Origin of the sequence: Mesorhizobium sp. M0862, from assembly GCF_040319795.1 — a bacterium.
Taxonomy (GTDB): domain Bacteria; phylum Pseudomonadota; class Alphaproteobacteria; order Rhizobiales; family Rhizobiaceae; genus Mesorhizobium.
Window position 1 is genome coordinate 110312 of record NZ_JAMYOJ010000009.1, and the last position, 56777, is coordinate 167088.

53 protein-coding genes (2 of these 53 running past the window's edge) are annotated in these 56777 nt (G+C 63.3%); 19 read left to right on the forward strand and 34 right to left on the reverse strand.

Features of this window, described 5'->3' with window-relative positions; all coding sequences use genetic code 11:
• Together NKI15_RS15920 and NKI15_RS15925 are read left to right on the forward strand one after the other, a co-directional pair.
• Positions 1-121, forward strand: partial view of a DUF922 domain-containing Zn-dependent protease gene (locus NKI15_RS15920; protein ID WP_031196576.1) — the 3' portion only. Its footprint begins 500 nt before the window's first position; the window shows 121 of its 621 coding nt (coding positions 501-621); its start codon lies beyond the left edge, outside the window; the stop codon is at positions 119-121.
• 232 nt (positions 122-353) lie between these two features.
• The gene (locus NKI15_RS15925) at positions 354-1838 is read left to right on the forward strand and encodes an MDR family MFS transporter (protein WP_023706165.1); all 1485 of its coding nucleotides are present in this window, start codon (positions 354-356) and stop codon (positions 1836-1838) included.
• Positions 1839-1858: 20 nt separating this feature from the next.
• Here the strand turns inward: NKI15_RS15925 and NKI15_RS15930 are convergent, their stop codons facing one another.
• The 3 genes from NKI15_RS15930 to NKI15_RS15940 form a co-directional block, all read right to left on the reverse strand.
• Positions 1859-2890: an NAD(P)/FAD-dependent oxidoreductase gene (locus NKI15_RS15930; RefSeq protein WP_023673506.1), complete on the reverse strand. Its 1032-nt coding sequence runs from the start codon at positions 2888-2890 to the stop codon at positions 1859-1861.
• 104 nt (positions 2891-2994) lie between these two features.
• On the reverse strand, positions 2995-3315 hold the full coding sequence (locus tag NKI15_RS15935; protein WP_023707481.1) for a 2Fe-2S iron-sulfur cluster-binding protein: 321 nt from the start codon (positions 3313-3315) through the stop codon (positions 2995-2997).
• Between the two features lie 156 nt (positions 3316-3471).
• Positions 3472-3810 carry an Hpt domain-containing protein gene (locus NKI15_RS15940; RefSeq protein ID WP_023706163.1) on the reverse strand — a complete coding sequence of 113 codons (339 nt, stop codon included), beginning with the start codon at positions 3808-3810 and terminating at the stop codon, positions 3472-3474.
• A 313-nt stretch (positions 3811-4123) separates the two neighbouring features.
• Here NKI15_RS15940 and NKI15_RS15945 point away from each other — a divergent pair, with 313 nt between their 5' ends.
• Positions 4124-10366, forward strand: coding sequence for an apolipoprotein A-IV repeat region-like domain-containing protein (locus NKI15_RS15945; RefSeq protein ID WP_286438820.1), 6243 nt, complete (start codon positions 4124-4126; stop codon positions 10364-10366).
• 318 nt (positions 10367-10684) lie between these two features.
• On the opposite strand, the gene NKI15_RS15950 is transcribed toward NKI15_RS15945, so the two are convergent.
• Genes NKI15_RS15950 through NKI15_RS15965 form a run of 4 tightly spaced genes read right to left on the reverse strand, consistent with a single transcriptional unit; the run spans position 10685 to position 14759 of the window.
• Positions 10685-11326 carry an ABC-type transport auxiliary lipoprotein family protein gene (locus tag NKI15_RS15950; RefSeq protein WP_444849047.1) on the reverse strand — a complete coding sequence of 214 codons (642 nt, stop codon included), beginning with the start codon at positions 11324-11326 and terminating at the stop codon, positions 10685-10687.
• 37 nt (positions 11327-11363) lie between these two features.
• Positions 11364-12737, reverse strand: coding sequence for an MlaD family protein (locus NKI15_RS15955; protein WP_023708614.1), 1374 nt, complete (start codon positions 12735-12737; stop codon positions 11364-11366).
• Between the two features lie 14 nt (positions 12738-12751).
• Positions 12752-13570 carry an ABC transporter ATP-binding protein gene (locus NKI15_RS15960; RefSeq protein ID WP_023684944.1) on the reverse strand — a complete coding sequence of 273 codons (819 nt, stop codon included), beginning with the start codon at positions 13568-13570 and terminating at the stop codon, positions 12752-12754.
• A 1-nt stretch (position 13571) separates the two neighbouring features.
• Entirely contained in the window at positions 13572-14759 is a 1188-nt protein-coding gene (locus tag NKI15_RS15965; protein ID WP_023708615.1) for an MlaE family ABC transporter permease, read from the reverse strand.
• 77 nt (positions 14760-14836) lie between these two features.
• Here NKI15_RS15965 and dgcA point away from each other — a divergent pair, with 77 nt between their 5' ends.
• A complete protein-coding gene (gene dgcA, locus NKI15_RS15970) occupies positions 14837-15820 on the forward strand; it encodes an N-acetyl-D-Glu racemase DgcA (RefSeq protein WP_023706508.1) in 984 nt (327 codons plus the stop codon).
• Here dgcA and NKI15_RS15975 read toward each other — a convergent pair.
• Both NKI15_RS15975 and NKI15_RS15980 read right to left on the reverse strand, forming a co-directional pair.
• Positions 15791-17005 carry an MFS transporter gene (locus NKI15_RS15975; protein ID WP_352886336.1) on the reverse strand — a complete coding sequence of 405 codons (1215 nt, stop codon included), beginning with the start codon at positions 17003-17005 and terminating at the stop codon, positions 15791-15793. The two genes, dgcA and NKI15_RS15975, sit on opposite strands and share 30 nt — an antisense overlap.
• A gap of 104 nt (positions 17006-17109) precedes the next feature.
• Complete coding sequence (locus tag NKI15_RS15980; RefSeq protein ID WP_023746001.1) at positions 17110-17925, reverse strand: UDP-2,3-diacylglucosamine diphosphatase; 816 nt, start codon at positions 17923-17925, stop codon at positions 17110-17112.
• Positions 17926-18045: 120 nt separating this feature from the next.
• Between NKI15_RS15980 and NKI15_RS15985 the strand changes: the two genes are divergently transcribed.
• Together NKI15_RS15985 and NKI15_RS15990 are read left to right on the forward strand one after the other, a co-directional pair.
• Positions 18046-18825, forward strand: a complete 780-nt coding sequence (locus tag NKI15_RS15985) for an SDR family oxidoreductase (RefSeq protein ID WP_023699356.1) — start codon at positions 18046-18048, stop codon at positions 18823-18825.
• A 159-nt stretch (positions 18826-18984) separates the two neighbouring features.
• A complete protein-coding gene (locus tag NKI15_RS15990; RefSeq protein ID WP_352886339.1) occupies positions 18985-21309 on the forward strand; it encodes an NADP-dependent malic enzyme in 2325 nt (774 codons plus the stop codon).
• A gap of 5 nt (positions 21310-21314) precedes the next feature.
• Here NKI15_RS15990 and NKI15_RS15995 read toward each other — a convergent pair whose 3' ends face one another.
• Positions 21315-21935, reverse strand: coding sequence for a DUF1287 domain-containing protein (locus NKI15_RS15995; protein ID WP_023751473.1), 621 nt, complete (start codon positions 21933-21935; stop codon positions 21315-21317).
• A gap of 203 nt (positions 21936-22138) precedes the next feature.
• Between NKI15_RS15995 and NKI15_RS16000 the strand changes: the two genes are divergently transcribed.
• A complete protein-coding gene (locus NKI15_RS16000; protein WP_352886341.1) occupies positions 22139-23335 on the forward strand; it encodes a DUF2865 domain-containing protein in 1197 nt (398 codons plus the stop codon).
• Here the strand turns inward: NKI15_RS16000 and gltX are convergent.
• Together gltX and NKI15_RS16010 are read right to left on the reverse strand one after the other, a co-directional pair.
• Entirely contained in the window at positions 23253-24626 is a 1374-nt protein-coding gene (gene gltX, locus NKI15_RS16005; protein WP_352886343.1) for a glutamate--tRNA ligase, read from the reverse strand. The genes NKI15_RS16000 and gltX overlap by 83 nt on opposite strands.
• A gap of 324 nt (positions 24627-24950) precedes the next feature.
• Positions 24951-25289, reverse strand: a complete 339-nt coding sequence (locus tag NKI15_RS16010) for a hypothetical protein (RefSeq protein ID WP_352886345.1) — start codon at positions 25287-25289, stop codon at positions 24951-24953.
• A gap of 69 nt (positions 25290-25358) precedes the next feature.
• On the opposite strand from NKI15_RS16010, the gene NKI15_RS16015 reads away from it, so the two are divergent.
• The 3 genes from NKI15_RS16015 to NKI15_RS16025 are packed head-to-tail and all read left to right on the forward strand — an operon-like array spanning position 25359 to position 29541.
• Positions 25359-29123, forward strand: coding sequence for a vitamin B12-dependent ribonucleotide reductase (locus tag NKI15_RS16015; protein ID WP_352886347.1), 3765 nt, complete (start codon positions 25359-25361; stop codon positions 29121-29123).
• 6 nt (positions 29124-29129) lie between these two features.
• Complete coding sequence (locus tag NKI15_RS16020) at positions 29130-29330, forward strand: type II toxin-antitoxin system HicA family toxin (RefSeq protein ID WP_023669047.1); 201 nt, start codon at positions 29130-29132, stop codon at positions 29328-29330.
• Between the two features lie 4 nt (positions 29331-29334).
• Positions 29335-29541 carry a type II toxin-antitoxin system HicB family antitoxin gene (locus tag NKI15_RS16025; protein ID WP_023669048.1) on the forward strand — a complete coding sequence of 69 codons (207 nt, stop codon included), beginning with the start codon at positions 29335-29337 and terminating at the stop codon, positions 29539-29541.
• Positions 29542-29564: 23 nt separating this feature from the next.
• On the opposite strand, the gene NKI15_RS16030 is transcribed toward NKI15_RS16025, so the two are convergent.
• From NKI15_RS16030 to NKI15_RS16040, 3 genes are read right to left on the reverse strand one after another with little or no spacing between them, the layout of a single operon-like run.
• Positions 29565-30170, reverse strand: a complete 606-nt coding sequence (locus NKI15_RS16030) for a hypothetical protein (protein WP_352514081.1) — start codon at positions 30168-30170, stop codon at positions 29565-29567.
• Positions 30171-30194: 24 nt separating this feature from the next.
• On the reverse strand, positions 30195-30710 hold the full coding sequence (locus NKI15_RS16035; RefSeq protein WP_245272087.1) for a hypothetical protein: 516 nt from the start codon (positions 30708-30710) through the stop codon (positions 30195-30197).
• Positions 30711-30723: 13 nt separating this feature from the next.
• Positions 30724-31695 (reverse strand): DUF3592 domain-containing protein, encoded by a 972-nt coding sequence (locus NKI15_RS16040; RefSeq protein ID WP_023669050.1) that lies wholly within the window; start codon positions 31693-31695, stop codon positions 30724-30726.
• Positions 31696-31858: 163 nt separating this feature from the next.
• Here NKI15_RS16040 and NKI15_RS16045 point away from each other — a divergent pair, with 163 nt between their 5' ends.
• Positions 31859-32800, forward strand: a complete 942-nt coding sequence (locus NKI15_RS16045; protein ID WP_023669051.1) for a phosphoribosylaminoimidazolesuccinocarboxamide synthase — start codon at positions 31859-31861, stop codon at positions 32798-32800.
• A gap of 20 nt (positions 32801-32820) precedes the next feature.
• Here NKI15_RS16045 and NKI15_RS16050 read toward each other — a convergent pair whose 3' ends face one another.
• From NKI15_RS16050 to NKI15_RS16060, 3 genes are read right to left on the reverse strand one after another with little or no spacing between them, the layout of a single operon-like run.
• Entirely contained in the window at positions 32821-33705 is an 885-nt protein-coding gene (locus NKI15_RS16050; protein ID WP_023697600.1) for a DMT family transporter, read from the reverse strand.
• Positions 33702-34310, reverse strand: a complete 609-nt coding sequence (locus tag NKI15_RS16055) for a class I SAM-dependent DNA methyltransferase (protein WP_023694158.1) — start codon at positions 34308-34310, stop codon at positions 33702-33704. Before NKI15_RS16055 ends, NKI15_RS16050 begins: the two co-directional genes overlap by 4 nt.
• A gap of 28 nt (positions 34311-34338) precedes the next feature.
• Positions 34339-34512: a hypothetical protein gene (locus NKI15_RS16060; RefSeq protein WP_196813891.1), complete on the reverse strand. Its 174-nt coding sequence runs from the start codon at positions 34510-34512 to the stop codon at positions 34339-34341.
• Between the two features lie 104 nt (positions 34513-34616).
• Between NKI15_RS16060 and NKI15_RS16065 the strand changes: the two genes are divergently transcribed.
• Positions 34617-35543, forward strand: a complete 927-nt coding sequence (locus NKI15_RS16065; RefSeq protein ID WP_023731194.1) for a LysR family transcriptional regulator — start codon at positions 34617-34619, stop codon at positions 35541-35543.
• Between the two features lie 21 nt (positions 35544-35564).
• Here the strand turns inward: NKI15_RS16065 and NKI15_RS16070 are convergent, their stop codons facing one another.
• The 6 genes from NKI15_RS16070 to NKI15_RS16095 form a co-directional block, all read right to left on the reverse strand.
• Positions 35565-36071 (reverse strand): DUF2314 domain-containing protein, encoded by a 507-nt coding sequence (locus NKI15_RS16070; protein WP_023700830.1) that lies wholly within the window; start codon positions 36069-36071, stop codon positions 35565-35567.
• Between the two features lie 154 nt (positions 36072-36225).
• Positions 36226-37290, reverse strand: coding sequence for a glycoside hydrolase family 25 protein (locus NKI15_RS16075; RefSeq protein WP_023825095.1), 1065 nt, complete (start codon positions 37288-37290; stop codon positions 36226-36228).
• A gap of 281 nt (positions 37291-37571) precedes the next feature.
• Positions 37572-37763, reverse strand: coding sequence for a hypothetical protein (locus NKI15_RS16080; protein WP_023669058.1), 192 nt, complete (start codon positions 37761-37763; stop codon positions 37572-37574).
• Between the two features lie 116 nt (positions 37764-37879).
• Complete coding sequence (locus NKI15_RS16085; protein WP_023684918.1) at positions 37880-38278, reverse strand: GFA family protein; 399 nt, start codon at positions 38276-38278, stop codon at positions 37880-37882.
• A 186-nt stretch (positions 38279-38464) separates the two neighbouring features.
• On the reverse strand, positions 38465-39421 hold the full coding sequence (locus NKI15_RS16090; protein ID WP_023756447.1) for an alpha/beta fold hydrolase: 957 nt from the start codon (positions 39419-39421) through the stop codon (positions 38465-38467).
• 114 nt (positions 39422-39535) lie between these two features.
• Entirely contained in the window at positions 39536-39784 is a 249-nt protein-coding gene (locus tag NKI15_RS16095) for a ParB N-terminal domain-containing protein (protein WP_352514136.1), read from the reverse strand.
• 169 nt (positions 39785-39953) lie between these two features.
• Here NKI15_RS16095 and NKI15_RS16100 point away from each other — a divergent pair, with 169 nt between their 5' ends.
• The 5 genes from NKI15_RS16100 (at position 39954) to NKI15_RS16120 (ending at position 45638) form a co-directional block, all read left to right on the forward strand.
• Positions 39954-41585, forward strand: a complete 1632-nt coding sequence (locus NKI15_RS16100; RefSeq protein WP_027049503.1) for a N,N-dimethylformamidase beta subunit family domain-containing protein — start codon at positions 39954-39956, stop codon at positions 41583-41585.
• A 1-nt stretch (position 41586) separates the two neighbouring features.
• Complete coding sequence (locus NKI15_RS16105; protein ID WP_023690163.1) at positions 41587-42960, forward strand: aminotransferase family protein; 1374 nt, start codon at positions 41587-41589, stop codon at positions 42958-42960.
• Between the two features lie 10 nt (positions 42961-42970).
• Positions 42971-43900 (forward strand): 3,5-dioxohexanoate:acetyl-CoA acetone transferase, encoded by a 930-nt coding sequence (kce, locus tag NKI15_RS16110; protein ID WP_023711469.1) that lies wholly within the window; start codon positions 42971-42973, stop codon positions 43898-43900.
• A gap of 209 nt (positions 43901-44109) precedes the next feature.
• Positions 44110-44613 (forward strand): GNAT family N-acetyltransferase, encoded by a 504-nt coding sequence (locus NKI15_RS16115; RefSeq protein ID WP_031196820.1) that lies wholly within the window; start codon positions 44110-44112, stop codon positions 44611-44613.
• On the forward strand, positions 44610-45638 hold the full coding sequence (locus tag NKI15_RS16120; RefSeq protein ID WP_352514082.1) for a histone deacetylase family protein: 1029 nt from the start codon (positions 44610-44612) through the stop codon (positions 45636-45638). Before NKI15_RS16115 ends, NKI15_RS16120 begins: the two co-directional genes overlap by 4 nt.
• Positions 45639-45642: 4 nt before the next feature.
• Here the strand turns inward: NKI15_RS16120 and NKI15_RS16125 are convergent, their stop codons facing one another.
• The 3 genes from NKI15_RS16125 to NKI15_RS16135 form a co-directional block, all read right to left on the reverse strand.
• Entirely contained in the window at positions 45643-46905 is a 1263-nt protein-coding gene (locus NKI15_RS16125; protein WP_023711471.1) for a cysteine desulfurase-like protein, read from the reverse strand.
• A gap of 52 nt (positions 46906-46957) precedes the next feature.
• Entirely contained in the window at positions 46958-48025 is a 1068-nt protein-coding gene (locus NKI15_RS16130) for an aldo/keto reductase (RefSeq protein WP_023711472.1), read from the reverse strand.
• A 118-nt stretch (positions 48026-48143) separates the two neighbouring features.
• Positions 48144-48686 (reverse strand): hypothetical protein, encoded by a 543-nt coding sequence (locus NKI15_RS16135; RefSeq protein WP_023706484.1) that lies wholly within the window; start codon positions 48684-48686, stop codon positions 48144-48146.
• Between the two features lie 330 nt (positions 48687-49016).
• On the opposite strand from NKI15_RS16135, the gene NKI15_RS16140 reads away from it, so the two are divergent.
• Positions 49017-49181, forward strand: a complete 165-nt coding sequence (locus NKI15_RS16140) for a hypothetical protein (RefSeq protein WP_023711473.1) — start codon at positions 49017-49019, stop codon at positions 49179-49181.
• A 76-nt stretch (positions 49182-49257) separates the two neighbouring features.
• Here the strand turns inward: NKI15_RS16140 and NKI15_RS16145 are convergent, their stop codons facing one another.
• On the reverse strand, positions 49258-49764 hold the full coding sequence (locus NKI15_RS16145) for a DUF1993 domain-containing protein (protein ID WP_023669071.1): 507 nt from the start codon (positions 49762-49764) through the stop codon (positions 49258-49260).
• Between the two features lie 124 nt (positions 49765-49888).
• On the opposite strand from NKI15_RS16145, the gene NKI15_RS16150 reads away from it, so the two are divergent.
• A complete protein-coding gene (locus tag NKI15_RS16150) occupies positions 49889-50947 on the forward strand; it encodes a DUF1176 domain-containing protein (RefSeq protein WP_352459418.1) in 1059 nt (352 codons plus the stop codon).
• Between the two features lie 36 nt (positions 50948-50983).
• Here the strand turns inward: NKI15_RS16150 and NKI15_RS16155 are convergent, their stop codons facing one another.
• The 6 genes from NKI15_RS16155 to NKI15_RS16180 form a co-directional block, all read right to left on the reverse strand.
• A complete protein-coding gene (locus tag NKI15_RS16155; RefSeq protein WP_352514083.1) occupies positions 50984-52162 on the reverse strand; it encodes an epoxide hydrolase family protein in 1179 nt (392 codons plus the stop codon).
• Positions 52163-52263: 101 nt separating this feature from the next.
• Entirely contained in the window at positions 52264-53175 is a 912-nt protein-coding gene (locus NKI15_RS16160) for an alpha/beta hydrolase (RefSeq protein ID WP_352514084.1), read from the reverse strand.
• A 185-nt stretch (positions 53176-53360) separates the two neighbouring features.
• Positions 53361-54971: an NTP transferase domain-containing protein gene (locus tag NKI15_RS16165; protein WP_352514085.1), complete on the reverse strand. Its 1611-nt coding sequence runs from the start codon at positions 54969-54971 to the stop codon at positions 53361-53363.
• The gene (locus NKI15_RS16170; RefSeq protein ID WP_352514086.1) at positions 54968-55672 is read right to left on the reverse strand and encodes an XdhC family protein; all 705 of its coding nucleotides are present in this window, start codon (positions 55670-55672) and stop codon (positions 54968-54970) included. Before NKI15_RS16170 ends, NKI15_RS16165 begins: the two co-directional genes overlap by 4 nt.
• Before the next feature lie 2 nt (positions 55673-55674).
• On the reverse strand, positions 55675-56013 hold the full coding sequence (locus tag NKI15_RS16175) for an XdhC family protein (RefSeq protein ID WP_023669077.1): 339 nt from the start codon (positions 56011-56013) through the stop codon (positions 55675-55677).
• 59 nt (positions 56014-56072) lie between these two features.
• Positions 56073-56777: the 3' portion of a vWA domain-containing protein gene (locus tag NKI15_RS16180; protein ID WP_286441947.1), read on the reverse strand. Its footprint extends 561 nt past the window's final position; 705 of the gene's 1266 nt are visible here — the last part of the coding sequence; its start codon lies beyond the right edge, outside the window; the stop codon is at positions 56073-56075.

Genomic DNA, 56777 nt, shown 5'->3' on the forward strand with positions numbered 1-56777 from the left:
GCATGACCAGGACCAATTGCGCTTCGACCGCGTGGAAGGCGTGAATTTCGAAAGCCGCATCCTGCGGCTGCTGCGCTACCGCATGCAGCGCGTCGAGAACGGCCAGCTTCCGCCCGGCTGAAACACGGACTGATACCAAGCCAATTCTGCCGAAACATGAGGCCAGCCCCAGAAAATTTTCGGGCAAAGGTCGAAATCGGCCTATACGGGACGACATATGTCAGGCTCGCAAGATATGTCAGGTGGCAAGGCGCGAGCTTCGAAACACCAGATCAAGACCAATCGAGGCGGCGTATAGCGGAGCGGCCATTTGGCGCCGCGCAATCGCTCTCGAACGTTATGGATGAACTGATATGGACCAGGCTGTCGACAAGCCGGCTAGGGTGGCGCCCGCCGCGCCGCTGACGGAAAGCGAGAAGAACGTCATCATCGCCGGCATCCTTTTGTCGATGCTGCTGGCGGCGCTCGACCAGACAATCGTCGCGCCGGCCATGCCGACCATCGGCCGTTCGCTCGGCCATGCCGACTACCTGCCGTGGATCGTGACCGGCTATCTCCTGACGGCGACGGCCATGGCGCCGCTCTACGGCAAGATTTCCGACGTCTATGGCCGCCGGCCGACCGTCTATGCGGCGATCCTGATCTTCCTTCTGGGATCGCTGGTCAGCGCCATGGCCCCCAACATGTTCGTGTTGGTTGTCGGCCGGGCGATCCAGGGTGCGGGCGGCGGCGGCCTGTTCGCCCTGGCGCAGATCGTCATCGGCGACCTGGTGCCGCCGCGCGAACGCGCGCGTTATGCCGCCTGGATTTCGGGCACCTGGGCGGTCGCCAGCATCGCCGGGCCTTTGCTCGGCGGCGGATTTGCCGAACATCTGCATTGGTCGCTGATCTTCTGGATCAATATCCCGCTCGGCATCTTGGCCATGGCCATCATCAACAAGCCGCTGCGCAAACTGCCGGTCGCCGCAAAGCGGCATCGCATCGACGCGCTGGGCGCGCTGCTTCTGGTGGTGGCGACGGCATTGCTGCTTTTGGCCCTCAACTGGGGCGGCAGCGCCTATCCATGGGCCTCGCGCGAGATCGTCGGCCTGCTGGCCTGTTCGGCGGTCTTCTGGGGTGCGTTCGCGCTCAGGCTGATGCGTGCGGCCGAGCCGCTGATTTCGCTTGAAGTGCTGAGCAATCCGATCGTGCTTGCCGGCACGGCGTCGATGTTCCTGCTGCAGGCCGCTAATATCGGCCTGTCGGTGTATCTGCCGGTCTATCTGCAGTCGATCATCGGCCTGTCGGTCAGCCAGTCGGGCCTTGCCATGCTCGGCCTGCTGCTCGGAACGGTCGCCGGCGCGACCTTCAGCGGCCGCACGATACCGCGCTTCTTCCACTATAAGCGCATCGCCATGGTCGGCGTTCTCTTCGCCATTGTCTGTCTTGGCGTGCTCAGCCTGGTCGCTGGCCGCGCCTCGCTGCTGGTCGTCGAGCTCTTGACCATCTGCATCGGCCTTGGAAGCGGCACCACCTTCCCGGTCGCCACCGTATCGGTGCAGAACGCCGTCGACCGCGCGCATCTCGGCGTTGCCACCGGCGTGCTGACCTTCCTGCGTTCGCTGGGCAGTGCGCTCGGCGTCGCCATGCTCGGCGCCGTCGCGCTCGGCTATGGCCTGCCGCTTGCCGGCGAAGGCGCGCCGGCTGCCGGACAGATCGTCTCGGCGACGCCCTTCATGATGATCTTCCTTGCCGCGGCGGTCACGCTCGTGCTGGCGCTGATCACGCTGGCTCTGATGCCGGAGAAGTCACTGCGCGGCCGCGACGACGCCGAGGCGCCGGTCGTTCTGGTGGAGTGATCCGGAAAGCCCTGTAGGACCTACTCCACGACGCCGAGCTTCTTCTGCAGGCTGGTCGACGACGTCGTGTACTGGAAGACGATGCGCTCACCGGGGCTGATGATGCGCTTGGCGGCCTGCGCCATCAGCGCCACCTCGTGAAAACCCGACAGGATCAGCTTCAGCTTGCCTGGGTACCAGTTGATATCGCCGACGGCAAAGATGCCTGGCACCGAGGTCTGGAATTTCTCGGTATCGACCGGAATGAGGTTCTCATGAAGGTTGAGCCCCCATTCGGCGATTGGTCCCAGCTTCATGGTCAGGCCGAAGAATGGCAGCATGCGCGTGCACGGCACCTCGATGTCGCCGTCAGGCCCGCCCTTGATGGTAGCAGAGGCCAGCTCGCCGTCGGCGCCGGTCAGGCCGCTCACCTGGCCGACCCGGAACTCCAGCTGCTTCATCTCCTGCATGGCATACATCTTGTTGACGCTGTCGGGCGCCGCCCTGAATTCCGCGCGCCGGTGGACCAGTGTCACGCTTTTTGCCACCGGCTGCAGGTTCAGCGTCCAGTCGAGTGCGGAATCGCCGCCGCCGACGATGACGAGGTCGTGGCCGCGGAATTCCTCCATACGGCGCACCGAATAGAAGACGCTCCTGCCCTCATAGGCCTCGATGCCGGGAATGGGCGGCCGTTTGGGCTGGAACGAGCCGCCACCGGCGGCGATCACCACCACCTTGGCTTCGAACACCTCGTTCTCGTCGGTGGTGACCCGAAATGAGCCGTCGTCCAGCTTTTCCAGGCTGGAGACCATGCGGTTGAAGGTAAAATCCGGCTTGAACGGGTGAATCTGCTCCAGCAGTCTGTCGACCAGCCCTTGCGCCGAGATCGAGGGCCAGCCTGGAATGTCGTAGATCGGCTTTTCCGGATAGAGTTCGGCGCATTGGCCGCCGGGCCGGTCGAGGATATCGATCAGATGGCACTTCATGTCGAAGAGGCCGAGTTCGAACACGGCGAACAGGCCGACCGGCCCCGCCCCGACAATGAGTGCGTCCGTCTTGATTACATCGGTCATGCCAGGCGAGCCTCATTGTCAAACTGGGGCGAAACTGGCGCGAGACTGCATGAGCATTGGCCCGCTGCCAAGCGGCGGCGGGAAAAATCAGATGGTACGGGAGATCAACCCTGGCGAGCCGGCACGCGCACGACGAGGCCGTCAAGCGCGTCGCGCACCTTGATCTGGCAGGACAGGCGCGAGTTCGGCTGGACGTCATAGGCGAAGTCCAGCATGTCCTCTTCCATCGCCTCCGGCTCGCCGACCTCGGCCGTCCAGGCTTCGTCGACATAGACATGGCAGGTCGCGCAGGCGCAGGCGCCGCCGCATTCTGCCTCGATGCCCGGCACCGCGTTGCGGATCGCATTCTCCATGACGGTCGAGCCGTTTTCGGCCTCGACATCGAAAGGAGTGCCGTCATGGGCAATGAAGGTCAGCTTGGTCATTTGTCACCTGAAGGGAGTCCCAGCCGAGATAATCACTCCGCCGGACAAGTCAACTGCCGCGCGAAAGCGCCGCTTTGTGACGTTTTTTCGGAAAGCGGCCAAAGCACGCCCTGGCCCCGTCGATTCATCCCGGTGGCCGCTGCCGAGCGGCAGCCATTACCGGCTGATGGCGGCGATGAAATCGCGCACTTCCTCGATCAGGGCGCCGAGGCGCTTGAGGATGCGCGCATCTTCCGGCTGCTGTTCGATCGAGGTGGCGCAGTCGGCGATGGCAAAGGCGCCGACCCCGCGCGCCGAACCTTTCAGCCCATGCGCCAGAAGCAGTCGCTCCCTGACGTCGGCATCGACAATTCTGTCGCGGACGGAAAGCGCCTGCTGTACGAACAGTGCCAATACCTCCTGTTCGAGGGCGCGATCGCCCATTGTCTGACGGGCCAGATGGGCCAGATCCACTGGGCGCGAACGGGCCGGTCCCGACGCATCGCCGCCCGGCATTGAGAAGGCAATGCCGCTTTCACCGCGTACCAATTTGAAACTCCTTGTGCCGATCGCCGAAAAAACTAGGCGATTTCCGTCGCCAACGCGTTAATGAATGGGCTGGAAAATTGTTGCCGCTGATGCGGTTAGATCACGTTGTCGTTAACCTTATATTTAAAGTTTTACGTATCTCGCGGAATGCATGTTTTCTTTACCCCTGTGTGTCATTACGATACGAAGGTCCATTTTCAGCCTCCTGCGTGGGATAAGACGAGCCAGAATCAGGCAAAAATAAGAAGTCCCTCGGCAGCTAGTACAGGGTAGCGAAGGCATGGCGAAGAAACCAACGACGACCAGAACTCTCGACAGCGACGTAGCCAGGGAACTCGAAAAGGCACTAGACCTCGATCTCAGCGGAGACGGCAGCGGCGATCTCGATATCGCGGCGTCGATGGAAGATCTGGAAGCGCAGATATCGCAGGCCGCGGACGAACTGGCGCGCGAAGGCCGCCCCCAGAAGCCCGCCCCCGCTCAAAACGCGCCCGTCCAACAAAACCAGAGTGCGAAGCCGGCAGTCAAGCCCGCCGAGCTGCGCCCGGTCGAATCGCGCAACAGCGCCCAGCCAGCCGGCTTCAAGCCGGCAAACGATGACCGCCAGAAAGATTACAAGACGCTGCTGCACAGCCTCAACCGGCGCGCGTCTAGCACGATCTATTGGGTCGTGGCGTTCGTGTCGCTGGCCTGGATCGCCGGCGCCGGCGGCCTCGCCAATCTGCTGTTTGGCCCCAGCATCTGGAAAATTCGTACGTTCGATCAAATCCTGGCCCGCCCTGAACTGATCGGCCTAGCGATCGCGGCAATCATACCGGTCGTCCTGTTTTGGGCCTTCGCGGCGATGATCCGCCGCGCGCAGGAAATGCGCATTGCCGCGCAATCGATGACGGAGGTGGCTTTCCGCTTGGCGGAGCCGGAAAACCTCGCCCAAGACCGCGTGATGATGATCGGCCAGGCCGTTCGCCGTGAAGTGGCGGCGATGGGCGAAGGCATCGAGCGCACGCTGGCGCGCGCCGTCGAGCTCGAAACTCTGGTCCACAGCGAGGTCAACCAGATCGAACGCTCCTATTCGGAGAATGAATCGCGCATCCGGTCGCTGGTCGACGGGCTGGGCAGCGAGCGCGAAGCCGTCGTCACTCATGCCGAGCGCGTGCGCGCCTCGATCACCGGCGCGCATGAAACGCTGAAGGACGAGATCGGCGCCGCCTCCGACATTATTCGCGACTCTATCCTCAACGCGTCGACCAAGCTGTCGATGACGATCACCAATTCCGGCGACACGCTGATCGACCGCATCAATGAAAGCTCGATGTCGATCTTCGATTCCGTCGAAACCCGGCTGGATTCGATCACCGACCGGCTGTCGACATCGGGCGAAGCCTTTGCTTCGCTGCTCGACACCCGCATCGCCAAGCTGACGGACACCACAGACGGCCTGACCCGGTCGCTGACCGACCTGCTCGACGACCGCACCACCGGTATGGTGTCGCTGCTCGGCGGCGCCGCCCGCACCCTGAGCTCGGAATTCGAGTCCAGCCTGAACGGCATCGAGCGGACGCTGGCCGAGCGCGGCCAGGCGCTGATCAGCGAATTCCAGACCCGCGCCGAAGCACTCGATACCGGCACGCAGAAGCTCAACGCCGCGCTCGAGGCGCGCGCCCGCCAGATCAACGAAACGCTGGTCGAGCGCGCCCGCGAGATCGCCCACACCTTTGCCGAGAGCAAGGATCATTTGTCGGCGATGATCGATCAGGGCAAGACCCAGATCGGCGCCGACATGGCCGACATCGTCTCGTCGACCTCGTCGATGCTCGAAGCCCGCGCCAGCGATTTCGCCGGCCGCATGGAAGCCGCCCGCCATGTCGTGTCGCGCTCCTTCGACACCGACATCCAGCGTCTTGCCGATGCCCGCGTCGGCATCGAGGACGCCGTCGAAAACCACAGCCGCAAGCTGTCCGAAAGCCGCGAACGCATGGCGGCTGCCATGCAGGCGGACCTGGCGAAGTTCGCCGAGGGCCGTGCCGGCATCGATGCGGCCGTAACCAACCAGGTGCAGAAGCTGGCCGAAGGCCGCAACCTGATCTCGCGCGCCCTGGAAGAGGATCTGCGCAAGGTCAACGAGTCGCGCGCCGCCATCGACGCGTCGCTGGGCAGCCATCTCGAGCGGCTTGAAGAAGGCCGCAACCGGCTCAACCAGGCTTTGCATGAAGACTCCGGAAAACTTGTGCAAGCCCGTACGATCATTGACGAAATGGTCGCCGGACATGTCGGTAAACTGGCCGAAGGCCGCAACATTCTGTCGCGCGCCCTGGAAGCCGATCTCGGCAAGCTCGCCGACAGCCGCGCCTCGATTGACGGGCTGGTCGCCGGCCAGGTTGAAAAGATCGCCGAAGGCCGCGCCATCCTGACCAAGGCGCTCGAAAACGACATTATCGGCATCAAGGGCGTGATCGAGAACCACTCGGCGAAACTGGCCGAGGACCGCACCGAACTCAGCAAGGCGCTGGAGAACGACCTATCCGGCATCAGGGGCCTGCTCTCCGACCATTCGAGCCGGCTTGCCGACGATCGTGGCCTGTTGTCACAGACGCTCGAGGCCGACCTCGCCAAGCTCGCCGAGAGCCGGTCGAGCATCGACGGGCTGGTCGCCGGCCAGGTCGAGAAGCTGGCCGAGGGCCGCGATATCCTCAAGCGCGCGCTCGAAGCCGACCTCAACACCATCAAGGGTGCCATCGCGGATCATTCCGACAAGGTGGCGGACGAGCGCGGTCAGCTTTCCAAGGCATTGGAGGCCGACCTGCAAAATGTGAACAGCCTGATCGCCGACCACTCGAACCGGCTTGTCCAGGATCGTTCGACGCTATCCCAGGCGCTTAAGGATGACCTTCAGAACGTGAACAGCCTGATCACCGACCACTCGAGCCGGCTTGTCCAGGATCGTTCGACGCTATCTCAGGCGCTTCAGGACGATTTGCACAATGTCAGCGGCATCATGGCCGATCATCAAAACAGGCTCGTCCAGGACCGTTCGGCGCTCTCAAAGGCACTGGAAGACGACATCGCCAAGCTGGCGGAGAGCCGCTCCAACATCGATGGGCTGGTCGCCGGACAGGTCGAGAAGCTCGCCGAGGGCCGCGACATCCTCACACGGGCGCTCGAAGCCGATCTCAATGCGATCAGGAGCGCCATTGCCGACCAGTCGCAGAAGCTGAGCGAAAACCGTGGCGAGTTCGCACGGGTGCTGGAAGCGGATTTGGAAAATGTCAACAGCCTGATCGAGGGTCACAGCGACAAGCTCGTCCGGGATCGCGCGACGCTGTCGAAGGCTCTCGAGGACGACCTCGCCAAGCTGGCCGAGAGCCGGTCGAGCATCGACGGACTGGTCGCAGGCCAGGTCGAGAAGCTGGCCGAGGGGCGAGACATCCTGAAACGTGCGCTGGAAGCCGACCTGCAGAAGCTGTCGGCAAGCCGCGGTGAGGTTGACGACATCATCGCCGGCCATGTCGGCAAGCTGGCCGAAGGCCGCAACATGTTGACCCAGGCGCTGGAAGACGATCTGGCAAAGCTCGCCGACATTCGTAAGGATGTCGACCGCTCGCTGTCGGGCCATATCGACCAGATTGCCGGCAGAAGCACCGATATCTCGGCGGCAATCGCTGCCGATGTCGAGAAGATCGAGCAGGCCTTCAGCAAGCAGACCGGCATCATCGAAGAGCGCGCCGGAACCATGGAGCGCGCGTTGTCGGTGGGTGTCGACAATGTCCGCAGCGTGCTCGAAAAGAGCGCCGTCTTCGTTGCCGGCGCGCTCCGCGAGAAGGTGATGGAAGTCACCAGCGCGCTGCACGAACAGGCCGGTGCTGCCTTCAGTGACGCGGACCGCAAGATCGCCGAGCGTGCCGAGCAGACCTCGGCCGCCCTTTTGGCCCGGGCCGAGGACATCGCCCGGACCTTCGAGGACGCGGATCGCCGTATGCACGCACGTGCCGAGGACACATCGAGCGCCCTGATTGCGCGCGCAGAGGATACGACGAACGCCTTGCTGGCCCGCGCCGAGGACACGACGAACGCCTTGCTCGCTCGCACCGAGGATACGTCGAGCGTGCTGCTTGCCCGGCACGACGAGACGTCGAACTCGCTGCTCGCCCGCGCCGAAGAAACGGCCGGACGGCTGGCTGCCCGCGCCGGCGAGATCGCCGGCACGTTCGACGCCGCCGACCAGAAGCTGGTCGCCCGCGCGGTCGAGACGGCGCAGTCGCTGGCCGACCGCGCCGGCGACATCCTGCGTAACTTCGAGGGCGCCGACCAGCGGCTGAGCATGCGCATCGGCGAATCCGCCGAAGCGCTCGCCGCCCGCGCCTCCGACCTTGGCCGCATCTTCGACGCCGCCGACCAGCAGCTGATCTCGCGCATTGCCGAGGGTTCGGACGCGCTGTCGGCACGCGCCACCGAGATCAGCCGCATCTTCGACGAGGCCGATCACCGCCTGGTGTCGCGCATCGCCGACTCCACGTCGACGATCGGCGAGCATGCCGACAACATCGTCGGCGCCTTCGCCAGCACCGAGCAGCGTGTTGCCGAACGCGCACGCCAGACCGGCCAGGAACTTGCCGTCCACGCCCGCGAGATGGAGCAGGCTCTTGCCGGCGCCGATGAGCGACTGGCCGCGAGCGTTGCGTCCGCAGCTTCGCGCGTCGAGGAACAGGTCGCCAACGTCGAGAACCGCCTTCTTTATACGACGGAGACGATGGGTCAGAAGCTCAACGAGCAGGTTTCCAGCGCAGAAGCTCAGCTGATCTCGCGCGCCAACACGATTGCGGAGACTTTTACCGCGGTCGGCCAGCACATCGGCCAGAGCACCAACGACGCTGCCAAGACCATCGGCACCAATACCCGCGAGCTCAACACGATGCTGGCGGCGCGTTCGGCCGAGATGGCGAAGATCCTGGACGAAACCGCGCGGCCGCTGGTCGAGCGCTTCGCCCAGGGCGGCTCGGAACTGCAAAAGAGCATGGAAGAGGTCACCGAACGCGCGACCGAGAAGCTGCGCAGCGAAAATGCCGCCCTCGTCAACGCGCTCGCCAGCCGCACCGCCGAAACGCTGTCGGCCGTCGAAGGCGCGCGCTCGTCGCTCGCCGATAGCGTCGCCGACCTCATCGGCCGCATGAGCGTCTCCAGCTCGCAGCTTGGTGAGCTGATCGAACAGGCGGCGATCAACCTCGGCCAGGTTGACGAACGTCTGAGCGGCAGCACGCAAAGCTTCGCGGCAACCACCGAAAAGGCCGCGCAGACCTTCGCCAGCTCGGCCCGCCTGGTCGATTCGAACACGACGCGGCTTACCGAATTGTCGTCGTCGACCCTGCGCGAAGTGGCCTCGATCGCCACCAAGTTCGACGAGCACAGCCGCTTGCTGTCCTCGGCTTCGGATCTGTTGAGCTCGGCGCAGAGCAATCTGGAGCACACGCTTGAGCGGCAGTCGTCGCTCGAAGATCTCGCCGTCGGCCTGGTCAAGAAGTCGGAAGACCTCGAGAAGGTGATGCGTTCGTTCGAAAACCTTGTCGGCCAGACGATGCAGAATGCCGAAGGCAAGACGCTGGCATCAGCCGACAAGATCCGGATCGCCATAACGGAAGTGGTCGATTCGGCAACCAGCCGGTTCGCCGATGCGACCGAGGAGATGCGGCGCACCGCAAGCTCGATCAAGAGCGAGCTCGACCTCACCCGCGCCGAGCTCAAGAAGGGCGTCATCGAGATGCCGGAAGAGGCCAAGGAATCGACCTCGGCGATCCGCCGTGCCGTTGCCGAACAGATCAACGCGCTCAAGGAACTTTCGGATATCGTTGCGAAATCGGGACGCGGCGGCGACAATGCCGAACCGCGCGCCCTGCGCCCGGCGCCTCAGGCGCCAGTGCAGCGCCCGGCCGAGCCGGTACGCCGCCCGCCGCCGGCTCCACAGCCGGAGCGCCCTGCTCCGCAGGCGCCGCTCGGCGGCCTGCGTGGCACGCTCGATATCGAACGCCCTGCCGAAGCACCGCGCCAGCGCGACGCCAACGCCCGTACGCCGCAAGGCGGCTGGGTGCGCGATCTCCTGACCGGGGCATCGCGCGAGGAGGAAGTCGCCAGGCCGGCAGCGCCCGCGGAAGCACCGCGCGCGGCTCCCGCCCAGCGCTCGCCCCTGCATGTCATGGAGTCGCTCAACTCGCTCTCGGTCGATATCGCCCGGGCGATCGACCACGACGCCTCTATCGAGCTGTGGAACCGCTACCGGCGCGGCGAGCGTGACGTGTTCACGCGCCGCCTCTACACGCTCAAGGGCCAGCAGACCTTCGATGAAATCCGCCGCAAATATCAGGCAGAGGCGGAGTTCCGCGCCGCCGTCGACCGCTACTGCGACGATTTCGAGAAGCTGCTCAAGGACGTCTCGCGCAACGACCGCGACAACATCATGGCGCAGACCTACCTGACGTCGGACACCGGCAAGGTCTACACCATGCTGGCCCATGCGAGCGGCCGTTTGCACTGATTGAGGCGACACCACAGACACAGAAAAGGCGCGGGAAGTTCCCGCCTTTTCTTTGTGCAAAATGTCGGTCTGCGCTGCCCTTCATCCGCCTGCCGGCACCTTCTCCCCGTATAGCGACGGGGTGAAGGGAGATGGCATCAGCCTCGCCGCCCGTACTGCAACGGTGACAATTGGCGGAATCATTGGCGGCGGCGTTCTTTCGCCCGTCACTATACGGGGAGAAATGCCCGGCAGCGCAATGAGGGTCAGCGCGAACCTGCGATATTTGGTCGAGTGATGGCTTAACGCGACGAACGATCGTTCGAAGCCTCGACCGGCTCAGATCACCGAATCCGTCCAGCCCACAATATCCTTCGCCGCCTCGCCGAAGGCGCTGTCGAGCGCGTTGACATAGGCCGGATTGCCGCTGCCCGAGACGGGAGCGGATGCGGTAAAGCTTTTGGAGGCGCGCACCTCGCCGTTGCGGTCGTTCAGGATGCGCACGAAGAGATTGACCTCGGCATGCTCGCCGCCATTGACGCGGACTTCGAAGGAGCGGATCTCGACAATCACCTGGTAGTCGATCGCCAGCCCCTCGCCCGGCTTGCCGACGCCGGCAAAGCTGCCGGAGCGCTGGAAGGTTTCGGCGAGCCTCGCCTGCACGATCAGCGGCAGCCGGTCGGCCCATTGCGCGCCCTTGAGATACTGGATCGAGCGATCTGACGGCTTGATGACGATGTTCTGGCTGTCCAGCGCCTTGAGCGCGGATGGCTGGGCGATCAGGATCTGGCGGCGGCTGTGGCCATGCGCGTCGATCGACGGGGCGGACAGCTCGAACGTATCGAGTGGCGCCGGCTTGCCTCCCAATGCCGCGCAACCAGCCAGCGTCAGGCCAAGCAAAACGACTGCCGATCTATACCCACCCAACCCGAACGTCACGCGTGATCCCCACTGTCCCCGGATCGTATGATGAATCCGCATCCGCGGTCCATGTAATTGCTGCGGGCGGGCACGGAAGTCAACGCCGTGCCCTGCCATCGAACTGCCGGACCTCGCCGTCGCCGCCCGACAGGATGCGCTGCGGGTTGCGGCTGAGATCGGTCACCGCCTCTTCGATGCGGCTGATCGAACGCCGGCTGTCCTGGACCAGCGCCTCGACATTCGACAGGCCCTGGCCCGAGAAGCGCGCAATATTGTCGGTGATCGTGCCAAGCCGGGCGTTCAGCGTGTCGGCGACCTGCTTGAACGACTTCAGCGTGTCCCTGGCATCGGCCATGACGCCGTCGGCTTGGCCCGAACCGAGCAGCGTATCGACCCTTTTCAGGATGCCGTCGACGCGCACCGAGGCATCGTTGAGGCGCGACGCAAGCTGTTTGGCGTCCTTGATCGTCTCGTCGATGTCGTCGGCCCGGTCGGCGAACTTGTCGGTCACCTTAGCGATGTCGGCGGCGGCCTTGTTGGCATTTTCGCTGGCCTTCTGAATGTTGGCGAGCGCCACGCGCACTTGTGCCGGATCGATGCCGTCGAGCACATTGTCGACCTTGGCCAGCGTGCCTTGCGTGCGCGTGGCGAAATCGTTGACCGAGCCGACCGCGGTATCGACGTTCTTGATCACGCCGTCGAGCTGTCCGCTGGTCTCCTTCAGATTGGCGGTGACGGCGTCCACATTGGCGACGATGCTCTTGATCTTGTCCTTGTCGACGGCATTGAGCAGGCCTTCGGCAGCCTTCAGCGTGCCGTCGAGCTTGCCGGAAACACCCTTCAGCTCATCCGACAGCGCGCTGACGGCGGTCAGGAACTTGTCGATGCCGTCGGCATTCCTGGCCAGCGCATCGGAAAATGTCTGGGCGTTCTTGACGGTCTGGGTCAGCGGCCCGCGCACATCCCTGGTGAAACCTTCGAGTTCGGAAAGCACCTTGTCGGCACGGGTGAAGATATTCTGCGCAGTCTGCAGCAGGTTGGTGACCGCCGATGGATTGGCGACGATCTCGGCGGTCCTGCCTTCCTTTGCCGCCTCTTCCAGGAGATTTGGTTCCTTTGGATCGGCGCCCTTCAATTCGATGTTGACCTGGCCGGCAAGGCTGGCGATGCCGATATCGGCCTGCGTCGATTTGGTGAGCGGCGTTGTCTGGTCGATCTCGGTCGTAGCAATGGCGGCATTGGGGTCATTGCGGTCGAAATAGACGCGCTTGACCACCCCGACCTTGACGCCGTTGAACAGCACCAGACTGCCGGGGCCGAGGCCGGAGGCCGAACCCTGAATGCGCACGCGCAGCTCCGCCGTCTCGCCGCGATCACCGATCTGGGCGGTCCAATAGACGAACCCGAACGCCGCCAGGATTGCAGCCAGGGTGAAAATGCCGACAATTACGTAGTTGGCTCTGGTTTCCATTGCCCCACTTATGTCTATGCGCGCGCGGCAAGATCAAGTTGCCGAGCGCGTTTTCCGCGGAAATAGGATTTGACCCACGGTTCTTCGCTTTTCAGCATGTCGTCGATCGTGCCTTCGACCAGGATTTTCTTGTTGCCGAGCACCGCCACGCGGTCGCAAGCGGTAAACAGCGTGTCGAGATCGTGCGTCACCATATAGACCGTCAGATCCATCGTATCGCGCAGCTTGACCACTAGTTCGTCGAATTCGGACGCGCTGATCGGGTCGAGGCCGGAAGTCGGCTCGTCGAGGAAGACGATGTCGGGGTCGAGCGCCAGCGCCCGCGCCAGGGCGGCGCGCTTGATCATGCCGCCCGAAAGCTCCGAGGGAAATTTTTGCGCGGCGTCCGGCGGCAGGCCGACCAGTTCGATCTTGAGCAAGGCCAGCTCGTCCATCAGTTTCTTCGGCAGATCGAGATATTCGCGCATCGGCACCTGCACGTTTTCCTGCACGGTCAACGCCGAAAACAGGGCGCCGTGCTGGAAAAGCACGCCAAGCCGCATATCGATGCGCAACCGTTCGATGTCGCTGGCCTTTTCGAGGTCGAGGCCAAACAGCTTGATCGTGCCGGACTGCTTGTGCAGCAGGCCGAGAATCGTGCGCAGCAGCACCGATTTGCCGGCGCCCGAGGCGCCGACGAAACCGAGGATTTCGCCGCGCTTGATGTCGAGCGCCAGTTTGTCGAGGATCAGCTTGTCGTCCAGGGCAACGGTGATGTCGCGCACCGACAGCACGATATCGTCTTCTTCCATTCCCTGCACAGCCTTGGTCGCCTTTGAGTTTCTGCGCATCATGTCAGAACTCGATCGATGCGTAGAAGATGGCAAAAAGGCCATCGAGGATGATGACAACGAAGATCGATTTCACAACCGAGGCGGTGACGTGCAGACCCAGCGATTCGGCGCTGCCGCCGACCTTCATGCCTTCTACGGAAGCAATGGTGCCGATGATCATGGCCATGAACGGCGCCTTGATCAGCCCGGCGAAGATGGTGCTGATATCGATCGCGCCGCGCAGCCGGTCGATGAAGGCCGTCGGCGCAATACCGGAATAAAGCCAGGCGGCTAGGATGCCGCCGCCAAGAGCGGCAAAATTGGCGACGATGGTGAGACAGGGCAGCGCGATCACCAGCGCCACCAGGCGCGGAAACACCAGCACGCCGATCGGGTTGAGGCCGATGACCTTCAGCGCGTCGACCTCCTCGCGCATCTTCATCGAGCCGATCTCGGCGGTGATGGCGCTGCCGGAGCGGCCGGCGATCATGATGGCGGTCATCAGCACGCCGAGTTCGCGCAGGATCAGCACGCCGACCAGATCGACAACGAAAATGTTGGCGCCGAAATAATTGAGCTGGTAGGCGCCCTGCTGGGCGACGATGGCGCCGACGATCGCCGACATCAGCACCACCACGGGGATGGCGCCGACCCCCATGCGATCGATCTGGTTGAAGATCGCCGCCGGATTGATGGCATGGCCGCGCCCGAGCTTCATCTGGGCGCCGCCGATGGTGGCGCCGAGGATGTTCATCGAGGCGAGGAAATCGTCGCGCATCTCATAGATGCGGCGGCCGACCGCCTCCAGCCCGCGGAGGATGATGTTGGGGCGCCGGACGCCGCGCGATTCGGGCTCGCGCCGGACAGCTTCGCCAACGGCGCCGAGCAGGATCGAGGCGACATCGCTTTGCCCCTGCATCTTGATCTCGACACCCTTCTTTTCGAAGACGCTGACCAGGCGATCGATCAGCCAGGCGCCGGCGGTGTCCATCTTCTCGATGTGGGAGAGATCCAAAGCGAGCGTCTGGAAGCCTTTGCGCTGCTCGATCTTGCGCATCTCGGCGTCGATCAGCGCCACTGTCGTCGTCGTCCAGATGCCGGAGAAAGCGCAGCCGAGGACGCCGCCCTCCTCGCCGACCGCAACGCGGGGCTGGTGGTCGGCCTCCTTGGCGGCGTTGCCGCTTGCGTCGCGTTTGCCGATGGTCAACATGGCGTCCTGTTTAGCCTGACGGGTCGTACCTGTCGATTTGCCGACGACGCGTTGTCGCATAGCCGGAGCAGAAAATTATGGCGCGTGTCATTTCGGTTGAGGCCGAGCGTTTTCCCATTGCCGGCACCTTCACCATCTCGCGCGGGTCGAAGACCGAAGCCGAAGTCATTACCTGCACGATCAGCGATGGGGACAATCGCGGATGGGGCGAATGCGTCCCCTACAAGCGCTATGGCGAGACCATGGAGGGGGTGCGCGACGCCACCGAGGCCATGCGCCGGCAGATAGAAGGCGGCATCAGCCGCAAGGACCTGCTCGATGCGGTGCCGGCGGGTGCTGCCCGCAACGCCATCGATTGCGCCTTGTGGGACCTGGAGGCCAAGATCAGCGGCGTTGCGGTCGCGGACGCCATCCACGCTGTGCCCTTGTCGGCGCTGGAGACGGCCTACACGCTGTCGCTGGGCGAGCCGGAGGCAATGGCGGCGCAAGCCCGCGCCAATGCCGGGCGGCCGCTGCTCAAGGTCAAGATTGGCGGCGACAACGACATGGCCCGCATCCGCGCCGTGACCGAAGCGGCGCCCGACAGCCGCATCATCCTCGACGCCAATGAAGGCTGGACCGATGCCAACATCATCGAGAATCTCGCTTTCGCCGCCGAACATGGGATAGCCCTGATCGAACAGCCGCTTCCCGCCGGCCATGATGCCATCCTGCGCCACATCGCGCATCCGGTGCCGATCTGCGCAGACGAAAGCCTCCACGAGGCGAAGGACCTCGAAGCGCTTGTCGGCCTCTATGACGCCATCAACATCAAGCTCGACAAATCCGGCGGCCTGACCGCCGCCCTTACCCTTCGCGACCGCGCCCGGGAGCTGGGATTCGGCGTGATGGTCGGCTGCATGGTCGGCACGTCGCTGGCGATGGCGCCGGCAGTGCTTTTGGCGCAAGGCGCCGACTTCGTCGACCTCGACGGTCCGCTGCTGCTTGCCCGCGACCGCCAGCCCGGCCTCGTGTACCAGGGGTCGCTGGTGTTACCGCCTGACAGGATGCTGTGGGGCTGAACGCGCGGCGAGCCCGATCAGCGCCAGGCCGATGATGGCGATCGGGATCATCGCCAGGAAGCCGTCGACGCCGTAGCGCTCGTAAAGCGGGCCGGACGCCAGCGTCACCGCCGCCATGAAGAAGCCGTTGAAGAAATAGGCAATGCCTTGCGCCGCACCCGTGCGTTCTTCCGAAACCGTTTCGCCGATCATCTTCTGCAGGCCGATCAACACCATCGCCACCGACACCGAATGCAGGGTCTGGACGCCGAAGAAACCGGCAACGCCAAGCCCGAGTGGCCAGATCAACGGAAAGGCGATCCAGCGCACGATGGAGCCGACGCCGGCGATCAGCATCACCTTGACGACTGAGACGGAGGCAAAAATACGGTTGAAAAACACGAACATGCAGACCTCGGCCACCACGCCCCAGGCCCACAGCAGGCCAACGACGGAATCGCTGATGCCGACCGATTTCCAGTAGATTGAGACAAAGCCGTAGAGGAAGGCATGGCTGGCGGTGATGATGCCGACGCCGAGGGTGAAATACAGGAAATACGGATTGAGAAGGCTCGGCGCCTGATGCTGGATGTCGGCGGCAGATAGCGGCGAAGCGCGGCGCGGGCGGCCAAGCCGCGGCGCCAGCAATCCGGCGACGAGCGCGGCAGACAGCGCCGCAAAGATGATTACCGGCACGGCCTGCGGGCTCGTCCAGGCCAGGATAAAGCCGCCTGCGACGTTGGCGCAGAGATAGGATATCGAGCCCCATTTGCGCATCGCGGTGTAGTTCGAGCCGAAACGGCGCACGCCCGACAGCGCGAGCGAATCGGCGATCGGCGAATGCGGCGTCCACACCACCGTCAGCGCCAGCGATACGGCAAGCACCGCCGCATAGGTGGGAGTGAGGAAATAGCCGGCGGAAAGCACCATCGTCGCGGCCACCAGCGCGATATAGACATCGGCCCTGTCCTTCGCCCGGTCCGCCAGCGCGGTCAGCAGCGGCGTCGTCACCACGCGCAGGAACATCGGCGCCGCCAGGATGATGGCGATCTGCTCGGCGTGGAAACCCTGGGCATGCAGCCACAGCGGGAAATAAGGCACATGCGTTCCCAGGGACATGAATAATGTCGCGAAGATCAGGCTCATGCGCAGTTCGAAATGGCGCGGCTTGACGAGTTGTTTGGGCGAGAGCGGCGGCAGCGACATGAATCGATCCAATTACGCTGCACAAAGGGCTGCAACGCAGATCGATCCCTTAACATGCGCGAAAGCGGTCCGAAACTGCCTGGACCAGTCGATTAACAGGAGGGTTATGCCGCTTCGACGACCCTGTCTTCGATGAGCAGCGGGATGAACGGCTCGTCCGGTGCTTCGGGCAGCACCAGCGCCCAGTGGATGATCTCCATCTTGCCGTCGAAATGTTCGACCACCGCCGTGCAGCTCTCCACCCAGTCGCCGGTGTTGATGTACTGCACATTCTCATAAGTCTCGATCGCGGCGTGATGGATGTGGCCGCAGATGACGCCGTCGACATGCGAGCGGCGGGCCTCCTCGGTCAGCACGGTCTGGAACGAACCGATGAAGTTGACCGCCTTCTTGACCTTGACCTTAGCCCAGGACGAGAACGACCAGTAAGGGAGACCCAGCAAATGGCGGAGCTTCGTCACCACGCGGTTGACCATCATCGCGGCGTCATAGGCGTAGTCGCCGAGGTAGGCCAGCCAGCGTGCATTGTGGACGACGGTATCGAACTGGTCGCCGTGGATGACCAGCAGGCGCCTGCCATCGGCGGTTTCGTGGATGGCGCGGTCGGCAACGACGATGCCGCCGAAATGCACGCCTTGGAACTGGCGCGCGAATTCGTCGTGATTGCCGGCGATATAGGTGATCGAGGCGCCCTTGCGCGCCTTGCGCAGCAGTTTCTGGACGACGTCATTGTGGCTCTGCGGCCAATGCCAGCTGCGCCGCAGCCGCCAGCCGTCGACGATATCACCGACGAGATAGATGATATCGGCGTCGTGATACCGCAGGAAATCGATCAGGAACTCGGCCTTGGCCGCCTTCGATCCGAGATGCAGGTCGGATATGAACATGCTGCGGAAAGTGCGGGTTTCTGTACCGGACATCAGATCGTCACCGTTGCTTTCGCGCAGGCTATGCCCCGATTCATGCAACAACCGTATGACGGTTGCGATTGGGCCAGCCAAAGGGCTAGCGTGCCGCGCCATTCACAGGAGAAAATCGTCATGGATCTCGGCATCAAGGGCAAGAAAGCCATCGTCTGCGCATCGAGCAAGGGGCTGGGCCGCGGCTGCGCCATGGCGCTGGCCGAGGCCGGTTGCGATCTCGTCGTCAACGGCCGCAATGCCGAGCTGCTGGCAAAAACCGCAGCCGAACTGCGCGAACGCTACGGCGTGAAGGTGACCGAGATCGTCGGCGACGTCTCGAAACCCGACGTGCAGAACGCGCTCCTTGCCGCCTGCCCCGACCCGGATATCCTGGTCAACAACAATGGCGGCCCGCCCTTGCGCGATTTCCGCGAACTCGACCGCGCAAAGATCCTCGAAGGCGTGACGCAGAACATGGTGACGCCGATCGAACTGGTGCAGGCCGTCATCGACGGCATGGCCAAGCGCGGCTTCGGACGCATCGTCAACATCACCTCGCTGTCGGTCTACGTCCCGATTCCCGGCCTCGATCTGTCGTCCGGCGCGCGAGCCGGGCTGACTTCGTTCCTCGCCGGCGTGGCACGAACGGTGATCGACCGCAACGTCACCATCAACAGCCTGCTGCCGGGCAAGCTCGACACCGACCGGCTGCGCGGCCCGCATGAGGCCGGCACGATGGAAGACCCGGCAGCGGCCGCAGCGCGCAAGACCCGCATCAGCGCCGACGTTCCGGCCAAGCGGCTCGGCACGCCGGAAGAGTTCGGCCAGATCTGCGCCTTTCTGTGCTCGGTCCATGCCGGTTATCTCACCGGCCAGAACATCCCGGTCGATGGCGGCCTTTATGTCAGCGCGTTCTGAAGGGCTCGATGGATAATCGGCAGGATTTCAGCGCAATCATCTGAAATAGTTCGATCTTTCCGGACCGGGTTGTTTTAGCCGCCCTTGCGTCATTTGGCGTCGCGAAAAACCATTTTTGCGTGCTAAAAGGCTGCAAAGCAGGTTTGAGGGAGCGGCCGCATGGAAGGCGAGAACAAGAAGACGGCACGTTCGGACCTCGACGAAGCCGCCCTCTACTTCCATAAGCATCCAAGGCCGGGAAAGATCGAGATCCAGGCGACCAAGCCGCTCGGCAACCAGCGCGATCTGGCGCTGGCCTATTCGCCGGGTGTTGCCGCGCCCTGCCTCGAAATCCGCGACAATCCGGCAACCGCGGCCGATTATACAGCGCGCGCCAATCTGGTCGGCGTCGTCTCCAACGGCTCGGCCGTGCTCGGGCTCGGCAATATCGGCCCGCTCGCCTCCAAGCCGGTGATGGAAGGCAAGGCGGTGCTGTTCAAGAAATTCGCCGGCATCGACGTCTTCGACATCGAGATCGACGCGCCGGGCATAGAGCGCATGGTCGAGACGATCTCGGCGCTGGAGCCGACTTTCGGCGGCATCAATCTCGAGGACATCAAGGCGCCCGAATGCTTCGAGGTCGAGGCGCAGTTGAAGGCCCGCATGGGCATTCCCGTCTTCCATGACGACCAGCATGGCACCGCCATCATCGTCGCCGCCGCCGTGCTCAACGGGCTGGAATTCGCCGGCAAGACCATTTCCGACATCAAGATCGTCACCTCAGGCGCCGGTGCGGCAGCGCTCGCCTGCCTCAACCTGTTGGTCTCGCTTGGCGCCAAGGTAGAGAATATCTGGGTCACCGACCGCTTCGGCGTCGCCTACAAGGGCCGCACCGACGAGATGGATCGCTGGAAAGACCCCTATGTGAAGGACACCGAGGCGCGGACGCTGGCCGATGTGATCCCTGGCGCCGACGTTTTTCTCGGCCTGTCGGCCGCCGGCGTGCTGAAGCCGGAATTGCTTGATCATATGGCGCCTAAGCCGTTGATCCTGGCGCTGGCCAACCCCAATCCCGAGATCATGCCGGAGGTCGCGCGCGCCGCTCGTCCCGACGCGATGATCTGCACCGGCCGTTCCGATTTCCCCAATCAGGTCAACAACGTGCTTTGTTTTCCTTACATCTTCCGCGGTGCGCTGGATTGCGGCGCCAGCGCCATCAACGAGGAGATGAAGATGGCCGCGGTCCGGGCGATCGCCGCGCTTGCCCGCGAAGAACCATCCGACGTCGCCGCCCGCGCCTATTCCGGCGAGACGCCGATCTTCGGACCCGACTTCCTTATCCCCTCGCCCTTCGATCCCCGCCTGATCCTGCGCATCGCGCCGGCGGTGGCCAAGGCTGCCTGCGACACCGGCGTCGCGACCCGGCCGATCACCGACTTCGCCGCCTATATCGACCAGCTCAACCGCTTCGTCTTCCGCTCCGGCCTGGTGATGAAGCCGGTGTTCTCGTCGGCCAAGGCGTCGACCGCCAAGCGCGTCATCTATGCCGACGGCGAGGACGAGCGCGTGCTGCGCGCAGCCCAGGTGGTGCTGGAGGAAGGCATTGCCGAGCCGATCCTGATCGGCCGCCCGCATGTCATCGAGGTCAGGCTGAAGCGCTACGGCCTGCGTATCAAGCCGGGCGTAGATTTCGGCCTGATCAACCCGGAAGACGATCCGCGCTACCGCCATTATGTCGACCTGTTGATCGAGCTTGCCGGCCGGCGCGGCGTGACGACGGAGGCCGCGCGCACCATGGTGCGCACCGACAATACGGTGATTGCGGCACTGGCGCTGAAGCGCGGCGATGCCGACGCCATGATCTGCGGCCTCGAGGGTCGTTTCGAGCGGCATCTGCGCAATGTGACGCTGGTCATCGGACCACGCGCGGGCGTCAAGGACCGCGACCTGTCGACGCTGTCGATGCTGATCTCGCAACGCGGCATCATCTTCCTCACCGACACCCATGTCTCGGTCGACCCCACGGCCGAGGAGATCGCCGAAATGACCATATTGGCGGCGGAGGAAATCCAGCGCTTCGGCATCGAGCCGAAGGCGGCGCTGCTGTCGCATTCGGATTTCGGCTCGCGCGATTCTCCCAGCGCGCTGAAGATGCGGCAGGCAGCGGCGATCCTGGCGCGCGTTGCGCCCGACCTGCAATGCGACGGCGAGATGCATGCCGATTCAGCCCTGTCGGAGCATCTGCGCCAGCGCGTCTATCCGCATTCGCGGCTGAAGGGCGAAGCCAATCTCCTGGTGTTCCCCAACCTCGACTCCGCCAACATCACGCTGACCGCGCTGCGCACGATGATGGACGCGCTGCATGTCGGGCCGATCCTGCTTGGCACCGACAAGCCGGCGCATATTTTGACGCCGTCGGTGACGTCGCGCGGCGTCGTCAACATGACGGCGCTGGCAGTGGTCGAGGCGGCGCACAAGGCGCAGGCGGTGGTTCATTTCAACTGACGCCGTCAGGCAGGCACGAAACGGTAATGCCCGGTCTGCTTGAAGGCAAACAGCGTGTCCTCATCGCGGGCGCCCGACCCGATATTGTGGATGACCAGCGCTCGTTCCGGAACGTCCGCCGAGCGTTCGGATGAGACGATGACGATGTGCGGCAGGTTGCCGGGCAGCATCTGGGTGACGACATCGCCCGGCTGAAAGTCGGGAGGATACTCGCTGGCGGGCAAGGAAACTCCCTTGCGCCCGAAAAAAGCGGCAAGATTGCCGACCCGTCGGTGGTCGATGTTGCGGTCGGTCGCTTTCAGGCCCCAGGTCTTGGGATACGCGGCGAAATTGGCGGCCATATCCTCATGCACCAGTTTCTGCAGGTCGAGATTGAAGGCGCGGCGATAGGCGCGCACGATGACATCCGTGCACACGCCCCTATCCGGCGCGACGTCGCCGCCGGGATAGCCGAGGCGGACATAGGCCGGGTCGTAGAAGGTGGTGACGCCGATCTGCTCACGCGCGGCTTCGACCAATTTGCTGCGCCAGTCCGGAGCGGCTGGATTTTCCTGCGCCCGGGCGGCGGGCGCCGCCAGGCACAACAGACCGAACTGCAGCGCGGTTCGACGGGTAATCGCGATCATGCCAGCTCCCCGGGGCATTGCTGGATCGTGGGATAATTCCGGGGGGATTGCGCCTTTTTCATGCAGCGGTGAGATCGCACAGTTGCCGCCCTATCCAAACGCCTCCTGCAACGCGTCTATGGGCTAAGACCATCTTTGGTTGTAGATTGAGGGAACGGTTAACGGCGAATCCGGTAGACAGGCTGGCAAGCGGGGTTCGGGCAATGACGGGCGGACGATGGAGGCTGAAGCACCTGGCTGCGCTGCTCGGAGCGCTTGTGCTTTCGGCCGTCGCCACCACTGAACCGCAGGCCGCCTCCCGCGTTTGCCGTCAACTGGAAGCCGAGCTTGCTTCTTCATCGAATGGCGGCGGCAATTCCAGCATGGTGCGGAAGTATGACAAGGCCATCTCCCGCCAGTTCGAACAGCTATCAAAGGTGCGCGGTCGTGCGAGCGATGCGAATTGCGGGTTTTCGCTGTTTTCGCGCAATGTCAGCCAATGTGCTGCGCTGAACAGCAGCATCGATCGCATGAACGCCAATCTCGATGCGTTGCAAGCCAAGCGCGCGCAGCTTGCCGGCGGCGGCTCGCGGGGCGACCGCGGCCGCATCCTGGCCGCGCTCGACGCCAATGGCTGCCGCGGCGAGCCCGCGCCGCGCCGGGAGCCGCTGCAGGAAGCCAGCCGCGAACCCGACGACGGCAATCTGTTCGACCAGCTTTTCGGCGGCAACCGGCAGATCGACACGCTCGATCAGCCCGATGATCCCGGCGAGGAGCGCAATGTGCGCCGCGTCCTCAACCAGCCCGGCGTGCCGGATTTCCCGACGGTCGGCGGCGAGTTCCATACGAGCTGCGTGCGCACCTGCGACGGCTATTTCTTCCCGATGTCGAACTCGGCTTCGCTCGGCGATTTCGAGCGCGACCAGAAGAATTGCGAATCGAGCTGCCCCGGCACCGAAATGCAGGTGTTCTATTCGCGCGGCATGGAAGACGATTCGGCCAACATGACGTCGTCGGTGACCGGGAGGCCCTACAGCGAGTTGCCGACCGCTTATCTCTACAAACAACCCAACCAGTCGCGGCCGCAGGCATGTGGCTGCAACGCGCAGGCCGGAAATTTCAAGATCATCGGCGGTAACCCGCCACCGCCCGAGCAGTTTCAGCCCGATATTGAGACCACGCCGTTCATTCCGGTGCCGGCGGCCAAACCCGATCCGGGCGCGGATCCGGAGACGCTGGCGAACGTACAAGGCGGGCTCGACCGCGCCGCCATCAAGCGCCTTGCCGTCAAGCCGGTGGTGTCGCCGGTGTCGCTGATCCCGCCGGACCAGCGCAAGGTCAGGGTCGTCGGGCCAGCGTTCCTTCCCGACCCAGCAGCGGCAATAGATCTGCAAGCTCCGGCCCGGAAGCAAGTCCGGTAAGCGCCAGCCTGAGCGGCATGAACAGCGCCTTGCCCTTTCGGCCGCTGGCTTCCCTGATCCTGGCCGTCCAGTCTTTCCAGACCGTACCGGTCCACGGCTCTTCCGGCAACAGGTCGAAGGCCTGCTGCAGGAAGTCGCGATCCTCGCCGGAAAATTCCGGCGCCGGCTGCGGGCCGTCGGCAAGGATGCGCCACCAGCCGACCGCGTCGCTCAGCCGGTCGAGATTGCCGCGCACCGCCAGCCAGAACGGCTCGGCCTTGTCGCCGGAGATGCCGAGCACGATCAGCCGGTCCCGCGCCTCGGAAAACGGCATGTGGTGCATGAGCGCACGATTGAGCACGAACAGCTCGTCCGGGTCGAATTTGGCCGCCGATTTCGACGTGGCGGCGGGATCGAAGCGCGCGGCCAGTGCCGGCATGTCATGCACCGCCGCGACATTTTCCGAGGTGCCGACAAGGACGGCCAGCGAAGCCACAGCCATCGGTTCGATGCCCTCCTCGCGCAGGCTTTCGATCGACAGCGCACCGCTGCGCTTCGACAGGCCCTCGCCCGAGGCCGTGGTCAAGAGATTGTGGTGGCCGAAGACAGGCGGCTCGGCGCCCAATGCCTTGAACAGCGCGATCTGCACGCCGGTGTTGGTGACGTGGTCGTCGCCGCGGATGACATGGCTGACGCCCATCTCGATGTCGTCGACGACCGAAGGCAGCGTGTAGAGATAAGTGCCGTCCTCGCGCCGCAGCACCGGATCGGACAGTGAGGCCAGATCGACGGTTTCCTCGCCGCGCACCAGATCGTTCCAGTGCACTTCGGTGCGCTCGGGCTGCAGCGGATCGCTGGTGAAATTCGGCAGCAGAAAGCGCCAGTGCGGCCGGCGGCCATCGGAGCGGTATTCGGCGATCTGCTGCTGCGAAAGCGCCAGCGCCTCGCGGCCATAGACCGGCGGCAGGCCGCGCGTGCGGCGCACCTTGCGGCGCAGGTCGAGTTCTTCGGGGGTCTCGTAGCAGGGATAGACAACGCCGGCTCTCTGCAGCCGCTCCACCGCCGCGTCGTAAGTTTCGAAGCGCCGCGACTGGTATTCGGTGGCGTCGGGAAAAATCCCCAGCCAGTGCAGGTCGTAGAGGATGGCGTCGGAAAACTCCTGCCTCGAGCGGGCAATGTCTGTGTCGTCGAAGCGCTGGATGAAACGGCCCTTGTTGTTCATGGCAAACAGCCAGTTGAACAAGGCGGTGCGGGCATTGCCGATATGAATGCGGCCGGTTGGTGAGGGGGCAAAACGGACGGTAACTGTCATGGGCGGGGCGTAACGGATGCTCTTGGAATTGACAAGACGCGCCCCCGCGCGACGCCAAAGACATAATGCACGCCAGCTAAAATGAAAAGGCTGTGAGCCAGAATCCGGCCGGGCCTGTCTCGGCGTGAACCGCTCACCAGCGGTCCACGCCGGCAGAATCGGGCTTTCCTCAGCCGCTTTTTGTCCCCGTTATCCACATATGTGACACACAAGATGTTGGGGTCACAAAAGCTACGCAAACGAATCCTTGACGACGCAAACCGAGTCGCCTTTTATGTGCCATGTGCTCTTGTTGAGGGCGCGACCGGAGAGTTTCGAGCCCGGTCATTTTTCCCGGATTTTGTGCGTTTTGGCCATGATTTCCGCCTGTTTACGAGGCTGGCGGAAGCGTTGGATCGTGGGGGCTTCGGGAGCGAAAAGGGAGATTTGTCGGACTGGAATAAATTGTCTGTTAACACTATATTTAGTGTTTGCAGGCAGGTTCGACGCTAGATAGTGTGAATTTCCCTCGGTCGAGGGAATCGAGGAAAAATTCAGTTTTGAGGACCCGCAGGGTTCGGCGCAGAGTTGGAACAGCGGCTTCGTAAGAAGCTCGACCAGCAAGGCGACGAAGACTGCCACAAGGAGAGCCGGTGTTTTCGAACGCCGGCAGACGGCGGACATGCGCGTTTCGCATTGGGGGCAGAAATCCCCGGGGAAAAGCGCTATATATAGACAAAAGGGACCGGACCAATGCGCATCGAGCGTCGTTTCACCAAGCCAGGCCAATCAGCTTACGCGGAGATCGAATTCCGCAAGGCGCTTTCGGAGATCAAGAATCCGGACGGCTCGGTGGTGTTCCGCTTGGACAATATCGATGTGCCGGCGCAGTTCTCGCAGGTTGCCGCCGACATCCTGGCGCAGAAGTATTTCCGCAAGGCCGGCGTGCCCGCGCGCCTGAAGAAGGTCGAGGAGAACGACGTCCCCTCCTTCCTGTGGCGCTCCGTCGCCGACGAGGCCGAGCTTGCCAAGCTGCCGGAAGCCGAGCGCTACGGTTCCGAAATCGACGCCCGCCAGGTCTTCGACCGGCTGGCCGGCACCTGGACCTATTGGGGCTACAAGGGCGGCTACTTCAAGTCGGAAGAAGACGCGAGCGCCTTCCGGGACGAACTCGCCTATATGCTCGCCACCCAGCGCGTTGCGCCGAACTCGCCGCAATGGTTCAACACTGGCCTGCACTGGGCCTACGGCATCGATGGTCCGAGCCAGGGCCACTATTATGTCGACCCGTTTACCGGCAAGCTGACCAAGTCGAAGTCCTCCTACGAGCATCCGCAGCCACATGCCTGTTTCATCCAGGGCGTGCAGGACGATCTCGTCAACGAAGGCGGCATCATGGACCTGTGGGTGCGCGAAGCGCGCCTGTTCAAATACGGCTCGGGCACCGGCTCCAATTTCTCGATGCTGCGCGGCGAAGGCGAAAAGCTGTCGGGCGGCGGCCGTTCGTCCGGCCTGATGAGCTTCCTCAAGATTGGCGACCGCGCGGCGGGCGCAATCAAGTCGGGCGGCACCACGCGCCGCGCGGCGAAAATGGTCATTGTCGACGCCGACCATCCCGATATCGAGGAATTCATCGACTGGAAGGTCAATGAAGAGCAGAAGGTGGCGTCGCTGGTCACCGGCTCCAAGATCGTGAAAAAACATCTCGAAGCGATCATGAAGGCCTGCATCAACTGCGAAGGCCATGATGACGACTGCTTCGACCCGTCGATCAACACCGCGCTGAAGCGCGAGATCAAGGCGGCCAAGAAGTCGGCCGTGCCGGAGAACTACATCTACCGCGTCATCCAGTTCGCCAAGCAGGGCTACACCTCGATGTCGTTCAAGACCTACGACACCGACTGGGATTCCGATGCCTACCTCACCGTTTCCGGCCAGAACTCCAACAATTCGGTGTCGCTGAAGGACAATTTCCTGCGCGCCGTCGAGGACGATGCCGACTGGCACCTGACCGCCCGCAAGGACGGCAAGGTGCTGAAGACGCTGAAGGCACGCGACCTCTGGGAAAAGATCGGCTACGCCGCCTGGGCTTCGGCCGATCCGGGCCTGCATTTCAACACGACGATGAACGACTGGCACACCTGCGCTTCGGCCGGTGCGATCCGGGCCTCCAATCCGTGCTCGGAATACATGTTCCTCGACGACACGGCCTGCAACCTGGCCTCGATCAACCTGCTGCCCTACCGCAATGCCGACGGCACGATCGACATCGCCGCCTACGAGCACACGGTGCGGCTGTGGACCGTCGTTCTGGAAATCTCGGTGATGATGGCGCAGTTCCCGTCGAAGGAGATCGCCAAGCAGTCCTACGAATACCGCACGCTCGGCCTCGGCTATGCCAACATTGGCGGCCTGCTGATGACGTCGGGCATTCCCTATGATTCCGACGAGGGCCGCTCCATCTGCGCAGCGCTCACCGCCATCATGACCGGCACTGCCTATGCCACCTCGGCCGAGATGGCCGGCGAGCTCGGCGCCTTCGCCGATTACGACCGCAATGCGCAGAACATGCTGCGCGTCATGCGCAACCATCGCCGTGCCGCCTATGGCGAAAAGCAGGGCTACGAGAAGCTCGCCGTCAATCCGGTGCCGCTGGTCGCGTCCGACCTGAAGCAGCAGGAACTGGCCGCGCACGCCAAGGCTGCCTGGGACCGCGCCATCGAACTCGGCGAAGAGCATGGCTACCGCAACGCGCAGGCGACCGTGATTGCGCCGACCGGCACGATCGGTCTCGTCATGGATTGCGATACCACCGGCATCGAGCCCGACTTCGCCTTGGTGAAGTTCAAGAAGCTCGCCGGCGGCGGCTATTTCAAGATCATCAACCGCGCCGTGCCGGAAGCGCTGCGCACGCTGGGCTATTCAGAAAGCCAGATCGCCGAGATCGAGGCTTACGCTGTCGGCCACGGCAACATGAACCAGGCGCCGGCGGTCAACCCCGGCTCGCTCAAGGCGAAGGGCTTTACCGACGACAAGATCGCGGCGCTTAACGCAGCACTGAAGTCGGCCTTCGACATCAAGTTCGTCTTCAACCAGTGGACGCTCGGCGCCGACTGGGTGAAGGAGACGTTCGGCTTCACCGACGAGCAGCTCAACGACTTCTCGTTCGAGATGCTGCCGGCGCTGGGCTTCTCCAAAAAGGACATCGAGGCCGCCAACATCCACGTCTGCGGTGCCATGACCCTGGAAGGCGCGCCCTTCCTCAAGCCCGAACACCTCCCAGTGTTCGATTGCGCCAGCCCGTGCGGCAAGATCGGCAAGCGCTCGCTGTCCATCAACAGCCACATCCAGATGATGGCGGCGGCACAGCCCTTCATCTCCGGCGCCATCTCCAAGACCATCAACATGCCCAACGATGCGACGGTGGAAGACGCCAAGGGCGCCTACATGCTGTCGTGGAAGCTCGCGCTGAAGGCCAACGCGCTCTACCGCGACGGCTCAAAGCTGTCGCAGCCGCTGAATTCGTCGCTGCTCGCCGACAGCGAGGATGACGAGGACGACGCGGTCGAGCAGCTGATCGCTGCGCCCGCTTCACAGCGCGCCGTGCAAGTGACCGAGAAGATCGTCGAACGCGTCATCGAACGTCTCTATCGCGATCGTGAAAAACTGCCGAACCGCCGCAAGGGATACACCCAGAAAGCGGTGGTCGGCGGCCATAAGGTCTACCTGCGCACGGGCGAATTCGATGACGGCCGCATCGGCGAGATCTTCATCGACATGCACAAGGAAGGCGCGGCTTTCCGGGCGATGATGAACAACTTCGCCATCGCCATCTCGCTTGGCTTGCAATATGGCGTGCCGCTCGAGGAATTCGTCGAGGCCTTCACCTTCACCAAGTTCGAGCCGGCCGGAATGGTGCAGGGCAACGACGCGATCAAGAATGCGACGTCGATCCTCGACTACGTGTTCCGCGAACTCGCCGTGTCCTACCTCGGCCGCCACGACCTCGCCCATGTCGACCAGTCGGATTTCGACAAGACGGCGCTCGGACGCGGCATCAACGAAGGCAAGGCGACGCCGTTCTCGAAGGGCCTTACCCGCGGCGCCTCGCCGGTCAAGTTGGTGTCTGGCCTAGGTGGCGAACCCAAGGGTTTTGCCGGATCACCTGCCGCGGCCCCTGCCCGGGTCACCCCAACTGCGTTCTCAGGCTCCAATGTGCTGGCGCTTAAACCAGCAAGCGACGAAGCCATCGCCTACAAGCGCGACTATGAGGAGCGAGCCAAGGAATTGGTCGAAGATATTGTTTCCGAGGAGGCTGCCGACCCCACCGGGTTGTTCACCGACGAAGCAGCGAAAGAAGCGGCCGAGGCAAAGGCGCTTGCCTCCACGCGCCGTCAGCAATCCTTGATGCAAGGCTACACCGGCAACGAATGCTCGGAATGCCACAACTTCACCATGGTGCGGAACGGCACCTGCGAGAAGTGCGATACCTGCGGCTCGACGAGCGGGTGCAGCTGAGAACTCATGCCGCCTCGGCTTACAGTCCGCGAAGTCATTCGCCTGCTGGAGACCGACGGTTGGTATCTGGTTGCAACCAAGGGCAGCCATCGCCAATATAAGCACAAAACCAAAGCCGGCCGCGTCACCGTGGCCGGCAAACCGTCTGAAGAGGTTGCGCCAGGAACACTGAACAGCATCCTCAAGCAGTCCGGTTTGAAGGAGTGATTGTATGCGTTACGCGGTGGTGATTGAAAAAGCAGGCAACAATTTCTCTGCCTATGTGCCGGACCTACCCGGCTGCATCGCAACTGGTGCTACCGTGCCAGAAGTAGAAATCGAAATTCGCGACGCTATACGCTTTCACATCGAGGGCTTGCGCGCCGATGGGCTGGAGGTACCCAAAGGAATCAGTCTCGCGGAATATGTAGAGGCATAAGCGGTAGCCTTCAGGACAACATCCTATCCCGGCACCCGCAGCGTCTGCTCGTCAAACAACGGCTCGTCCTGCCCCGCACGCACAAACAGCAGCTTGTGCCCCTCGCCCGCCGGCACCTCGAAGTACTGGATGCCGTCGGGCATTTCGCCCCAGTCGCCGCAGGGTGGTTCGGGAACGTCATCACTCACCACCGCTTTCAGCTCTTTGGCATAGGCAGCATCAGGGCTGAATGTGTAGCGTTTGACGCCGGCGGGCACGGTGCCCTCGGTGTAGGGCGCCAGCACGCAGCGGGCGCTGACTGATTTGTCGGTCTTTTCCAGCAACAGGCGCAGCACCGCGGCCTCGGCGGTTTCGCCCGATTTGATGTCGAACACCTCGACCAGCGGATCGGGCGCGCCGCCATCGCTGTATTTGATGGCGAGTGCGCCGCCGACGAATTCGAAATGGATCTGGCGGAAGCCGAAATCGCATCGCTGCACCCAGGCGGCGAGGCCGACCGTCTTGTCGGTCAGCTTTTCCCAGACGCATTTGTCGATCGGCGGGCGGGATGGCGCCGGCTCGTCCGCCCGCGCTGCGGCTGATATCGTCGCCGAGGCAAACAGCGTGCATATCCAGACAATCGGTCTCATGGCGCTATTCATCGCTGCATCCTGTCAATGTGAAGGCGTCCCACGCCGAGCCGTCCGGATTGGCATTGGCGAAATCGGCAAATTCGGTGAAGCCCGCGCCGAAATCGGGCAGCAACAGCCTTTCGGCGCCGGTGTCGCTTCGCGTGAATTCAGCTGCTCGGCTCCGCCTCCGGTCAAGGCATAGACCTGGCCAGTCCATATCCGGCACATCCCGCTGCCGTCCTCCAGCCCCGCTTCGCGGTCGTCGTCGGTGCAGGCATGGCGGATGGTGCCGAGCGGAAACGAATTTTTGCCATTGGTCCAGGTGATGTCGGCCGGCAAGCGCGTGTCGGTGTTGGGCACGGTCACCGAAAACACTTCGGCCGTCAGTGCCGCCGGCTCATTGTTCAGCGGCCGGAATTGCATCACCGCGCCCGAACGCGGCTCGCGGTAGGTGGCATGGCTGAGCAGACATTCTTTTGCGCTCGCTGCCTGCACGGCGCCGAGCAGAGCCAGGCAAACGACGGCCAGCCTGCGGACGATCATTGGATGTCTTGTCATGAAAGTGGGCGCCTCAGATAAAACCGACCAGCCAAGCCGCGCCGCCCAGAAACGCGGCCGAACAGACCCACAGCAGCCAAAGCCCGCGCACCCTGCATTCGAGCACTGCCGAGGCGGGGTTGGCTGGGTCGTAATGCACGTCGACCTTGCCGCCCTCGGCATAGCTGCGCGCCTGGCTGCTGACGAGGCCGGGCATTGAAGCGGTGACCGTGGCGCCGAAGGTGACGCGGTCTGAGGTGTAGTGCTGGCCTGCGACGCCGTAGCTGTACACGATGCGGGATTTGAAAACGGTGCTCCAGCGTCGGTGGCCGCTGTAGTTTCGTAGCGCCTGCAGACCGGAGGAATCGATGCGGCCGGGCGCGACCGGCCATTTTGCCGCCTGCTCGGCAAGCGACTTCTGGACGAAGGCCATGCGCAGGATCATCAGGCCCATGAACAGCAGCAGCGCTCCGGCGCCGAGGTTCTGCGGCTTGGGCAGGTGCGGCCGGATCGCCTCCAGCACGCCACCGAGCGAAAACACCAGCACCACCGTGCCGATCACCAGCCCGGCCGAGAGCTTGACCATGAACTTGAAGGCGCCGTCCGGCAGGGTGCGTTCGATCACGGCCTTGCCCGGATCGGCCGGATTGTAGAAGACGGTCACTTCAGCGCCGGTGGGAAACTGCGCCAGGGTTTCGGTGACTTCGAAATTCCCCAGATTCTCCTTCACGCTGTAGCGCGAGCTTTGAAATTTCTTTTTACCGACCTTGTATTCGAAGGTGATCGCCGGAAAATTGCGCATCTCGGTGGTGTCGCTGCTGTCCGAGCCGACGCCCGACCTTCTGACTTCACGCGCCTCGACGCGCGACGAGATGATCTTGCCCGGCGCCGGCAGCCAGTGGCTCATCGCCTGCACCTCGCGCCATTTGACGAAAGTGATGAACGACAGACCGCCCGCGATCGCGCAGGCAAATCCGACAATCAGAAATTTGAGCTCTACGTCCACCGCGTCCCCCAGGAGTGTCGGAAGCTGCGAATAGATAGCACGGCGAAGGCAATGTCTTGATTATTCGCGAAGGACGAACCGCCCTTCCTCGGGTATCGAAGCCCCCTCAACTTTGTTAAGAGTCGCCCAAACTGTTAGGAGCCATGAGACCAGGATGACAGCACTGCGCGTTCTCTCGGATGCCTTCATTCCGGAACTCCCGAACCACTACAAAGGCAAGGTCCGCGAGAATTACGATCTGCCGGATGGCCGCCGCATCATCATCGCCACCGACCGGCTGAGCGCCTTCGATGTGATCCTGACCGCAATACCTCTCAAGGGAGAGCTGCTGACGCAGACGGCGCGCTACTGGTTCGAGGAAACGGCGGACATCTGCCAAAACCATGTGCTCGATTATCCCGACCCCAATGTCGTTGTCGGCACCAGGCTCGACATTCTGCCGGTGGAAATCGTTGTTCGCGACTATCTCGCCGGCACCACCAGCACTTCGGTGCTGACGAAATACAAGAACGGCGAACGCGATATGTACGGCATCCGCCTGCCGGACGGGCTGCGCGACAATGAGAAGCTGCCGCAGGCCATCATCACGCCGACCAGCAAGGCGCTCGATGGCGGTCATGACGAGCCCTTGACGCGCGACGAGATCCTGACGCGCGGCCTGTTATCGGAAGAGCAATGGGACACAGTCTCGCGCTATGCGCTGGCGCTGTTTGCGCGCGGCAAAGCGTTGGCCGCGAAGCGCGGCCTGATCCTGGTCGACACCAAATATGAGTTCGGCACGAACAAGGATGGCACCATCATCCTTGCCGATGAAATCCATACGCCCGACTCAAGCCGCTACTGGCTTGCGGCAACCTATGAAGAGCGTTTCAAGGCAGGCGAGCGGCCGCAAAGTTTCGACAAGGACTTTATTCGCGCCTGGGTGACCGCGCGCTGCGATCCCTACAAGGATCGTATTCCGAAAATCCCCGCCGAGCTCATCGAGCAGACATCGCGGGTTTACACGCAGGCCTTTGAGACCATCACCGGCAAGACCTTCACCGCCGATATCTCGGGAAAGACGGTGCTGGACCGCATTCGCGAGAACCTGCGACCTTATTTCTGACGGCGGCTGGCGGCCGCCGGTCAACTTGCCGAGGTCGCGGACACGGACGGTTCTGGCGGAGCGCGCCACGTGCCGAGATATGATCCGCACAGGATGAGCGCGAAAGCCGCTACAATGCCGATATCGAGCGGCTCTGAAAGGACGAGCACGCCGGCTGCCACGGAGACGGCGGGCGCCACATAGGTTATGACGACCGCCCGTTCGGGGCCGATCTCCCGCACCAGCAGAAAATAGGTGGCGAAGGCGATCGCCGTGCAAAACACGCCAAGACCGAGGATTGCGCCAACCACCGTTGTCGACGGCATGGCCGCCGGCCAGGCCAACGCCGCCGGCACGGCGTAGATCAGCGCGGCCCCTGCCAGACAGACTGCCGTCAGCGAGGTTGCCGGCACATCGTTCAGCCAGCGCGACGCGATGATCGAACCCGAGGCATAGCAGGCCGCGGCCATGAGAATCTCGACGACCGCGAGAAATCCGCCACCCAAGGTCGGCAGCGCCAGCACGAAGACACCGGCAAAACCGAGGAAAAGACCGGTCCAGCGGCGTATCCCCAGCCGCTCATCCGAGCCCATCAGCTTGGAGAGCGCGACGGTTACGGCCGGCGTCATGGCAATCAGCAGTCCGGCGGTGGAACTGTCGATGCTGACTTCGCCATGGGTGATCAGCCCCCATGGCAGGATCATCTCGACCAGACAGAATGCGGCGACCGCCCGCCAATGTGTCTTCAGCCATCCGAAACTGCGCTGGACAAGGACGAAGGGCAGCAGCGCCAGGGCGCCGACGGCTGTTCGGGCAAAGACCAGGAAGGGCACCGACACCTCGGCAACCGCCAGCTTGATCAACAAATAGGGAATGCCCCACAGGAGGCTGAGCAGCACGAACAAAAACAGTCCGCGGCGCGTCATGACGGCCTCACAGCCAGAAAGGTGGTCCACTCTTCGCGATCGCGGCCGACGTTGAATTCGTCTCCGACAAGAACCAGCCCGGCGTTTTCGAGGCGGGCCGCGAAGTCGTCCCTGCGCCAGTAGACCGTATGATATTCGCCGCTCTTCTCGCCGTCGCCAATGCGCATCGAGACGAGGAAGGCGCCGCCCGGCCGCAGCGACCCGGCAATCTTGGCAAGCACCTGGTCGGCCTGCTCGCGCGGCACGTGGATCAGGACGCACAATGCGAGCACCGCGTCGTAGGGGCCGCCGAGATCGTCGGTGATGAGATCGAGAAACTCACCATGCTTGCCGCGTGCGGCCTGCAACTCGAGAAACCGCTTCGTTGCGTCTGTGCGCCGAACCTGGACACCGAGCCCTTCGACGAAGTCCGCATCGTATCCGGGTCCCGAACCGACTTCAAGAATCCGGCCACCTTTGCCGGCGATCTTCACCAGGCGCTTCAGCCATTTCTGTTCTCTTTGGTTCGGAACGTGCCGCACCAGAGCGTCGTAGCGTTCGGCATAGTCCTCATAGGCGTTGATCGTTTGTCGGCTCTTCGCCAGATCCTCGGATAACACAGTCATCTTTCCCTCCCCTGGTCAAAGAGCTTGCTTAGCCAATGGTGCCGGGAGGCACGCGTCCGTCAAGCATGCCGATATCCCTGAGGAAATGATCCGACAGCGAGCGGCGGTCGAGCAGGCCGTGCTTGCGAGGTCTGAACGGCGCGGTGAAGAGGTCGAGCATCGGCCGGCGAAGCGTGTTGTAGAGAGCGATGGTGGTGGTCATTGCCGTATCCTCCAGGGTTTGATCCGATGAATGCAGCATGCCGTTTTCCGGGCTTGGTTTCCAATCGAACGTCGCGTAGTATGCATCAGCAGGATTGATGCGTCATGAGCTGGGAACTGCCACCATTAGGAGCCATCAGGGTCTTTGAAGCCGCGGCCCGGCTGGGCAGTTTCACCAAGGCAGCCGAAGAACTCGGCATGACCCAATCAGCTGCCAGCTATCAGATAAAGGTGCTGGAAGAACGTGCCGGAACGCCGCTTTTCGTAAGAAAAACAAGGCAGATCGCGCTGACCGAGGCCGGACAGCAGCTGGCGCCGCACGCAACAGGCGCGTTCTCGACCCTGGCCGACGCATGGGTCGCCACCAAGGGTGGAGCGACCGGCGTGCTGTCGGTGACGACGATGGAAACCTTCGCATCGAACTGGCTGGCCGTATGGCTTGGAACATTCCAGCTGATGCATCCCGACCTTGCCGTGAAGGTGAATACATCGCACGGGCTGGTCGATTTCACGCGCGGCGACATGGATGTCGGCATTCGCACCGGCAGTGGAAATTGGCCGGGACTGACGGCTCACTATCTGTTCAAGGCGGACTATACGCCGATGCTCAGCCCGAGACTCGCCGAAAGCGTCGGCGGCATCCACCGCCCCGAGGATCTCTACCAACTGCCGCTATGCTGTGCCGACGATCCCTGGTGGGAAATCTGGTTCAAGGCTGCCGGCGTGCCGTTCGAGCCCGATCGCGTCATCGCTGGCCCGAAACTGGGTACGCAGGCCTATGATGCGATGGCGGCGCTAACCGACAAGGGCGCCGCGATCCTGACCAAAAACCTTTACAGCGCCCTGTTGGAAAAGGGCCAGTTGATACAGCCATTCGGCGTGCTTGGATCGGACGGCGACGGCTATTGGCTGGTGCATCTGGAGAGCCGCCGCAACGCGCCCAAAATCAAGGTGTTTCGCGACTGGGTGCTGGCGCAGACGGCAGAGATACGCGAACGCGAAAAGCGCGACAGCCCTCTAGGCCCGCGATAAAACTCGCCCGCGCCTCAACCCTCAGTCCTTGAAGGTCAACCCGTACTTTGCAACCTGCTCCTTCGGCATATCCGCAAGCGCCTGGCGCGTGGTGTAGCCGCCGTAGATCACCTTGCCGTTCTTGATCATCCAGTCCTCGACGTCGGCCTCGGTTACCGTCATCCTGTCGCCCATCTTGTACTTGTTGCCATTGACCGGCACGTCAGCAAGCAGGCCGATATAGGAGCCTTCGCTGTAGCCCACCAGCTGCAGCCAAATATGCTCGGTGGCGCCGTTCTGGGTCAGCGGGAATTTTACCGTGTAGGTGCCCGGCGTGCCGGCGTCCATCAGTTCGTGGAAGCGCTTGAGGGTCGAGCGGCCGCTGTCCTTGGCGGCCTGCATCGCCTTGTCCTCGGTGGAATAGGACACGACGTTCTGCTTCGACTCCGCCAGCGAAGCGCCACTTCCGCCCGGCATGTGGCCGAGCGAACTGAAAAACCCGTAGCCGACGGCGGCGGCAAGTGCGACAGCCACAACTGGATTGCGCATGGATCCCTCCGAAAACCCGATCACGGGCACGTTACCGGAAGGCTGTTGCGATACCGCTAAAGGACACAGTGAGCGGATCGTTAGCGAGACGCTGAAAATTCAACCCAAGGCGCAGCGGCAGGCAGCGCAGGCGCACCGGCACCGGGCCTGACGTTCAATCGGCGTCGGCGACGGTCGTCTGCCCGCCTGCCCATGCCCGCCAGGCGCGCTCGTCGCCATGGAAGACGTTGAGGTCGATGCGGCCGGTCACGCCGTGCGACAGGCCGGAGCCGGAGTACTGCCAGAATAGCCATTTGCGGCCGGGATAGACTTTTGAGGGATGCCGCGCCACGGCGCGCAGCCAGAACGGATAATCGAGAAACGCACCCTTGAGATTGTCGCGATAGAAATCCGGTGCGGTGTAGATGATGGGCCGCTGGCCGTAATGGCGCTCCAGCTTGTCCATGAACACCTTCATCTTTTCCAGCACGGTGGCCCGCGACGGCCGCCGCTTGCAGGAAGATTCGCCGTTCCACTCGACATCGATTACCGGTGGCAGCGCGCCTTCGACCCTCGGCACATTGCGGATGAACCAGTCGGCCTGCTCGCCCGCAGTGCGGCACCAGTAGAAGAAATGATAGGCGCCGCGCTTCAGCCCGGCGGCGTCGGCATTGCGCCAGTTCTTCATGAACATCGGGTCGAGATGGTCGCCGCCATCGGTCGCCTTGATATAGGCGAAGTTGGCGCCCTGGGTACGCAGCTTGCCCCAGTTGACATTGCCCTGCCAGCGCGAGACGTCGACGCCGTGGACGGCAAGGTAGCGTGGCGAAGCCTTGCCGAAATTGATCGGCTTGGCGTCGCGGAAACCGTAGCGGGTGACCGGCGAGGCCAGCATGGCCGGCGCCGCGCGCGTCAACCGCTTCGGCGCAGACATCAGAGCGGCGGGCTCGAGCTGTGGTCTGGTGCTCCCCTGCGGCGTGCCCGCGACGATGGCCTCTTCTTCCTCGACCATGGAAAAGGGCGGCGCATTGTCGGCCACAGCGTTGTCGGCCACCATGTCGGACCGCATCGGCGCGAGGTCGGCGGTCTCCGCCGGAGCCGCTGCGACCGGCGCGCTCGGACGCACGACCGAACTGGTCGTCTCGTTCGACGGTTGCAAGCCATCGACGCCCGCTGTGGACGAACAGCCGGCAAGCCACAGCGATGCCAACATGAAACTGACGACGGCTGAAATCCGCATCTGGACCTGTACGCAAAACACAACAGACCGAAGGCAAACAGACGCCGCCGGACAAACCGGCCTCGATTACTAACGAGAAATTACCAACAAAGTTTGAATCAAGTTGTTAGGAATTGGCCCTCTTGTCTTCTCCCCCTGTGGGAGAAGGTGGATCGGCGCGTAGCGCCGAGACGGATGAGGGGTGTTCCAGCGGAGTGAGGCGTTGGCGTTCCCTGGAACACCCCTCATCCGACCGAGCTTCGCTCGGCCACCTTCTCCCACAAGGGGAGAAGGGGAAGCCCTTACCTTCCCAGCCATTGCTGCATGCAGCTTTTCGCCACCACATGCGCCGGTGGCACGGCGTCGGCCGCCGGGCGGCGGGCACGTTCGAGCAGCAGGCGAACCTGTTCGGGGCGCACGCGGTCACGCTCCATGACGAGGAGGACCATCGGATCGCTCAAAAGCTCGTCCAGGGTGCTGATTCTGTCGCTCATCGGTCGTCTCCTCGATACCGGCCCGCAGACGATAGATAGGCAGCCAATCATGGCCCGCCAATGACGCTTTGCCGGCTATGTCGTGGTTTCGGGATTAATTTCCGGTAAGGCCGGCGTCAGTTCGGAGGCGGCGCGCCTTCATGGTGCGGCAGGCCGTCATCGAGCTGCAGCCAGGGCTGCTTCGAGGCGGTCCACATATGCATCTCCGGCTTGAACAGCGAGGGATCGTCGAGCGAGCCGGTGGTGATGCCGACGATGCCGGCGGAGTCGCGTCGGGAAAACAGCGTGGTGCCGCAAGCGGCGCAAAAGCCGCGCTTGAGGTCCGGAGAGGTGTTGACCGTCGCCACCTCTCCCTCGACGGTGACATCGTCGATGCGAAACAAAAGGCGGGCGTTGAAGGCCGCGCCGATCACCTTCTGGCAGCGCCGGCAATGGCAGACGCGCTGATTGAGCGGCGCCGCCTCGGTGCCGTAGCGCACTGCCCCGCAATGGCATCCGCCCTGGTATTTCGTCATCATTCGAACCCATCACACTGAAGGTCTCTTGATGATATCGACAGGTACCTTTCGGTCAATTGAAAAGCCCTGATGGCGCCATCGATTGCGCCGATAGGACTAATGGCTGCGCCAGGGCTTCGTGGTTTCGCAGGCACAAAAAAGCCGGCCGCCTCTTCGAGACGGCCGGCATGTATCTCAGGCAAGCTATTTCGTTTCGCTGAGGACTTCGTCCCAGGTCTTCACCTTGGTTTCGCCATTGAGGAAGGGCAGTGCCGCGGCCGTCAGCTCCGGTGCGAAGAAGACGTCGTAGTGGGTGCGATTGGGAATGATGGCCAGCCGGTTCTGCGACAGGTTCTCACGCATCCAGCCGGCATCCTTCAGCCCGCCGCCGATCATCTGGTAGAACCTGATCTCGTGCTCGGGCTTGTACATGTCGCTGTCGCCATAGGCCAGCATGACTGGCATCTTCAGCTTCGCCACATCGGCGGAATAGTCGTAATCCTTGCGCATGAAATTGCCCAGCGCATCGAGCAGTTTAGGGAAATCGTCGGGACGTGGGGCGACGGCGACGTAGGATTTGTACATCGGCGTGTCCTTCATGAAATCGGCGGCGGCCGCGCTCACCTGCGCCTGCTGGCCGCGCATCTCGTCATAGAAGCCATTGGCGGCGAAGCCGGTCGAGACCAGGACCAGCCGGCGCACCGTCTCGGGATGCTGAACGGCCATGCGGAAGGCGACGCCGCCGCCCAGCGAATAGCCAAGCACGTCGACCTTGTCATAGCCGAGCGCCTTGACGATACCAGCCATGTCGTCGCCCATCCCCTCCAGGCTGAAGGGTCGCTCGCCGAGCGCGGTGCGGCCATGGCCCTGCAGGTCGACGGCAATGATGGTGCGGTTTTCCGCCAGCTTCGGCAGCAGCGGCGCGAACATGTCCGACGTGCCAAGGCCGCCATGCAGCAGAAGCAGCGGTTCGCCCTTGCCATAGACGGCATAGTAGTAATTCAGGCCGTCGATCGGCAGCAAGCCGGACTTTTCCGGCTTCGGCATGGCTGTTGCCTCGGTGGTCATGGCGGGCTTGGTCTCCTCTGCATTGGCTGGGCCGGGCGCTGCAAACAAGGCAGCGACCGAGGCAAGAATGGCGAAATAGATTCGTCTGGACATGTCGGTCTCCTCAGGTTCCCCCCAAGGACGAGCGAGCACGCCGCGTGCCGACATGCCCTGCGAAAAATCCGCGGAAGAATGACCGGTTTGGCTGTTGTCGATCGGTCGCGCGCCTCAGTGGCGCTTGGCCTGCACCAGATAGGCGTCGATCTCGGTCTCGCCGAGCCATTTGGCGGCTTCCAGCCGGTGCAGGCCCTCGACCAGGATGTGGCGCTTGCCGTCATGGCGAACCTGGATCGGCGTCTTCATGCCGTTTTCCAGTATGTCTTCGGCCAGATGCCGGACCGTTTCGGGATGCAGCGTCTTGTTGCGCGCCGTCGGCACGTAGATTTCGTCGACCTTGACCTTCTGCACTCTCAGCATACCGGCTCCCGAGGCGGAAAATGCCGCCTCGCCTGAGATAGTCGGTTTGCCAGGTGCGGCCAAGAGCGGCCAAGCAATTGTGTCGTATGCAATTGCTGGCCCGATCGTTTCCATTTGACGCTTGGCCGGCAGATGGCCGAAATGGCGGCCTGTCACTTTTCCGGTGTTCATGACCCAACTGCCGACCGAATTTCCCGATTTCGGACTGACGCCCGAGCAGCGCCGCGAGGCAGTGCGCGGCCATTACTATGAATGGCCGGGAATGGACGGCGAGCGGGGCGAGATCTGGTGCTATTCTGATCGATTTTCCTACCGCGCCGGCGAGACCGTGACGCTGCATGTCAGCTCGACGGCGCCGCGCTTCAGCATTGTCATTGTCCGCGACGGCGGCAGCGAGACAAAGGTCTTCGAGCAAACGGGGCTTTCGGCGCGCTGGCAGGATACGCCCGACCAGTGCTCGGTCGAAGGCTGCGGCTGGGAGGCGTCTTTCGAATTTCGCATCGGCAAGGATTGGCCATCCGGCGCCTATCGGCTGACGCTGACGGCGGACGGGCGCGAGCCCATCCATTGCCATCACCTCATCATCGTCGCGCCCCTGCCCGGCAGAAAACCCGGTCGCGTGCTGCAGGTGGCGGCGACCGGCACCTGGCTGTCCTACAACACATGGGGCGGCTCCAACGCCTATCAAGGCATCACCGGCCCGGGCCGCGACCAGTATGCGCGCATGGTGTCGACGCAGCGGCCTTGGTGCCGTGGCTTCGTGGTGTTGCCCAAGGACGCGCCGCGCGTGCCGCTGGAGGTTGCCGTGCCGCCGAAAACAGTGCCGCGCTATCCGCACATGGAATGGGCGTACGCCACGGGACATTCGAAGAAATACACCTCCTCCGGCTGGGCGAGCTATGACAGCCACTTCTTCCGCTTTGCCGAGCGCGCCGGCTACGGCGTCGATCTCGCCAGCCAGCACGATTTGCACTTCTCGCCCGAGATCCTCGACGGCTACGACTGCGTCGTCTTCGTCGGCCATGACGAGTACTGGACCTGGGAAATGCGGGACGCCGTCGACAGCTACGTCGAGCGCGGCGGTCATGCGGCTCGCTTTGCCGGCAATTTCATGTGGCAGACCAGGCTCGAGGACGAAGGCCGCCGGCAGGTCTGCTACAAATACCGGGCGCGGGCCGAAGACCCGGCCTATAGCGGCGACGTCACCCGGGCCACCAACTCCTGGGAAGCGCCTGAGATCGGTCGTCCCGGCGCAATGACCTTCGGCCTCAACGCGACGCGCGGCGTCTATGCCGGCTGGGGCGGATGCGCACCGCGCGGCGTGCGCGGCTTTCCGGTCTATCGGCCCGAGCACTGGGCCTTCGCCGGCACCGGCATCTATTATGGCGACCTGCTCGGCGCCGACAGCCATGTCTATGGCTATGAGGTCGACGGGCTCGATTTCGAGATCCGCGGCGGCCTGCCCTATCCGACACCGGACAGCGGTGCGCCTGACGGGCTGCAGGTGCTGGCCGTCGGCATGGCGAGCCAGGTCGAGGAAAGCGCCGATATCCCGATCGAGGACCAGTTTCTCACCGACGAGGATGGCCGCTTTACGGCCGAAACGCTGTTTGGCGAGGCGACCGACGCCAATCTGGAAAAGGTCAAACGCGGCAACGGCATGATCGTCAATTTCCCGCGCGGCAAGGGCGAGGTTTTCCACGCCGGAAGCTGCGAATGGGTCGCCGGCCTGCTCAGGCAGGACCCGATGGTCGAGCGCGTAACCAGGAATGTAATCGATCGCTACCTCGGAAAGTCCTGACATGCAGAAGCCCTCATCAACTGGTTCAGAAACGCGCGCGCCCTCGCACCTGTTCTACCTCTCCAGCCTGCGCCGGCCGCTGATCGACCGCGCCGAAGGCATTTATATGTGGACGCAGGACGGCCGCCGCTTCATCGACGGATCGAGCGGGCCGATGGTCGCCAATATCGGCCATTCCAACCGCAACGTGCTCGACGCCATGAAGCGGCAGATGGACCGCGCCACCTTCGCCTACCGGCTGCATTTCGAGAACGAACCGGCGGAAGAACTGGCGCGGGAACTCGCCGGCAAACTGCCGGAGGGCATGGACCGAATCTTCTTCGTCTCCGGCGGTTCGGAGGCGACGGAATCCTGCATCAAGCTGGCGCGGCAATGGGCGGTCGCGACCGGCCAGCCGAAGCGCTGGAAGGTTATCACGCGTTTTCCCTCCTATCATGGCGGCACGCTGGGTTCGCTTTCGATAACCGGCGACGATGCGCTGGCCGAAACGTTCACACCGATGATGCGGGTGATGCCGACCGTGCCGGCGCCGACGGCATGGCGCGACCGCGACAATCTTTCGATGGAGCAGCGCGGCGTCCGCTATGCCGACATGCTGGAGGAGAAGATCCAGGCCGAGGGCCCGGACAGCGTGCTCGCCTTCATCATGGAGCCGATCGGCGGTGCGGCGACTTCGGCCCTCGTCGCACCGGACAGCTATTATCCGCGTATACGCGAGATCTGCGACCGCTACGGCATCCTGCTCATCCATGATGAAGTGATGAGCGGCGCCGGCCGCACCGGAAAATTCCTTGGCGGCGACCATTGGAACTGCAAGCCCGACATCGTCGCGCTGTCGAAGGGGCTTGGCTCCGGCTATGCGCCGCTCGGCGCGCTGGCCGCCCCGATGCGGCTGGTCGAGCCGCTGCTGGCGTCGGGCGGCTTCCAGCATGGCCACACCTATGCTGGCAATCCGCTCGCCTGCGCGGCCGGGCTCGCCGTGCTCGGCGAGATGGACCGCCTCGACCTGATCGCCAATGCCGCCGCGATGGGCGACGTGCTGATGGACGGGCTGAAAGGGCTGGCGAAGCGTTTTCCGTTCATCGCCGATGTCCGAGGCAAAGGCCTGCTCACCGGCGCCGAGATGGTTGCCGATCCCGAAACTCTACGGCCGATCGAACAGGGCAAGAAAGCCACGCAGCGCCTGCTCGACCTCGCCTACGAGCGCGGGCTGATCATCTACGGCCGCAGGGTCAAGGGCGGTGTAGACGGCGACAATTTCATGGTGGCGCCGCCGATGATCGTCACGGCTGAAGAGGTCGGCGAGATCATTTCCATCATCGGCGATTCGCTGGAAGTTCTGGCCGCCGAACTCGACCTGCCGGTCGAAGGCTGAGGGCTAAAGAATGGCGCCGAGGAAAGTCATCATCACCTGCGCGGTCACTGGCTCGGTGCACACCCCGTCCATGTCGCCCTATCTGCCGGTGACGCCGGACCAGATCGCGACCGACGCCATCGCGGCGGCCGAGGCTGGCGCCTCAATCCTGCATCTCCACGCCCGCGATCCCAAAGACGGCCGGCCGACCGCCGATCCTGAGGTGTTCATGCAGTTCCTGCCGCGCATCAAGCAAGCGACCGATGCGGTGATCAACATCACCACCGGCGGTTCGTCGCTGATGACGCTTGACCAGCGGCTGGCGGCACCACTGCGGGCCGAGCCGGAAATGTGCTCGCTCAACATGGGCTCGATGAATTTCGCGCTGTTCCCGATGCTCGACAAGCCAAGGGAGTGGCAGCACGAGTGGGAACCAAAGCTGCTCGAAGCCACGCGCGACACCATCTTCAAGAACACCTTTGCCGATATGGAAGGCGTGCTCGAAAAGCTCGGCAAGGGCTGCGGCACGCGCTTTGAGTTCGAATGCTACGATGTCGGCCATCTCTATTCGCTGGCGCATTTTCGCGACCGCGGGCTGGTGTCGGGGCCGCTGTTCATCCAGTTCGTGCTCGGCATTCTCGGCGGCATCGGCGCCGATCCCGACAATCTCATCCATATGAAGCGCATCGCCGACAAGCTGTTCGGCGACAGCTACCAGTTCTCGGTGCTCGCCGCCGGCCGCCATCAGATGCCCCTGATCTCGATCGCGGCGGCGATGGGCGGCAATGTCCGCGTCGGGCTGGAGGACAGTCTCTACGATGGACGGCAATTGGCGAAATCCAATGCCGATCAGGTGCGCAGGATACGCGCCATTCTCGACGGGTTGTCGCTGGAAGTCGCAACGCCGACCGAGGCGCGCGAGATGCTGGCGCTGAAGGGTGGCGATAGGGTGGCGTTTTGAGATGATTGATCTGCGATGATGGCGTTCTGGCACACCCCCCTCTGGCCTGCCGGCCATCTCCCCCTCAAGGGGGGAGATCGGATGTCACTGCGGCCTTCGCCAATCTCAATCGTTGCAAAATGGATGGCAGCGCCAAAGCTGCCAATCTCCCCCCTTGAGGGTGAGATGTCCGGCAGGACAGAGGGGGGTGCCTGGGCGCCTTGCCTATCGTGAGTACAGTCACCCTCCGCCCCGGCACCATCGACGACGTCGACACCATCCATGCCGCGCTGCTCAAGCTCGGCACCCATATCGGCGCGCATCAGGAGATCACGTCCACTGCCGACGATCTCCGCCGCTACGGCTTTGGCGACAAACCCGCCTTCTCCACCCTGATCGCCGAGATCGGCGGCGATTTTGCGGGGCTCTGCCTGCATTTCCCGATCTTCTCGACATGGATGGGGCGGCCCGGCGTCTATATCCAGGACCTCTATGTCGAGGACCGGTTTCGCGGCCGCAAGATCGGCGAAAGACTGCTGCGCCGGGTCGCGCGCGACTGCCGCCGGGATGGCGGCGCCTATCTCAGGCTGTCCGTCGACACCGACAATGACGGCGCCAAGGCTTTTTATGAGCGGCTGGGCATCGCCTGGTCGAGCTACGAGCAGACGCAGAAGATTGTTGGCGATGCCTTTTTCGCCTTTGCCGATGCAGCGCAGGATGGGGACGCGGAATGAAAGCCTTCTTTGCCGAGGAGCAGAAACGCCACGACCCGAAGGCCTTTCTGTCCAGCGGTGCGCCGCAGCCCAATCCCGAACAGCCGGAGCGGGTAGAGCGATTGTTAGCCGGCGCAAAATCCGCCGGATTGATGATCGAGCGGCCCAGGGAACATGGCCTAGGCCCGGTGGCGGCCGTGCATACGCCGGAGTATCTCGCCTTCCTCGAACACATTTTTGCGCGCTGGCAGCGCATCGAGGGCGCATCCGCGGAAGTCATCCCCAACATCCATCCACTGGCCCGCACAGGGTCCTATCCGGCCTCGGCGGTCGGCCAGGCCGGCTACCACATGGCCGACACCGCTTGCCCGATCTCGGCCGAAACCTGGCACAGCGCGCTGTGGAGCGCCTGGAGTGCAGTCGAGGCAGCCGAAGCGGTGATATCGGGCGCGCCTGCCGCTTATGCGCTCTGCCGGCCGCCCGGCCATCATGCCTTTGCCGATGTCGCCGGTGGCTTCTGCTTCATCAACAACTCGGCGGTCGCAGCCCAGGTGTTGCGCAAGCAGGCGGCGCGGGTGGCGATCCTCGATGTCGACCTGCATCACGGCAACGGCACGCAAGGCATCTTTTATACGCGTTCCGACGTCCTGACGGTGTCGCTGCACGCCGATCCGGTGCGCTTCTATCCGTTCTTCTGGGGCCATGCCGATGAGCGCGGCGAAGGTCCGGGCCTCGGCTATAATTTCAACCTGCCATTGCCGCGCAAATCAGCCGACGCGGAGTTTCTGAAGGCCCTCGAAGTGGCGTTCCAGCGTATCCGCGCCTTTTCGCCGGACGCGCTGGTCGTGGCGCTCGGTCTCGATGCGTTCGAGGGCGATCCGTTCGGCGGGCTTGCGGTGACCACGCCCGGTTTCTCGCGGATCGGCGAGGCAATTGCCAAGCTTGGCCTGCCGACGGTTATCGTCCAGGAAGGCGGCTATCTCTGCGACGCGCTCGGCGACAATCTCACGGCGTTCCTCACCGGTTTCGGCGGCAAACAGCGATAGCTGACTAGCGCTGCTGCCTCAGCATGGCGATCACCCGGTGCACGCTTTCCAACGTCTCGTCGATCTCTGCCGCCGTGTTGTAGTGCGCAATACCGATGCGCACGACTCCCTGCTCGGCCGGAATGCCGAGATGGTGGACGATCTCCCAGGCGTAGTTGTGACCCGACCATAGAAAAATGTTCTCGGCATTCATCTGCCGCACGATCGTCTCTGGCACGATGCCGTCGACGGTGAAGGACACGGTCGGCACGCGCTCAATGACACGCTTCTGATCTGTGATGCCGCGGATGGTCAGGCCCTCAATGGCGGACAGCCCATCGATCAGCCTCAGCGCCAGCGGGTTTTCGTAGGCGATCGACACTTCGTATGCCTTTGCGATCTTTTGCCTTCGCGAACCGCCCTCGCCGGCCGAAGCACCGAGTTCGGCGAAGTAATCGACCGCTGCGGTAAGTCCGGCCATCAGTTCGATCTGTGGCGTGCCGAGCTCGAAGCGCTCCGGCAGGCCATTGGACGAGCAACGGCATTTGTAGGGTTGCAGCGCATCGATGATGTCTCGACCTCCCCACAATATCCCCATGTGCGGGCCGAAGAACTTGTAGGCCGAACAGATCAGGAAGTCGCAGCCGAGGTCCTGCACGTCGACCAGCCCGTGCGGCGCGAACTGCACGGCATCGACATAGACGAGCGCGCCGGCCTGTTTGGCGATGGCCGTCAGCGCCTTGACCCGGTTGATCGAGCCGGTGAGGTTCGACGCATAGTTCAGCGCAACGAGTTTTGTCCTGTCGGTAAGCAGAGCGCTGAGCGCCGCCTCCTCGACCTGCCAGCTGTTCTCGTCGAAGGGCAGGAAGCGCACCACAAGGCCGAGGTCCTCGGCCAGCTGCAGCCAGGGCGAGACGTTGCCCTCATGATCCATGCGGGTGACGATGATCTCGTCGCCGGGCTTGAAGTCGCGACCGAGCGTACGCGACATGTGATAGGTCAGCGTCGTCATGTTGGCGCCGATGATTATTTCCTCCGCGCTCGCTGCACCCAGGAAATCGGCCATCGCCGCATGGGCGTCGTCGAACACCTTTTGCGCGGCAAGCGTGGTTTCGAAATAGCCGCCGAGATTGGCGTTGGTGGTGAGGAGGCAGCGCGCCACCGCGTCGGCAACCGCTTGCGGCACCTGGGTGCCGGCCGGATTGTCGAGATAGATGCGCCGGCGGCCCTTGTCGGTCAGGTCCAGCGCCGGAAATTTTCCCCTGACGGTCTCGATCGGAAAATCCATGGCTGTCCCCTTCCCCTTGTCTTTGCTCGGCAATCCCGGCCAAACGGTCTGCTTATGGGCACGGATTGCCGACGCGCTGGTGGATCGCATCCACGCCCTTCTGCATCTCGTCGGTCCAGGTCACGTCGGCTGACGACAGCGCCATCTCAAGCTGGGCAATCGTCGTCGCGCCGATGATGCTGGACGTGACGAAAGGCCGGCTGGCGACATAGGCGTTGGCAAACAGCGCCGGTTCAAGGCCGAAGGAACGCGCCAGTTTGTTGTATGCGAGCTGCGCCTCCGCCGCATTTGGCGTCTCGTAGCGCTGGCCGCGGTTGAACAGCTGCGAGCGCGAACCCTGCGGCCGTGCGCCGTGGTCGTATTTGCCGGTGAGATAGCCCTGCGCCAGCGGCGAATAGGCGAGAAAGCCGACATCCTCGCGTTCGCAGGCCTCGGCGAGGTTCACCTCGAACGTGCGGTTGACCAGATTGTAGGCGTTCTGCAGCGAAACGACGCGCGGGCCGACGCCCTTGTCGGCCTCGGCGATGAAGCGCATGACGCCCCAGGAGCTTTCGTTCGACAGGCCGAGATGGCGGATCTTTCCCGCCTTCACGAGTTCCTCGAAGACGGCGAGTGTCTCGGCGATCGGCGTCTCGCCGGGCGGCGCGCCAACGGCATCGGCACGGCGCGGCACAGCACCCACGCGGGTCGGGTTGGCGCCCCAGGGGATGTCGCGCTCCGGCCAGTGGATCTGGTAGAGGTCGAGATAGTCGGTGCCGAGCTTGGCCAGCGATTTGTCGATGGCGTCAAAGATGTCGGCGCGCACCAGTTTTGACGGCCGGTCGCCACGAAACCAGCGGTTGGCGGTGCGGCCGACCACTTTCGAGGCCAGGATGACCTTGTCGCGATTGCCCTTGGCCTTCATCCAGCTGCCGATGAACTTCTCCGTCCGCCCCTGCGTCTCCTCCTTGGGCGGTATCGGGTAGAGCTCGGCCGTGTCGATGAAATTGACCCCGCGCGCAAAGGCCAGATCCATCTGCGCATGGCCATCGGCCTCGGTGTTCTGCTGGCCCCAGGTCATCGACCCCAGGCAGATCTGGGTAACAAGAAGATCGGTCCGACCGAGACGGCGTTTGTGCATGGGGTTTCTCCGGCGGGAGGTTTGCGCGGCTACGCGGGAAGGAAGCCGCATGTATAGGGAAAGCGGCGCCGCTCTCCAACCCTCAGGGAACCCGACTTTTGCGTGAACCCTGGAAAAGTCAGCGCCGGACGCCGGCCAGCGCGCGCCGCTTGGCCTCATCGATCAGCATATTGGCCACCTGCATGCGGATCATGGCGCGCTGGCGCAGATGCGGCGCGACGCGGTCGGGGTGGTTGGCGAAGGCGAAGCTGCGGCGCATGCGGCCGAGATCGGCGTTCTTGACTGGATGATCGAGGCCGAGCTCGACGGCGATCGCGTCAGGGTCGATCGGCGGCAGCTTTTCCTCGGGCTTTGCCTCCTCGCCGGCCAGCGCCAGCTTGGCATGATCGAGAAGGGCGGCAAATTCTGCGGCCAGATCGGCTCCCGCCTCGCGGTATTCGGCGGCGAATGTTTCGCCCGAGACCTTGATGCGGCCGGAATGAAGCTCGTCGGCCACGGAGAGATAGTCGAACGGGATCGACGGCCGGGCGCTCGTCTCTTCCGCCGCCTCATCCTTGTCGGAGGCAACGAACAGATCGTCGAGCAAGGAAGCGAAATCCCGCTTGGCGCCGATGTCAGCCTCCCCCTCGTTTAAGCGTGCGAACAGAGCCGGTCGCAGCATAGAACCGGCTCGTTAAAAATGAATGCCGCTGATCTTAACCAGTTTAGGCGTTTGCGAGGCTTGCGCGGGCCCGGTTGGCGATGTGCAAGACCCAACAAAAAGCCGGACTGCATTTGCATGCAGTCCGGAAATTCGCCAGGAGTGGCGAGGAAAAGCCGGCCATGTGCCAGCGTCTATGCATACGGTGGGGATGCGCCACAAGTTTCAGCGCACGCGGCAATTGTGCCGAAAAAAATTCGCTTGGAATGGCTGCCATGCAAATGCTGCACTGCACAATCTTCACAATTTTCCTATACTCGGCGCCGTGGAGGATCAACAAGGGGCCGAATCATGGGGTTCTTCACTGAAATGTTTGCCCGTCCGCGTCCGCAGGAGCATCTGCGTTATCGTTCCGCACTGGCGTTGCTGCATTCGATGAGCAATGCCGACCGCGCCGACATCGGCATCAAGCCGGCCGACTTCCCGCGCATAGCCCGCGAAATGTCACCGCGTTGATCAAGGCCTTGGCGCCGAACCAGCGTCAAACGAAGTTTCCCGGCAGCGACCGGGAAACCTCGGAATGCCGAATTCGTCAACGATTCCCGAGATAGGCACCCTTGGTCAGCGGCACGCCATTGTGGCGCAGGATGTCGTAAGCCGTGGTCACGTGGAAATAGAAGTTGGGCATGGCGACATGCAGCAGATACTGCATGCCGGGCATCGAGGCTTCGCGCTGGCCAAACTTCAGTTCGACCACCCTTTCATCCGAACCATCGAATTCGGCGGCCGAGAATGACGCCAGCAGATCGAGCGTCTTGGTCAGGCGCGCCTGAAGCTCGGCGAAGGTCGCTTCATTGTCTTCGTATTTCGGCACCTCGCGACGGGCCAGCCGTGATGGCGCGCCCTTGGCGTGGTCGGTGGCGACCTGCACCTGCCTGACCAGCGCGTACATGTCGGGCGCCAACCTCGCGGTCAAAAACACCTGCGGGTCGATCTTGCGCTCGGTTGCATTCTGTTCGGCCGCCGACAGCACGCCGGACAGCGCCTTCAGCCTGGCCGAAAACACCGGCACCGAGGCTTCATACATCGATAGTGTCACGTTCAAATCTCCATTGCGGCTGAAGCGCCGACGGCGGGACGTAGCGCCTTCCCGGAGGATTTTTCAAGCGTCACCACGTCGCCGCAATCTCTATGATAGACTCCTTCGTGGTGGAGATTCTCCGATGAGACGCGTCTTTCTGGCAGCGGCCGCCTTTTGCTCCCTTGCCGCATCCGGCCAGGCTGTGTTCGCCGACGATGAACCGGCAGCCGATGGCCAAGCCCCTTACGTCGATGACAGGTCGGACGCCGCAGCCGTCATCCGCTCGCTCTACAGCGCCATCAACCGGCACGAATTCGCCCGCGCCTGGGCTTACTACGGCGATACCAAGCCGGCAAAGGATTTTGATACCTTCGTCAAGGGCTATGACGGCACCGACAAGGTCGACGTCGAAACCGGCGCCATTTCCGATGAAGGTGCGGCCGGCAGCATCTATTACAGCGTTCCTGTCGCCATCCGCGCCACCGACAAGGACGGCAATGAAGCGGTCTTCGCCGGCTGCTACACGCTGCGCCAGGTCAGCGCTCAGATCCAGGCCCCGCCGTTCCGACCGATCTTTATCGACAAGGGCGCGCTGAAGCCGTCCAAGGCCGATTTCGAGGAGGCGCTGCCGCCAAGCTGTGGTGACGGGCCGCCGCCGCCGAAAAAGGACACCGCACTCGAGCAGGTGAAGAAACTGTTCGCCGCCGATTATGGCGATCAGTGTGACAAGCAATTTCTCGGCGAGGAGCCGAACATCTTTTCGATCAAATACAAGGCAAAGGACGCGGCTGCCAGCGATTTCGACAAGGAAACGCGGCTTTTCGAGTTCTACTGCCAAGCGGCAGCCTATAACGCAAGTTCGGTCTACTACATGACCGACGAAGTATCGGGCGTGCGGCAGTTGCAGTTCACCGAGCCCGAAATGGATATCCGTTACGAGAACAATGACAGCGACGGCAAACTGCTGGGCATGGATATCATCGGCTTCCGCACATCCGGCTGGGCGGCCAATTCCGAATATGACGAAGACGCCAAGACGCTGACCACGTTCAACAAATGGCGCGGCATCGGCGACGCCTCGGACAAGGGGATATACCTGTTCCGTAACGGCGATTTTTCCCTCGTCCAATATGATGTGGACGCGTCTTACGATGGCGAGGAGAACCCGCAGACGGTGGTCGACTACAACACCGCGCCGTAGGGATCTTATCAGGAACCGCCGCGCTCAAGCAGTCCTTCACATTCGCCTTCTCGTTTCAGGCCGGGAACGCATCGGCCGGAAGAAGGCGCGAATGTCCTCGACCAGAAGACTCGGTTCCTCCAGCGCAGCGAAATGGCCCCCTCGCGGCATCAATGTCCATCGCTGAACGTCAAAGACCCGCGCCACCCAGGATCGAGGCGGCATCGGCAACTCGCGAGGGAAAAGCGCTACCCCAAATGGCGGCGAAACGCGTTCCAGCGTCTCGAACGCAAGAGAGAACAGTCGATTCTCCTTGTAGAGCCGCAAGGACGAGGTGAGCGCGTTGCTGAACCAATAGAGCGAAACATCCGTAAGGAGCGTGTCCATGCCGAAGGTGCGCTCCACGTCACCGTCGCAATCGCTCCAGCTACGGAACTTCTCGATCATCCAGGCTGCGAGACCGATCGGCGAGTCTGTCAGAGCATAAGCAAGCGTCTGAGGCTTCGTGCCCTGCAGATGGGCATAGGCGCCCTCCGTTGCCGTCCAGGCCGCGGCCTTTTCCAGAAAGGCCTGCTCCTCAACGGTGACAGATGGCAGACCTGCACCCAAGGGTGGCCGATAGCTCCCGGGAATGTAATTGACGTGGACGCCAAGCACGCTTTCGGAATGGAGCCGTGCCATCCAGGCGGAAACGCCCGCGCCGATGTCGCCTCCTTGGGAAGCGAAGCGGTCGTAGCCGAGCCCGCGCATCAACTGTACCCATAACTCCGCGATGCGGCCGGAATGGAAGCCTGGTTCCGTCGGCGCCTGGGAAAAGCCGTATCCGGGCAAGGAGGGAACTACCACGTGGAAAGCGTCGGCCGGGTCACCACCATGGGCAGCTGGGTCTGCCAACAATGGAATGACGTGTTCCATTTCGATGAACGAGCCGGGCCAGCCATGCGTCATGATCAGCGGCAGCGGCGCCGGTCCGTTGCCTGGCTGGTGGACAAAGTGGACATCTAGGTTGTTCAGCCTCGTCAGATATTGCGGCAGCCGGTTCAGCCGCGCCTCTTGCACTCTCCAGTCGAAGCGGTCTCGCCAGTAATCCGCAAGGCGCTTGATGAATGGCAGGTCGGCCCCATCGTTCCAGCCCGCTTCGCTTAGCGGAATTGGCCATCGTGTTGCGCTAAGCCGGCGCTGCAGATCTTCAAGTTGTTCGTTCGGAATTTGGATCTTGAAGGGGTGAGCGTCCATCGCTGTGCTTCCGATCTGTTGGATGATATCAGCCTACCCCAATAAGGATATCGGCCGAACCATGATCGCCAAAACCAACGGGCACCCCTGGGCGATATGCCTCAGGGCGCCTTCGACAGCATCCAGTTCAGCGTTTGGCGCCAGTCGACCATGCGGATCGGCGTGCCATGGGTGCCGGTCTCGAACCGGACGAACCGGGTCGGATAGGCTTTCGAGTTCGCAGTGATGGAGCGGAAGAAGGCCTCCTGCTTCTCCACGGGAAAGACCGGATCCTTGCTGCCTTGGCCGAAGAACACCGGCACATGGCGCCTGTAGGCCGGGCTCGACAGGAAACTGTCATCCCATAGCGAGCCGAGCAGCAGCAGCCCGTTGATGCGCCGTCCCGTATCGTTGCGGCCGGCCAGCTTCCAGCACAGCGCACCACCCATCGAGCCGCAGGCGACGAAAATCTTGGCGTCCGGCGAGGCCTCGGCATAGTGGACGATCAGCGCCGCGACCTGGGCCGCGCCCTTGTCGCCGAAATCGGTGAAATCGGGTGAGAGATAGAGGCCGCCATTGCCGGCCATCAGGTTCTTGATGCGGTTGAAATTGCCGCCGAAGGTGAAGTCGTCGACGCCCTGCTTGCGGCTGCCGCCCTGCCCGTGCAGGTAAAGCACGATGATGCCGGCGCCCTCGGTCTTGCCGACGGCGACATGCCTGACATCGCCGGCATCGGTTTTCAGCATCAAATCCCGCTGCACCTTGCGCACGCCGGTGTCGGTATACTTAGCCTGCACGCGCTTTTCCGGCACCTCGTCGCGGTCGTTGATGTCGCGCATCTCGCGATAGTCGATGACGGTGTAGGCGCCTTTGTCCGTGGACGAGAGCGTCGCCGGATAGGCGAAGAGGTCATCCTTGTAGGGTTTTAGTTCGAGCGCGTCGGCGTGGGCGGCAGAGAACAGGAAAAAGAGCGAAATCAGAAGGCTATGGAGCGCGGCCGCCCCCCTCTGGCCTGCCGGCCATCTCCCCCTCAAGGGGGGAGATTGGATATCACGCCGCCTTCCGCCAATCATCAAAGCTGCAGGATAGACGCCGCCATCGAGGCTGCTGATCTCCCCCCTTGAGGGGGAGATGGCCGGCAGGCCAGAGGGGGGTAGAAGCGCTGAGGCAAGTAAAGAGAGAGCCATGCTAAAGGCATGCGTTTTTCGGCTTCGCTTTGTCAATCCTGCAGCACGCCGCCGGCGTCTTCCAGCGCCTCGCGGGTGTCGACATCGATCGACGCGCCGTCGCCGATCTCGACGTCGATGACATCCAGTCCCTCGGCCTCGACCAGATGGCGGGCGCCGGTGTCGCCCTCGAGGTGAGCGATGCCTCCAAACAGCGCGCGTGGCAGCAGCACCGGATTGCCGCGGCGGCCGTCATGGGCGGCACGCACCACTGAGCGGCCGCCGTCCCTACGGAAGGCCTCGATCAACCGGTCGAGATCGGCCGATGAGATACCCGGCATGTCGCCGAGGACGATCATGGCGCCGGCCGCCTCGGCTCCAACGCGGGCAATGCCGGCTTTTAGAGACGAGGACAGGCCGTCGGCAAAATCCGGATTGTCGGCGAAGATCACGTCGAGGCCGGTCAAGGCTTGGTGCACCCGCTCACGCTGGTGGCCGGTGACGACAACGGTGCTGGTTGCCTTCGAGGCCAGTGCGCGCTCGACTGTCCGGCGCACCAGCGGTTTGCCGTCGAACAGCGCCAGAAGCTTGTTCGGCCCGCCCATGCGGCTGGAGCGACCGGCGGCCAGAAGCACGATCTCGACCTTCAGCCCGGCTCTCGCCGGCAGCGGCTCGCGCGGCTGCGGCCGGGTCGGGATTTCCATCAAGAGGCCGCCAACGCCCATGCCGGCGATGTCCTTGGCGGTGACGTCGAGGCCGGCGATCAGCCTGTCGAGCACCCAATCGAAACCGTTCTCCTTGGGGCTGCGGGCGCAACCGGGCGCGCCGATGACGCGCTTGCCGTCGAGCGTGCCCAGCACCAGCAGATTGCCGGGATCGACGGGCATGCCCGCGCGGGTCACCGTGCCACCTGCTGCCTCGATCGCCGCCGGAACGACATCGTTGAAATCGCTCATCGCCGAGGCGCCGAAGATCACCACCATGTCGTTGTCGCGCGCCAGCGCGGCCGCTGCCTCGGCTACAGGCGCGATCTCGTGCGGCGTGCGGCGCTCCGTCGTCAGCCGACCGCCGGAGCGTGCCAGCCGGGCCTCGGTGACGCGCAGCGTTTTGTCGAGCACGCTGGGCTTGATGCCGGGCAGCATCGTCTGAATGACGCCGATGCGCACCGGATGGTAGGCGTTGACGGCGAAGATCTCGCCGCCGGCGCAGATCTTTGTCACCGCATCGACAAGGGCCGAGGCAACGGCGAACGGGATGATCTTGACCGTCGCCACCATCTGGCCCTGCTCAACCGGCGCGTGCTGCGCCAGCGTGGCGATGGTGATGGTCGGGTCGACCGCATTGATGGCGTCGATCATGGCGGCATCGACGGTGAAGAGACCGGCGGCCTTGGCATGGAGGTTGACGCGGCCGGTCGCGGCAGGTTTTGCCTCGATGTTGCGGTGGGCCATGCTGGCAGCAATCTTTTCGGCCGCCGCATCCTCGCTTAGGTCATCGGCGGCAAGCACCGCCACGACAATCTCGGTAATGCCGGCCGCCTTCAGCACCGCCACGTCCTGCGTGCTCAGCCTGTGCGCCTTGCGGAAACGCCGCTCGCCCGCCGTCGTGGCATGCGCCAGCACCGCGCCTTGCGCCTGGTCGATTGGAACCGGACCGAATCTCACGCCGCCGCGCCTTTGGCTTCGAGACCGCGCGAGCGAAAGGCGTGGATCGTCTGCGCCAGGATGGCGACGGCGATCTCGGCCGGGCTCGCCGCGCCAATGTCGATACCGATCGGTGCGTGGATGCGGGCGATCTGGTCGGCGCTGGCGCCGAGCGCCAGCAGGCGCTCGACGCGCCTGGCGTGTGTTTTGCGGCTGCCGAGTGCGCCGACATAGAAACAGTTGGCGTCGAGCGCGGCCTTCAGTGCGAAATCGTCGATCTTCGGATCATGGGTGACGGCCGCGAGCGCCGTATAGCTGTCGAGCGGCTGGCGTTTCAGCACATCCTCCGGCCATTCGGCATGGAGTGCTACATCGGGAAAACGGTCCGGGGTGGCGAAGGCGGTGCGCGGATCGACGATCTCCAGGGGATAGCCGGCGATCCTGGCCATCGGCGCCAGCGCCTGACTGATATGGACGGCGCCGACTACCACCAGGCGCGGCTGCGGCAAATGCGCGTTGAGGAAGAAGGTGCGCCCTTCAGCCTCGATCGAACCCGAATTGCCAGTGCGAAACGCCTTGGCGATCGCTGCTCCAAGATCGCCGGCGACGGGATCGCCTTCACGCACGATGCGGTCGCGGCCGTCGCCGAGATCGGTCACCAGGATCGCCGCACGGCGGGCACGGCGTTCGGCATTGAGGGCTTTGAGAGCGTAGGGATCCATGCCTAACCGAGCCGCTCCACATAGACTTTGATGCGGCCGCCGCAGGACAGGCCGACCTGCCAGGCGGTTTCGTCGGCAACGCCGAACTCCAGCATCTTCGCTTTCCCCGAGTCGATGACGTCCATCGCCTCGCTCACCACGGTACCCTCAACGCAGCCGCCCGAGACCGAGCCGTGAAAATTGCCTTCGGCGTCAATGACCAGATGACTGCCGGCCGGCCTCGGCGCCGAACCCCAGGTCTCGACCACAGTGGCGATGGCGACATCCTTGCCGTCCTTCATCCAGCCTTCCGCGATGATCAAGGGGTCGCGGGCCTCATCGAGATAGATGCTGTTGTCCATGATCGCTTGCCTCAAAGTCTGTTTTTCTCTGGGAGCCTGTTTTTCGGAATCCAATATGGCTATGCGGCGCGCCTGACACCAGCGTCCAGCCAGCGACGCGGATCGACCGAAGCGGCCGATTTCTTGTCCAGCGAGGCGCAGAGGTCGGCCAGCGCATCGAGATTGTGCACCGAGCGGAACTCGTCGACATGAGGCAGCATCGCTCTGACGCCGCGGGCGCGGGCCTCGAAACCGTCGAAGCGCAATAGGGGATTCAGCCAGATCAGCCGCCGGCAGGATTTGTGCAGGCGATCCATCTCCTCCGACAGGCCGGCGACATCGTCGCGCTCCAGCCCGTCGGTGATCAGCAGCACCACCGCGCCCTGCCCGAGCACGCGGCGTGACCAGTGCTTGTTGAACTCCGCCAGCGTATCGCCGATGCGGGTGCCGCCCGACCAGTCCTTCACCGCCGCCGAGCAGTCGGCAAGGGCGGCATCGGGGTCGCGATGGCGCATCTGCCGCGTGAGATTGGTCAGTCGCGTGCCGAAGACGAAGGTGTGCACGCGCCGCCGTTTTTCGGTCAGCGCATGCAGGAAATGCAGAAAGATGCGCGTGTACTGGCTCATCGAGCCGGAGATGTCGGCAAGCACGACCAGCGGCGGATGGACCTTGCGGGCGGAACGGAATTTCGGCAGGATCAGTTCGCCGCCGGTTCGGGCGACCGACCGCATCATGGCGCGTGGATCGATACGGCGGCCATGCAGGTCTGCCTTGAAGCGTCGGGT

Coding starts and splice junctions, on each gene's coding strand:
- NKI15_RS16175 (WP_023669077.1), bottom strand. CDS start 56,013: ATGGACAACAGCATCTATCTCGATGAGGCCCGCGACCCCTTGATCATC.
- NKI15_RS15975 (WP_352886336.1), bottom strand. CDS start 17,005: ATGTCGCTGCCGCCGCTCTCGCCCAAACAACTCGTCAAGCCGCGCCAT.
- NKI15_RS15965 (WP_023708615.1), bottom strand. CDS start 14,759: ATGTTGACCATCGGCAAACGCGACGCAAGCGGCAACGCCGCCAAGGAG.
- NKI15_RS15980 (WP_023746001.1), bottom strand. CDS start 17,925: ATGTCCGGTACAGAAACCCGCACTTTCCGCAGCATGTTCATATCCGAC.
- NKI15_RS15995 (WP_023751473.1), bottom strand. CDS start 21,935: ATGATCGCGATTACCCGTCGAACCGCGCTGCAGTTCGGTCTGTTGTGC.
- NKI15_RS15925 (WP_023706165.1), top strand. CDS start 354: ATGGACCAGGCTGTCGACAAGCCGGCTAGGGTGGCGCCCGCCGCGCCG.
- NKI15_RS15945 (WP_286438820.1), top strand. CDS start 4,124: ATGGCGAAGAAACCAACGACGACCAGAACTCTCGACAGCGACGTAGCC.
- NKI15_RS16065 (WP_023731194.1), top strand. CDS start 34,617: ATGAGCTGGGAACTGCCACCATTAGGAGCCATCAGGGTCTTTGAAGCC.
- NKI15_RS16050 (WP_023697600.1), bottom strand. CDS start 33,705: ATGACGCGCCGCGGACTGTTTTTGTTCGTGCTGCTCAGCCTCCTGTGG.
- NKI15_RS16170 (WP_352514086.1), bottom strand. CDS start 55,672: ATGGATCCCTACGCTCTCAAAGCCCTCAATGCCGAACGCCGTGCCCGC.
- dgcA (WP_023706508.1), top strand. CDS start 14,837: ATGGCGCGTGTCATTTCGGTTGAGGCCGAGCGTTTTCCCATTGCCGGC.
- NKI15_RS16075 (WP_023825095.1), bottom strand. CDS start 37,290: ATGCGGATTTCAGCCGTCGTCAGTTTCATGTTGGCATCGCTGTGGCTT.
- NKI15_RS16000 (WP_352886341.1), top strand. CDS start 22,139: ATGACGGGCGGACGATGGAGGCTGAAGCACCTGGCTGCGCTGCTCGGA.
- NKI15_RS15990 (WP_352886339.1), top strand. CDS start 18,985: ATGGAAGGCGAGAACAAGAAGACGGCACGTTCGGACCTCGACGAAGCC.
- kce (WP_023711469.1), top strand. CDS start 42,971: ATGGCGCCGAGGAAAGTCATCATCACCTGCGCGGTCACTGGCTCGGTG.
- NKI15_RS16085 (WP_023684918.1), bottom strand. CDS start 38,278: ATGACGAAATACCAGGGCGGATGCCATTGCGGGGCAGTGCGCTACGGC.
- NKI15_RS15940 (WP_023706163.1), bottom strand. CDS start 3,810: ATGCCGGGCGGCGATGCGTCGGGACCGGCCCGTTCGCGCCCAGTGGAT.
- NKI15_RS16070 (WP_023700830.1), bottom strand. CDS start 36,071: ATGCGCAATCCAGTTGTGGCTGTCGCACTTGCCGCCGCCGTCGGCTAC.
- NKI15_RS16080 (WP_023669058.1), bottom strand. CDS start 37,763: ATGAGCGACAGAATCAGCACCCTGGACGAGCTTTTGAGCGATCCGATG.
- NKI15_RS16055 (WP_023694158.1), bottom strand. CDS start 34,310: ATGACTGTGTTATCCGAGGATCTGGCGAAGAGCCGACAAACGATCAAC.
- NKI15_RS16060 (WP_196813891.1), bottom strand. CDS start 34,512: ATGACCACCACCATCGCTCTCTACAACACGCTTCGCCGGCCGATGCTC.
- NKI15_RS15955 (WP_023708614.1), bottom strand. CDS start 12,737: ATGGAAACCAGAGCCAACTACGTAATTGTCGGCATTTTCACCCTGGCT.
- NKI15_RS15960 (WP_023684944.1), bottom strand. CDS start 13,570: ATGATGCGCAGAAACTCAAAGGCGACCAAGGCTGTGCAGGGAATGGAA.
- NKI15_RS16015 (WP_352886347.1), top strand. CDS start 25,359: ATGCGCATCGAGCGTCGTTTCACCAAGCCAGGCCAATCAGCTTACGCG.
- NKI15_RS16025 (WP_023669048.1), top strand. CDS start 29,335: ATGCGTTACGCGGTGGTGATTGAAAAAGCAGGCAACAATTTCTCTGCC.
- NKI15_RS15985 (WP_023699356.1), top strand. CDS start 18,046: ATGGATCTCGGCATCAAGGGCAAGAAAGCCATCGTCTGCGCATCGAGC.
- NKI15_RS16125 (WP_023711471.1), bottom strand. CDS start 46,905: ATGGATTTTCCGATCGAGACCGTCAGGGGAAAATTTCCGGCGCTGGAC.
- NKI15_RS16100 (WP_027049503.1), top strand. CDS start 39,954: ATGACCCAACTGCCGACCGAATTTCCCGATTTCGGACTGACGCCCGAG.
- NKI15_RS15935 (WP_023707481.1), bottom strand. CDS start 3,315: ATGACCAAGCTGACCTTCATTGCCCATGACGGCACTCCTTTCGATGTC.
- NKI15_RS16010 (WP_352886345.1), bottom strand. CDS start 25,289: ATGTCCGCCGTCTGCCGGCGTTCGAAAACACCGGCTCTCCTTGTGGCA.
- NKI15_RS16155 (WP_352514083.1), bottom strand. CDS start 52,162: ATGGACGCTCACCCCTTCAAGATCCAAATTCCGAACGAACAACTTGAA.
- NKI15_RS16150 (WP_352459418.1), top strand. CDS start 49,889: ATGAGACGCGTCTTTCTGGCAGCGGCCGCCTTTTGCTCCCTTGCCGCA.
- gltX (WP_352886343.1), bottom strand. CDS start 24,626: ATGACAGTTACCGTCCGTTTTGCCCCCTCACCAACCGGCCGCATTCAT.
- NKI15_RS16105 (WP_023690163.1), top strand. CDS start 41,587: ATGCAGAAGCCCTCATCAACTGGTTCAGAAACGCGCGCGCCCTCGCAC.
- NKI15_RS16130 (WP_023711472.1), bottom strand. CDS start 48,025: ATGCACAAACGCCGTCTCGGTCGGACCGATCTTCTTGTTACCCAGATC.
- NKI15_RS16090 (WP_023756447.1), bottom strand. CDS start 39,421: ATGTCCAGACGAATCTATTTCGCCATTCTTGCCTCGGTCGCTGCCTTG.
- NKI15_RS16030 (WP_352514081.1), bottom strand. CDS start 30,170: ATGAGACCGATTGTCTGGATATGCACGCTGTTTGCCTCGGCGACGATA.
- NKI15_RS16020 (WP_023669047.1), top strand. CDS start 29,130: ATGCCGCCTCGGCTTACAGTCCGCGAAGTCATTCGCCTGCTGGAGACC.
- NKI15_RS16120 (WP_352514082.1), top strand. CDS start 44,610: ATGAAAGCCTTCTTTGCCGAGGAGCAGAAACGCCACGACCCGAAGGCC.
- NKI15_RS15930 (WP_023673506.1), bottom strand. CDS start 2,890: ATGACCGATGTAATCAAGACGGACGCACTCATTGTCGGGGCGGGGCCG.
- NKI15_RS16095 (WP_352514136.1), bottom strand. CDS start 39,784: ATGCTGAGAGTGCAGAAGGTCAAGGTCGACGAAATCTACGTGCCGACG.
- NKI15_RS15950 (WP_444849047.1), bottom strand. CDS start 11,326: ATGCGGATTCATCATACGATCCGGGGACAGTGGGGATCACGCGTGACG.
- NKI15_RS16140 (WP_023711473.1), top strand. CDS start 49,017: ATGGGGTTCTTCACTGAAATGTTTGCCCGTCCGCGTCCGCAGGAGCAT.
- NKI15_RS16135 (WP_023706484.1), bottom strand. CDS start 48,686: ATGCTGCGACCGGCTCTGTTCGCACGCTTAAACGAGGGGGAGGCTGAC.
- NKI15_RS16035 (WP_245272087.1), bottom strand. CDS start 30,710: ATGACAAGACATCCAATGATCGTCCGCAGGCTGGCCGTCGTTTGCCTG.